This is a genomic window from Arthrobacter citreus (assembly GCF_038405225.1).
GTDB lineage: Bacteria > Actinomycetota > Actinomycetes > Actinomycetales > Micrococcaceae > Arthrobacter_B > Arthrobacter_B citreus_A.
In genome coordinates, this window is record NZ_CP151657.1 from 169,410 (window position 1) to 226,068 (window position 56,659).

A 56,659-nucleotide genomic window follows, 5' to 3' on the forward strand; every position below is an offset into this window, starting at 1 on the left:
TCACCGCCTGGGCCGGTGCCCGGCGGGCCAGGACCGCATAGAGCGCGGTATGGGCGGCAAAGACCAGGAACAACAGACCCAGACAGGTCTGGGCGGTCAGCAGGCCGACCCCGATCGCGCCGGTCACCCTGTTCTCGTGCCTGAACAACCACACGACCAGCAGCGGAAGGACCAGAAGCGCGGCACCTGCCAGCAGCGAGAGCAGATTGCCCAGCGACCGATTCTCCCGGCGGACCATGAACACGCCGTTGACGATCAGCAGCAGGGGCAGCAGCAGCAGGCTCACGGCACATGCTCCCAGCACCGCGAGCAGAACCAGGTCAGCACCGAGGTTGACGACGGGAATCCTGCCGGTCACGAACGACACCAGGCCCAGGACATAGTAGGCAGCCACCACGGCAAGGAAACCATTGCGCAGCGGCCGGGGGTCCCGGCGCAGCGACCACCACAGCAAACCGCCGCTGATCACGGCCCCGAGGAAAGCCGCGAGGATCTGGGCAAAAGCTGCCTGCCACGAGTCAACGTCCATGAGCAGCCCCCCCACCCGCGGCGTCGGTCTTTTTCCCAGGGCAGCCCGCCGGTCACGCATGCCCTTTCCAGACCATATCCTCACATGGAGCATTTCATTCCCACATGGAGCATTTCATCCCCACCTGGACCATTGCGGCTGAAGGGCGACCCCAGCAAGGGCCTTCAACCGCGCGGCAGCACCCCTACAAGGGCCGAGGTAAAGGCGGTTCGCAGGGCACTGTGCAGGTCCACGTTGAGCACGCCGAGCGAGGGATCCTCCGCATAGGCGGCAAGGACGCTGGGCGGCGGAGGCACATACGATGACAGGGCGCCGGCCGAAACGAGGGACATCAGGCAAAACAGCTGCGCGCCGTCGCCAAGCTCGGGCAGGTGACGGCGCAGGAGCCCGGACATGGCCGCGAGCCTCGCGAGGGAGGAACGCTTGTGCCGCTTGGCCACCTCCACCGACACGTTGCGCTCCAGGACGCCGCCCTGGGCGCCCAAAAGATCGCACAGCACCACCCGGTCCGCCAGCGACCGGCTCAGGATCCCTGCCAGCTGGTCAGCCCGCACATCGGCTGCCGGCTGCGGTTCGATGCCCGCGGCCAGCTCCTCCGCCAGATCGGTGAGCCACGCGCCCATATAGTCGTCGAGCAGCTCGAGCAGCACCGCCTCGCGCGACTCGAAGTATCGCAGGACGTTGGACTTGGCCAGGCCCACCCGCCGGCTGAGCTCGTTGAGGCTCACCTCAGCCACCGGCATTTCGTCGAGCATCGCCGCCGCCGTGTCCAGGATCGCCCGGCGGCGGATCTGCCGCTGCTCCTCGCTTCGTGCCCGTTGGAATGTCACGGCCCCACTTTAGCTGAGGCACCGCTGGCCCCTTGACAGTAGACCGCCGGTCTCTTAGGTTTGCTTCTCATAACAGACCGACAGTTTCTTAGGGGAATCATGAGCAACACATGGACCAAACAGCACATCCCGGACCAGCATGGCCGCGTGGCCATAGTGACCGGCGCAAACACCGGGCTGGGCTTGGAAACCGCCCGGATGCTCGCAGCCCGGGGCGCAACGGTGGTCTTGGCCGTCCGCGACGTCGGGAAAGGCAAGCAGGCAGCGGCGGGGATTGCCGGTGACACCGCCGTCCAGGAGCTTGACCTGACCTCGCTGGAGTCGATCAGGTCCGCGGCGGCGGACCTTCGTGCCGCCTATCCGCGCATCGACCTTCTGATCAACAACGCGGGCGTGATGTACACCCCGAAGAGCACCACCGCAGACGGCTTCGAGTTGCAGTTCGGCACTAATCACCTCGGCCACTTTGCTCTCACCGGCCTGCTGCTGGACCATCTTCTGTCCGTTCCCGGCTCCCGCATCGTGACCGTCAGCAGCGTTGGGCACCGCATCCGGGCCGCCATCCACTTTGATGACCTGCAGTGGGAGCGTTCGTACAGCCGCGTGGGGGCCTACGGCCAGGCCAAGCTCGCCAACCTGCTGTTCACCTATGAACTGCAGCGCCGGCTCGCACCACTCGGCACCACGATTGCGGTGGCCGCCCACCCCGGCGTATCCAACACTGAACTGATGCGCAACGCTCCTGCCGCGCTTCGGGTGCCTATCACCCGGCTGGCGCCGCTGCTCATCCAGAAGCCGGAGATGGGAGCCCTGCCCATGCTCCGCGCCGCAACAGATCCGGCCGTTGCCGGCGGCCAGTATTACGGTCCGGGCAACCGCGGTGAGGTGCGCGGATATCCCAAGCTGGTGGCCTCCAGCGCCGCGTCCCACGATCAGGCCGTTCAGCGGCGGCTGTGGGCGGTCTCGGAGGAACTCACCGGAGTAACGTTCGGACTAGACGGCGATACACACCCAATGGGGGAACCCTAGGATGGAGGAGTGACCGGATCCTCGAAGTCCCCCAGCCCGTCCTCCGCCGCCGGCCCCGCTGAGCCGGAAGCGGCAACCAACCTCAGCTCCCTGCAGGCAGCCCGCTCCGCCGTGTCAGCACTGACCGCGGCAGGAGTGACCGACGTCGTTATTGCCCCCGGATCGCGCAGCGCACCGCTGGCCTACGCCCTGGCGGAAGCCGAGGTGCAGGGCCGGGTGACGGTGCACGTGCGCATCGACGAACGGGTTGCCGGGTTTACCGCCCTGGGGCTGGCCCGCGGCGGACACCGCCCGGCCGCCGTCGTCACCACTTCCGGCACAGCGGTGGGCGAGCTGATGCCCGCAGTGATGGAAGCGCACCACGCCGGAGTGCCGCTGGTGGTGCTCTCCGCCGACCGCCCCGCTGAACTGCACGGCACCGGCGCCAACCAAACCACCGTCCAGCCGGGGATCTTTGCGCAATTCCCCGCCGCCACCGCCGATGTCCGTGCCGGAGATGATCCCGCCGGAGCCATCAGCGCCGCCTTTGACCAGGTCAGCGCCGGCAGCCCGGTGGGCCCGATCCACATCAACCTGCAGTTCCGTGAACCGCTGATTCCGCAGGACACCGGCGACGGCGACGGCGGGCTGCCGGCAGGAGCGCCGGCCGCGGACACGGAATTGTCCGCCGGGCCGGTTGCCACCGGCAGCGAAGCGGCAGTGCTGTCCAGGCACTCCGGCACCCGCCGCGCCGTCGTTATTGCCGGTGACGGCGCCGGGGAGATTGCCGCGCTCTTCGCCCGCCGCGCCGGACTGCCGCTGCTGGCCGAACCGTCATCAAACGCCCGCTTCGGCCCGAACGCGATTGGCGCGTACCGGCTGCTGCTGGAGGAACTGGGCCCGGAAATCGAGCGCGTGGTGGTCTTCGGCCGGCCCACCCTGTCCCGGCCGGTTGCCGGACTGCTCGCCCGCCGGGACGTGGAAAAGGCCATCTACGTGCCGCGACCGGTCAACTGGTTCACCGCCGGCCGCCGGTCCGAAACCGTCATCACCGACCTCGCCGGCCTGTTCGACTTCGCCGGCGAAGGCGCCCCGGGCTGGCTGGAGCGCTGGCAAACCGCCTCCGCCGCGGCGATGGCCGCCGTGTCCTCCTTGCTTGACGGGCAGAGCGAGTTGAACGGTCTGCACGTGGCGGACCTGGTCTGGGACCACACTGACGGAAACCTCGTGCTCGGCTCCTCCAACCCCATCCGGGACATGGACCTGGTGGCCGCGCCGGACTGGCATCCGCTGGACGTCTATGCCAACCGCGGCCTGGCCGGCATCGACGGCACCATTGCCACGGCGGCGGGTATTGCGCTGGCCAACGGCATTCCCACGCGGGTGCTGCTGGGTGACCTCACCTTCCTGCACGACGCCGGCGCCCTTCTTCTGGGCACCGGGGAACCGGAGCCTGACCTGCAGCTGGTGGTGCTGAACGACGGCGGCGGCGGCATCTTCACCACGCTGGAGCATGGGGAGCTGGGGGAGCGCGAAGAGTACGCCGCCGTTGTCGAGCGCTTTTTTGGCACCCCGCACACCGTGGACATCTCCGCCCTGGCCGCCGCCTACGGGGTGCCGCACACGCTGGCGCGCACGGCCGACGAGCTCGACGCCGCCCTGGACGCCCCCGTCACGGGCCGTTCCATCCTGGAGGTTCCGGTGCGCCGGGACTCGCTGCGGGAACTGCACGCGAAGGTGAAGAGCGCCGTGCGGGCAGTGCTCGCGTAACACCCCCAACGCAGCAGCCCTCCCGCACATGACGTGCGGGAGGGCTGCTGTGCTGCTGTGGAAGGCGCCGCTGTGCGTAATGCGGCTAGAGCACCTTGGAAAGGAACTCGCGGGTGCGCGGGTGCTGCGGGTTGTCCAGCACGTCCGCGGGGCGGCCCTGCTCAACAACCACGCCGCCGTCCATGAAGACCACGCGGTCACCGACTTCGCGGGCAAAACCAATCTCGTGGGTCACCACCATCATGGTCATGCCTTCTTCGGCCAGGTTGCGCATGACGGCGAGCACGTCGCCCACCAGCTCGGGGTCCAGGGCTGAGGTCGGCTCATCAAAGAGCATCATGTCCGGATCCATGGACAGGGCCCGGGCAATGGCCACGCGCTGCTGCTGTCCGCCGGACAGCTGGGCCGGGAACGCGTCGCCGCGGTCTGCCAGGCCCACCTTGGCCAGGTTCTTCCGGGCAATCTCCTCGGCCTCGACCTTGCCGCGCTTCTTGGCGCGGCGCTGGGCCAGGGTGAGGTTCTTCAGCACGTTCAGGTGCGGGAAGAGGTTGAACTGCTGGAACACGATGCCAATCCGGGTGCGGACCTTGTCCAGGTCCGTTTCCTCATCGGTGATGTCCACGCCCTCCACCAGGATGGTGCCGCTGGTGGGCTCCTCGAGGCGGTTGACGCAGCGCAGCAGGGTGGACTTGCCGGACCCGGAGGGGCCGATCACGCACACCACTTCACCCTGGTCCACGTGGAAGTCGATGCCCTTGAGGACCTCGTTGGAGCCGAAGCTCTTGTGCAGGTTCCGCACCTGGATGGCGGGCACCGCGTTGCGGGCGGCGGCGGGGGAGCTGGATGCTGCAGTGCTCATGGCAGTCACCGGCCTCTCTGGTTGTGGCGTTCAAGCTTTGCCACCAGCTGCGTCAGCGGCAGCGTGATGATCAGGTACATCAGGGCGGCCAGCACCAGCGGAGTGGCGTTGGCATTCTGTGAGACGGCGTCGCGGGCGAAGGTGGTGAGTTCGCGGTCCGCCAGCGCCATGCCGGCGATGAACAACAGCGAGGTGTCCTTGATCAGGATCACCAGCTCGTTGGTCAGCGGGGGAGTGATGATGCGGAAGGCCTGCGGCAGGGTCACGGAGACCATGGTCCAGGCCGGGCCCATGCCCAGCGAACGTGCGGCTTCGACCTGGCCGGACGGAACCGCCTGGATGCCGGCGCGGATGGTCTCCGCGATGTAGGCGGCGGACACCACGATCAGGGCGATCAGGCCGGCGCCGGCGTTGCCGCCCGGCGGACGCCAGGAGAAGGCGATCGGCACGGCGAAGGCAAAGGCGAAAATGACCAGCAGGGCGGGCAGGCCGCGGAAGATTTCAATGTAGGCGGTGGCAGCCCAGCGGTACGGTGCCACGGGGGAGAGTTTCATCAGGGCCAGGATCAGGCCAAGCAGCAGGCCGCCGGTAAACGCGATGGCCGTGTAGATGATGGTGTTTTTTGCGGCCACCGTGATGATGGTCGGGAAGGCTTCCTTGGCCACTTCGGGGTCAAAGAAGTTCACCCCGATGGCTTTCCAGTCCGCGAGCAGGACTACGGCCAGAACGACCAGGATAAAGACGGCATACAGGGCGCCCCGGAAGAGGCGTCTGCGGGTGGAGGGTTTCAAGGTGGGGCCTTCCGCGGAAGATGTGTGGCGCCGTCCCGGAGTGGATCACAATCCGGGACGGCGGAACGTGCAGTGCTTATCAGTGCTTATTCAGCAAAGTATTTGTTGTAGATTTCGTCGTACTTGCCGTTGTCCTGAAGTTCAGCCAGCTGCGTGTTGACCTCTTCGATCAGGGCAGTGTTTTCCTTCTTGGTGGCGAAGCCGTAGGACTCGTCGGTTTCATATTCCTCCACGATGTCGAAGTCGCCTTCCTTCGTGTGGGAGGTATTCACCGCGATGTCCTGCAGAATGGCGTCGATGCTGCCGCCCTGAATGGCCTGGAACAGTTCGCCGTCGCCGGGGTATTCCACGATTTCGGCGTCCTTGACGTTTTCCTGCGCATAGGCTGCGCCGGTGGTGGTCTGCTGCACGCCCACCCGCTTGCCGGCCAGGTCATCGATGCCGGAGATGTCGGATCCCTTGGGAACCATCAGGGTCTGCAGCGAGTCATAGTACGGCTCGCTGAACAGGAGCCGTTCGGCGCGTTCCGGGGTGATCGTGACGGCGCTGGCGCTGAGGTCGCACATGTTGGCGCTGACGGCTGTGCCGCCCTGAATGGCCTCAAAGCCCTGCTGCTGGATTTCTGTTTCCAGCCCCATGCCGGTGGCGATTTCAGTGATCAGGTCGATGTCGAAACCGGTGTATTCCCCGTCCTCGACGTATTCGAAGGGAACGTAAGGAATCTCGGAGCAAACCGTCAGGGTTCCTTCGTTGACCAAACCCAGGTCGGAACCGGCACCGGCGTCGGTGGAGGAATTGTCGCCGCCGCAGGCGGTCAGCGCCAAGGCACTCAGCGTCACTGCGGCCAGGGCGGTTTTACGTGCTTTTGTCAGCATGGATCTATAACCTTTTCGTGGACGGAGCCAGTGGCGATTGCCCCTTCGTAAACAGATGAAAGCAATCTAGATTCTACGCACGTCTGATTTCCGTGAGGTTTCGACGGCGGAGCGCCGCTGGGCAACCGGTCCGCGGGCGGGCCTTATTCCGTGAAGTACTTGTTGTAGAGCTCGGTGTACTTGCCATTCTCGCGCATGGCGGCGAGCTGGCTGTTGACCTCTTTAACCAGTTCTTCGCTCCCGTCCTTCTTCATGGCCAGTCCGTAGACTTCGCCGGTGGGGAAGGTGGCCGCGATGGTGAAGGCATCCCCGTCGGTGTGCCCGAGGTTCACGGGCAGGTCCTGCAGGACGGCGTCGATGTTGCCGGCCTGGAGCGCCTGGAAGAGTTCGGCGTCGGTCTGGTAGGCAATGACCTCGGTGTCCGAAGGTGCCTTGTCCCGGGCATAGGTTTCGCCCGTGGTGCCCTGCTGGATGCCGATCTTCTTGCCCGCCATGTCCTCCAGGGACTTGGCCTTTGATTCGGAGGAGACCAGCAGCGACTGCAGGGAGTCGTAGTACGGATCGGAGAACGCCAGGTTCTTCTCGCGCTCCGGGGTGATGGTCACGGCGGCGGCAATCAGGTCGCACTGGTTGGCGGCCAGGACGGTGCCGCTCTGGAGTCCGTCGAAACTGGCATTCTGGACTTCCAGCTCCAGTCCCATCCCGGCGGCGATTTCACGGGTGAGATCCATGTCGAAGCCCGTGTACTCGCCGTCGTCGCCCACGTATTCAAAGGGCTCAAACGGAACGTTGGAGCAGACGGTGAGCGCGCCCTCGTTGACCAGGGGAATCCCGGACTCGGTTTCCGCCGTGCCGCCGCCGCTGCAGGCAGTTGCGGTCAGGGCGCCGACGGCCAGGACGGCTGCAAGGGCGGTGCGTGCTTTGTTCAGCATGGGAAAGAACCTCAGATCGGAAAAAGGGACCGGTTCCGGCGAGCCGGAGCGCATCAGATGCTGCATAATTATGCAGCCTCACTCAATTATACGCACTCTGCGGAGGTGCTTCTACACGTCTTGGGTCACACGGTCAAGGGTTGTCCAGAGGCGGGGTCTAGGAGCTTTGCACGGCTCCCACGGCACGGTCCAGATCCAGGGCTTCCAGCATGGGCCGGAACTTGCTCCAGGTCTCCGCCAGCTCGGCGGCGGGGTTGGAGCCGGCGACAATGCCGCAGCCGGCATACAGCCGGACCGTGTGCGGGTCCTCAATGACGGCGCCGCGCAGCGCGATGCCCCATTCACCGTTTCCGGCGGCATCCATCCAGCCCACCGGACCGGCATACGGGCCGCGGTCCATGTGCTCAAGTTCACTGATCAGCTCACCGGCGACGCTGGTGGGGAAGCCGCATACGGCAGCGGTGGGATGCAGCGCCTCCACCAGCGCCAGTGACGTGGGGATGCCGCCGTCGGCTCCCGGCGCCAGGTCCGCGGCAACGTCGGAGGCCAGGTGCCACACGTTGGGCAGTTCCAGCACAAACGGCTCGGTGTGGGAGGTCATCGAGGAGGTGAATGGTTCCAAGTGGCGGGTCAGGGAATCGATGGCGATCTGGTGCTCGTGCCGCTGTTTGTCGGAGCCGGCCAGCACGCGCTGCGGGTACTCCGGGTCATCCGCCGGAGCCGAGGCGCGGTCCAGCGTTCCGGCCAGGACCCGGGCCCGGGCTACGCCGTGCTCCACCTTGATCAGCATTTCCGGCGTGGAGCCGATTAGGCCGTCCACCGAGTAGGTCCAGCAGCTGCGGTAGCGCAGGGCCAGCTCGCGCAGCACCTGTGCCGCGGACACCGGCGATCCCAGCGATGCCACAATGTCGCGGGCCAGGACAATCTTGCTCAGGTCTCCGGCGTTGATGTGGGCCACCGAGCGGGCAACGGCGTTCTTCCACTCTGCCTCGCTGAGGATGCCCGGCAGGATGCGGTCTTCGGGGTCCGGCTCCCGGGCCACAGGAACCTCGTCCAGATAATGTGCCAGGGCCGTCTGCGCGGCGGCCAGGCTCAGCTCGGCGTCGGGGTCCGCGGTTGTCTGCGTCAGCCAGGTGACGCCGTCGCGGCAGCCAACCACGATTTCCGGAACAATCAGGCGGGATTCGAAGGGTGAGCGCTTGGAGAAGCCGAAGGAGCCAAAGGCGGCCAGGCCGCTGCCCGGAACGGTCAGCTCATTCTCGATCTCGGCGCCGGCAGCCAGCTTCAGCCACCACTGCTGCGCATCGGCGAACCGCTCCGGTCCGCTGGCGGTGAACCGCGCGGTTTCTCCGAAGCCCACCAGCCCCTCACCGCTGCGGATCCAGGCCAGCTGGTCATTGAGGACCAGATACTCCAGGAGCCCGATTGTGGCGGACAGCTCACCAATGGGCACGGTCAGGGAACGCAGGGTGGTCATAATGACTCCAGACTACTCCCCGTGCAGAGGTGCATCGGGTTACCGGTCCCGCACCTGCCCCGTACCTGCTGCCCGGCGCGGCCCGGCACGTGAGCGACCAGACACAGCCGCCGCGGGTTCGGTCCCCTGCGCAATCTTTGAGACAATGATCGAGTGAATCGCGCATCGTTGGATAAACGCCCGGATGAAGTCGCCGCCATGTTTGACGACGTGGCACCGAAATACGACGTCGTTAACGACGTGCTGTCCCTGGGGCAGACACGCCGCTGGCGCCGCATCGTGGTGGACGCCGTGGGCGCCGTCCCCGGACAGCGGGTCCTGGACCTGGCCGCCGGCACCGGAACGTCCAGCGAGCCCTATGCCGACGCCGGCATCAACGTTGTGGCCTGCGACTTCTCCCTGGGCATGCTCAAAGTGGGCAAACGGCGCCGCCCGGACATCGACTTCGTGGCCGGTGACGCCACCAATCTGCCGTTCGATGACAACTCCTTTGACGCGTCCACCATTTCCTTTGGCCTGCGCAACGTGAATGAGCCGAAGAAGGCCCTTGCCGAAATGCTCCGGGTCACTAAGCCCGGCGGCCGCCTGGTCATCGCCGAGTTCTCCGCCCCCACCGTTCCGGTGTGGCGCACCATGTACACCGAATACCTGATGCGCGCCCTTCCGCCGATTGCCCGCAAGGTCGCGTCCAATCCCGACGCCTACGTTTACCTGGCCGAGTCCATCCGCGCCTGGCCCAACCAGGACGAGCTGGCAGCCTGGGTCGCGGAGTCCGGATGGGACAACGTGGCCTACCGCAACCTGACCGGCGGCATCGTGGCTATCCACCGCGCTGTAAAGCCGGGGAGGACAGCCATCTAAGTGAGCGTCCTCATTGTCGGGGCCGGCCCCGCTGGTTCCACCGCGGCCTACCACCTTGCCCGGGCCGGAGTGGAAGTCACCGTCCTGGAAAAAACATCCTTCCCCCGGGAGAAGGTCTGCGGCGACGGCCTGACTCCGCGTGCCGTCCGTGAAGTCCAGCTCATGGACCTGCCCCATGAGGAAGCCGGGGGATGGCGACGGAACAAGGGCCTGCGCCTCATTGCCGCGGGCCGCACGGTCGAGCTGCCCTGGCCTGTGCTCTCGGATTTCCCGGATTACGGACTGATCCGCACCCGGCTGGGCTTTGACGAGGCCCTCGCCCGCCATGCCGAGGCAGCCGGTGCCACCGTCCTCGAACGCCACTCGGTCACGTCAGCACTGCGCAACGACGCCGGCCGCGTCACCGGTGTGGTGGCGAACGTGCTCGACGACGCCGGCCGCCGGACCGGGGAAACCCGGGAGTTCTCCGCCGACGTCGTGCTGGCGGCTGACGGCAACTCCAGCCGCACCGCACTGAGCCTTGGCATCGAAAAGCGGGACGACCGGCCGCTGGGCGTGGCCGTGCGCACCTACTTCCAGAGTCCGCGCACCAATGACGACTGGATGGAAGGCTGGCTGGAACTCCCCGACGCCGCCGGCAATCCGCTGCCCGGCTACGGCTGGGTCTTCGGCGTCGGTGACGGCACCTCCAATGTGGGCCTGGGCATCCTGAACTCGTCCAAGGAGTTCGGCAAGCTCGACTACCGCAAGGTCCTGCGGGACTGGACCGCCGGCATGCCGGCGGAATGGGGCTTCACCCCGGAAAACCAGGTGGGGGAAATCCGCGGCGCAGCGCTGCCGATGGGTTTCAACCGGACGCCGCACTACTCGCCCGGGATGCTCCTGCTGGGAGACGCCGGCGGCATGGTGTCCCCGTTCAACGGCGAGGGCATCTCCTATGCGATGGAGTCCGCCCGGTACGCCGCCGATTTCATCGTGGCCGCCCAGAGCGAAGCCCGCACGCCCGGACTGCTGTCCGCAGCGGCCGCGTTTGACCACCGTCTCTCCGGCTATTCCGACCATATTCGCAACGAATGGGGCAGCCACTTCACCCTGGGCAAGATCTTCGCCGGGCTGATCGGCAAACCCGCCATCATGAAACTTGCCCTGCGCACGGGAATGCCGATTCCCGTGCTGATGCGCTTTGTCGTGCGGATGCTGGCCAACCTCACCGACCACAGCAGCAAGGGTTTCGAGGATAGAGTTATCGCCGTGCTGGAAGCCCTGGTTCCGGCAGCCTCAAACCAAGACGCAGGACCCAGCCAGCCGTCCAACCCGCTCCGACGAAAAGTTAGTCTAAAACCGTGACTGAATCCTCGAACACCAGCCCGGACATTGCCGCTGGCAATGCCGCACCTGTGCTGCCGGCCGGATTCGCACTGATCGCCGAAGACCCGCAGCTGGGTCCGTCGATCGCTGCGTCCCTGGAAATGGTCGAAGCCGAACTCCTGGACGCCATTTCCAACTCCGATCCCTTTGCCAACGCCACCTCCCGGCATCTGGCCGAAGCCGGCGGCAAACGGATCCGTCCGCTGCTGGCACTGCTCGCGTCCCACCTGGGCCCGGAGCCGACCAATGCCAAGGTGATCCAGTCCGCCGTCGTCGTCGAACTGACGCACTTGGCCACTCTGTACCACGACGACGTGATGGACTCCGCGCCGCTGCGCCGCGGCGCCCCCACCGCCCACGAGGTCTGGGGAAACTCGGTGGCGGTGCTGACCGGTGACCTGATTTTCGCCCGCGCATCATCGCTGGTGTCCGAACTCGGCGGCGAAGCCCTGGGCATCCAGGCACGCACCTTTGAACGCCTGTGCCTGGGCCAGCTGCATGAAACCGTGGGTCCGAATGAGGGCCAGGATCCGCTGGAACATTACCTCTCGGTCATCTCCGGCAAAACCGCATCGCTGATCGCAGCTTCGGGGCAGCTCGGCGCGCTGTTCTCCGGCGCCACCCGGCAGGCGATCGACATCATGGTGGAGTACGGCGAGAAGGTGGGAACCGCCTTCCAGCTGGCCGACGACGTCATTGACGTGACCGGCCTCGAAGCCAAATCCGGCAAGACGCCCGGCACCGACCTGCGCGAAGGTGTTCCCACCCTGCCGGTGCTGCTGCTGCGCCGCAACGCCGCCGCCGGTGACGCGGATGCCGCCGCCGTGCTGGAACTGGTGGACGGGGATCTGACCTCCGACGCGGCATTGGCCGCCGCCGTCTCGGCCCTGCGGGAAAACCCGGCGACAGCCGAAGCATGGGCCGTGGCGCGGCAGTGGTCCGACGACGCCGTCGCCGTCCTGGAGCCGCTGCCGGACTCGGTGGTCAAGCGGGCGCTGGCCAGCTTCGCCGAAGCCGTGGTGGACCGGGACGTCTAAACTGCCGGAGCCTTACAGCCCGAAGTCGGAGACGGTGAGGACGGCCTTGAGCTCCCGGGCCTTAAGGGCCCGGACGGCCGGATCCACAATCGGGCGCTTGGGCGTGAAATAGAGCCCGTCATTGTCCCAGCGCGGCAGCACATGCTGGTGGTAGTGCCAGACGTGCTGGCTTCCCGCCGGCTCGTTGTGCTGGCGGGTGGTGACTCCGTCGGGCCGCCAGGCCTTCTTGATGGCCACCGCAATGTCGCGGGTGACAATCATCAGGCGGGCGGCGACGTCGTCGGGCAATTCATACAGCAGTTCAAAATGCTCCCGCGGAGTCACCAGGACGTGTCCGGGCTCCGGATCGAACCCGTGCGATGCAATGAACGCCAGCACCAGGTCATCGGAGTACACCAGGTCCCCGGGTTCGCACAGATTGCCCGGGGCCTTGAACTCCCCGGAGGCCATGTCGCAGAACGGGCACTGGTAATTCTCCGGCGCATGGCTGGGCCAGGCGGAGTTTCGCGGCGCACCGTCAACGGTGCCGGGCTGCTGCATTCAGGGCTCCTTAGTTCGGATCTTCCTCAAAGACCCACTCGAACATGTCAAAAACGTACTCGCTGAAGGTTCCTTCTTCGCTCTGCCAGTCGCCGCGGGCATTGTTGCGCCGCCAGACAATGGGGTCGGGAACGTCGAGCTGGTCCACCCGGAACCCCCAGGCAAACTTCTCGTCCTCGTCCTCGAGGAAGAGCAGGTAGCCGTCTTCGATTTCCAGCTCGTCGGGGTCCCAGAAGAAGTGGAAGGCCTCCATGAGGTCCTCGTTGTTGCCGAGGGCAAGGTAGAACTCCCGCAGCACCAGGGGAATGGCGAAGTCGTGGGCGTCCAGCATTTCATTCAGGACGTCTGCGGGGATGCCGTCTTCTTCTTCGCGCCAGTCATCCTCAAGATACTTGGGGACCAGGGCTTTGAATTTGTCCAGGAACATTTGACTCAATGGGGTCTCCAAAATTGCGGGTGGTGTACTTCAATCCTAGCTGGGTGCGGGCCGCGGTCAGCGCACGCGCACAGCCAGGCGGGGATAGTTGAGCACGGCGCCGTCGGCATCCACGGTCAGCTCCGCAGTGAAGTCGCGGGTGGCCGAGCTGTAGAGCACCACACCGTACCCGCGGTCCGCGTCGTAGGCCGAAACCTGCGAATAGACCTGGTTGCTGGGCAGCACCCGCAGGCTGGGCATCTCCACCCAGGCCATGGTGAGAGGGGTGTCATCATCGGGCGCGGCGGCGTTCAGCAGGTCCAGCCGGAGGATCGGCATGGTGTTGGTCAGCGGGCACAGCGCCAGATCCACATCCTGGGCGTTGTCCAGGGCCCGGGGATCCGAGATGCCCGGTGCGGGGAGCGCGGCGTCGCCGGAGACCTGCGTTTCAGCGCTCCACTTGCCGTCCAGGGACCGGGTGAGTTCGAGGGACCGCGACCAGTCAGCTCCCTCCACCTGGATGCTGAACCTGCGGGTGACCCAGGCCGTTGAGGTGGAAAGCGTCCAGGTGGCGGTGTAGTCCTCGGTCACCGAGGTTCCTCCGGCGGCGAGTTCCCGTTCGCGGAAGGACACAGCTGCGGTGTCCCGGCGTGCTGCGTTGTCCACGCCCTGCCAGCGGAGAATTCGGGCGGGCTGCACGCTGTTATCCATCCCTACACCCTATGGTTCACGCGCTGCGGGCGGCAACGACGGGTTCGGGGAGGCCTTTCGGGGCCGGTTCCGGGGTGAGGCTGGTCCAAGGTGGGCCGTTCGGACATCTTTCGTGCAGATCAGGGGCTTTGCCGGAATCCTTCGTGCAGATCAAGGGCATTCCCGGATTCCTTAGTGCAGATCAGGGGCCCAAAAGGCCTCAAAAGTAGGTTTTGGGCCCGTTATCTGCACTATGGATGAGTTGAAGCCCCGTTATCTGCACTATGGATGAGTTGAAGCCCCGTTGTCTGCACTATGGACGGGCTGAGACGATGGACGGGCTAAGACCATGATGGTTGAGTCCGTAAAGGGCTGATAGCCCGGATCAACCCTGCCCCAGACCGATCCGGCGCACATGCAGCGCCAGGTACAGGTGCACGCGGTCCGCCGTGACGGCCGGATCGTAACCGGTGAGCTCGGTGATTTGTCCAAGCCGGTAGCGCACGGTGTTCCGGTGCAGCCCCAGGGCATCGGCCACCGCGGCCACGGAGCCGTTCAGCGCCAGATACTGCTCCAAGGTCTCCAGCAGCTTGGCGTCGTGAATGGCGTCGAAGCCCGTCAGGGGATCCAGCGCCTCGGCCGCCAGATCCGCCAGCGGAACATCGGCCCCGGACATCAGCAGCGAGGTGAGGCTCAGCCGTTCAGGCTCATTGATGCCCTGCCCGCGCTGCAGGGATTCCTTGGCCTCGAAATAGCTCCACCGCAGCCCGGCAGGTTCGGTGTAGGAGCCGCCGAAGCCAATCTTCGCGGTGAGCCCGGTGCCGTAGAGATAGTCGGCAAGGATCCGTGCCAGTGCGGCGCCGTCGCCCTCGGCCAACACGATCACCAGGCGGCCATCGACGACGGCGGTTGCGGCGCCGTCGAACTCCGCCGGCAGCGGCAGGGTGGGCAGCGAGCGGACCTGGCCGGAGGCAACCTCCACCAGAAAGGTCAGCTGCCGCCGGGCAGTGGAGATTCCGGCGCCCAGCAGCCGCAGTGACGCATCACTGCCGGTCAGGCGTCCGGCCACGACGTCGGTGAGCAGCTGTCCGGTGACGGCGCGGTCGCGGGAGCGCCGGCGGGCCTGGTTGCTCAGTTCCACGCTGATCAGGCTTTGTGCGTAGGCGACGATATCCGGGCGCAGGTACGGTTCCGTGATCACCAGGGTGCAGCGGTCCCGCAGCCCGGTCGCGATGGGAATGCGGTGCCTGGAACCGGCCGCAGCCCCCGCACCGCCGTCCGCATCGACATCGGTGGCGAACACCCTGGCCCCGTACTGGTACAGCGCCACGCTGTTGCCCAGCAGGACGGATAACTCCTGCAGCAGTCCCGGCAGGCCGTTGCCGCCAAGCAGCGCCCCGGCGAGGGACTGATGCGCGGCCAGCAGTTCCTGCAGCTGGGTGACGTGGTCGGCGGACAATGCGTCGGCGACCATCTTGCCCAGGGCCACAAACGGAGTTTCGTACGGCACCTCGAACACCGGCAGGCCGAGGCCATCAGCGGCGTCGATCAGGGCGGCGGGCACCTTGGCATGGCTCAGTCCGGTGCCGAAGCCAATGGCCACCGCCCCGGCACGGTGCACGCTGTCCACAAAACTGCGCTGCACGGCCACGGTGCGCTGCCGCAGTCCGGTGGTCAGCACCACTTCGCCGCCGCCCAGGAACGGAAAGGGATCCTCAAGCTCGGTCACGGCCACCCAGTGCAGGGGAGCGGCGGCCGCGGGGACGGTGCCGTGCAGGCGCAGGTCCAGTCCCGGGGCGGCCAGCAGGTCGGAAAGGTAGATCGGCATGGAGCAACTATAGAGCCCCGGTTATTGGGCGGGTGCACAGTTACGGTCCAATACTCTTGTCGTTTCGCCCCTTTGGAACGGAGGGTTCACCGCCTAGGTTAGGAACAAAGCTCCGGACGCTGCCGTCCGGACTTCCCCTCCCGAAAGGACAGTGCCATGGCGCAGACGCTGCAGAACTTTATTAACGGAGAATTCGTCCAGGCCCGGGGAACCGAGCAGTTGGAAATCGTGAACCCCGTCAACGGGGAAGTGGTGGCCTCCTCGCCGGTGTCCGTGCAGGCCGACGTCGACGCCGCCATGGCCGCCGCCGCCGCTGCCTTTAAGACGTGGAAGCGGACCACGCCGTCGGAGCGGCAGCTGATGCTGCTCAAGCTTGCCGACGCGCTGGAGGCCAACTCCGACGAACTGGTGGAGGCCCAGCACCGCAACACCGGCCAGGTCCGTTCGATCATTGCAGCCGAGGAAGTGGCGGTTGGCGCGGACCAGCTGCGCTTTTTTGCCGGCGCCGCCCGGCTGCTGGAGGGCAAGGCCGCCGGGGAATACCTGGAGGGGCACACTTCCTTTGTCCGCCGCGAGCCCATCGGCGTGGTTGCACAGGTGACCCCGTGGAACTACCCGCTGCTGATGGCCATCTGGAAGATTGGGCCCGCCCTGGCCGCGGGCAACACCGTGGTGCTCAAGCCCTCCGACACCACCCCGGAATCCACCCTGGTGCTGGCCCGCCTGGCCGGGGAGATCTTCCCCGCCGGCGTCCTGAACATCGTCCTGGGCACCGGGGTAACCGGGGCCGCCATGGTGGAGCATCCCACCCCCGGACTGGTCTCCATCACCGGCTCCGTCCGTGCCGGCATCGCCGTCGCATCGGGCGCCGCGAAGACGCTCAAGCGGGCGCACCTGGAATTGGGCGGCAAGGCTCCGGCCGTGGTCTTCGCTGATGCGGACCTGCAGAAAACCGCCGAAGCCGTGGCCGAGTTCTCCTTCTTCAACGCCGGCCAGGACTGCACGGCCATCACCCGGGTGCTGGTGGAGGAGTCCGCGCAGGAGGACTTCGTTGCCGCCCTGGTGGCCCACACCAAGACGCTCGAAACCGGACACGAGGACGACGAGGCCAACTACTTTGGCCCGCTGAACAACATCAACCACTTCAACGCCGTCAACGCCGTCATCGACTCGCTGCCGGAGCACTGCAGCATCGCCACCGGCGGCAGGCGCGCCGGTGCCAAGGGCTTCTTCTTTGAGCCCACGGTGATCACCGGTGCCCGCCAGGACGACGACGTTGTGCAGAAGGAAACCTTCGGGCCGGTCATCACGGTGCAGACCTTCATCAGCGAGGACGAGGCCGTGGAAATGGCCAACGACGTCGAATACGCCCTGGCATCCTCCGTCTGGACCTCAAACCACGGCCGCGCGATGCGCCTGGCCCGGGACCTGGACTTCGGGGCCGTGTGGATCAACACGCACATCCTACTCACGGCCGAAATGCCGCACGGCGGGTTCAAGAGCTCCGGCTACGGCAAGGACCTTTCCATGTACGGCGTGGAGGACTACACCCGGATCAAGCACGTCATGACATCGCTGGACGCATAGTTTCCGGCATCACTGCATAACCCCAGACAACGAACACCGTTTTGAAAGGCACAACCATGAGCATCCAGGCCGTCCCCGCGTTCCGGCTGGAACAGAGGCGCAGCATCAACGGCACCTTCCCGGGGCCGAAGTCCGTCGAACTGAACGCCCGCCGCGCCGCCGTGGTTGCCAAGGGCGTGGCCTCCTCGGTTCCGGTGTACGTGGCCGATGCCGACGGCGGCATCATCCGCGACGTGGACGGCAACTCCTTCATCGACCTGGGCTCGGGCATTGCCGTCACCAGCGTTGGCGCCTCGGATCCCGCCGTCGTGGACGCCGTCAAGGATCAGGTGGAGCACTTCACCCACACCTGCTTCATGGTCACCCCGTACGAGGGCTACATTGCGCTGGCTGAAAAGCTGCACGAGGTCACCCCCGGGGACCACGAGAAGCGCACCGTGCTGTTCAACTCCGGCGCCGAGGCGGTGGAAAACGCGGTGAAGATTGCACGCTCGGCCACGGGCCGCGACGCCGTCGTCGCCTTTGACCACGCGTATCACGGCCGCACCAACCTCACGATGGGACTGACCGCCAAGGCCATGCCCTACAAGACCGGGTTTGGCCCGTTTGCCTCCGAGATCTACCGGATGCCGATGAGCTACCCGTACCGCGAGGAGAACCCGGAGATCACCGGCGCCGAAGCGGCGGACCGGGTCATCCTGGCCATCGAGAAGCAGATCGGCGCGGACCAGACCGCCGCCATTTTGATTGAACCGATCCAGGGCGAGGGCGGCTTCATTGTTCCGGCCGAGGGCTTCCTGCCGCGCCTGGCCGAATGGGCCAAGGCCAACGGCGTCGTCTTCATTGCCGATGAGGTGCAGTCCGGTTTCTGCCGCACGGGCGAGTGGTTTGCCGTGCAGCACGAGGGCGTGGTGCCGGACCTGCTGACCATGGCCAAGGGCATTGCCGGCGGGATGCCGCTGTCAGCGGTCACCGGCCGCGCCGAACTGCTCGACGCCGTCCATCCGGGCGGACTTGGCGGTACCTACGGCGGCAACCCGGTGGCCTGTGCGGCCGCACTGGCGGCGATCAGCACCATGGAAACGCAGGATCTGGCCGGCAAGGCCCGCCGCATCGAGGAGATCTGCATGCCGCGCCTGCGCGCGCTGGCGGCCGAAACCGGCGTGATTGGCGAGGTGCGCGGCCGCGGGGCCATGCTGGCGCTGGAGTTCGTGAAGCCGGGCACCAAGACGCCCGACGCCGACATCACCAAGGCTGTTGCCGCGGCGTGCCTGGCCGAGGGCGTCATCATCCTGACCTGCGGGACCTACGGCAACGTGGTGCGCCTGCTGCCGCCGCTGGTCATCGGCGAGGACCTGCTGGCCGATGCCCTGGACGTCCTCGAAGCAGCCGTCCGCTCATTGGCCTGAGCCGGCAGCCTGGGCGGGGCCGGATTCCACACGGAGTCCGGCCTGCCGGGCCAGCCCGGTGACCAGCGCGTCCAGTCCCGCCTCAAAGGCGCTTTCCGCCGCCCGGCCCTCGGCCCGTCCGGCCTGTTCCTGCACCGCCGCAGTGAAGTGCGGGCTGTGCTCTGCCAAAGCGCCGGTGTCGAAAATGTCCTGCGGTGCCACGGCGTCGTACGCCGAACCGTAAATGAAGGATTCCAGCGCCACAATGGCCGGCACTATCCGGGCCGGCGGCCAGCCGGCGCGCTCCAGCCCCTCGGCAACCGCCTCGTACATGGCCAGCGTGCGGGGCGCGCCGCTGACCTGGAGCACGGCAATGACCGGAATCAGCGGCGTGTGCCGCGCAAAAACATCACGGTACGAGCGTGCCCAGCTCCGGAATGCCTGATCCCACGGCAGCTCCGCAAAACCTGAGGTGTCCACCGAGGACATGACGCGGTCCTGCAGCCAGCGGAGCACTTCCTGCTTGGAATCAACGTGGTTGTAGAGGGCTGAAGGAGCCACCCCCAGCCGCTTGGCCAGGGCCGACATGGTCAGGGCGCCATAGCCGCCCGCCTTGATGATCGCCAGTGCCGCGGCCGTGATCCGTGCCTGCGACAGCACTTCCTTGACCGGCCGCCCCGCGCTCCTGCGCTGCGGTTCATCCTGTGTCATCTGCCCGCCCCCTTCATGGCTCCGGTCTTCATGGTTTCACGCCGCCGTCATTTCCCGTCCTTCGCTTCCCAACCGACGTGACCCACGCTACAGTTTCCTTCTAATAAATGAACAGCATTCATTTATTGACTGCTGGCGGCCCCCTCGGCCGCAGGAAAGGACGCTGTGAAGACGCTGGAACGTGATGTTGTAATCATTGGAGCCGGACCCTCGGGGCTGAGCGCTGCCCGCAGGCTGAAGGCCGCCGGGCTGTCCGTCGCCGTGCTGGAGGCCCGGGACCGGGTGGGCGGGCGCACCTGGACCGACACCATTGACGGCGCCATGCTGGAGATCGGCGGCCAGTGGATCTCCCCGGACCAGACAGTCCTGGCTTCCCTCGTGGAGGAACTGGGACTGGAAACCTTCGAACGCTACCGCGCCGGCGAATCCGTCTACATTTCCGCCGACGGCACCCGGTCCACCTATACCGGCGACATGTTCCCGGTGGGGGAGCGGACCGAACAGGAAATGCTTAAGCTGATCGGCATCCTGGACCAGCTGGCCGCGGAAACGGACCCGGCCGCCCCCTGGAAGCATCCGCGTGCCCGGGAACTGGACACCATTTCCTTCTCCAGCTGGCTCCGCGGGCAGTCCGACGACGAAGAAGCCTGCAACAACATCGGACTGTTCGTGGCCGGCGGAATGCTCACCAAGCCCGCCCACGCCTTCTCGGCGCTCCAGGCGGTGCTGATGGCGGCCTCGGCCGGGTCCTTTTCCCATCTGGTGGACGAGGACTTCATCCTGGACCGGCGTGTGGCCGGCGGAATGCAGCAGGTCTCTGAACGCATGGCCGCGGATCTGGGGGACGACGTCCTGCTGTCCAATCCGGTGCGCTTCCTGCACTGGCCGGGTGAGGACGGCACAGCCCACGACGGCGTCACCGCCGTCGCGGACAATGTCACCGTTCACGCCCGGTACGCCGTCATGGCAGTGCCGCCGAACCTCTACTCCCGGGTGTCCTTCGACCCGCCGCTGCCGCGCCGGCAGCACCAGATGCACCAGCACCAGTCGCTCGGTCTGGTGATCAAGGTCCACGCCGTGTACCCCACGCCGTTCTGGCGGGACAAGGGGCTCTCCGGCACCTGCTTCGGCGCCGGGGAACTGGTGCAGGAGGTCTACGACAACACCAACCATCAGGATCCCCGCGGCACGCTGGTGGGGTTTGTGTCGGACGAGAAGGCCGACGCGATGTTCAAGCTTTCCGCCGAAGACCGCCGCCGGGCCATCCTGTCCTCGATTGCAGCCTTCCTGGGCGAGGAAGCACTGAGCCCTGAGGTCTACTACGAGTCCGACTGGGGCTCCGAGGAATGGACCCGGGGAGCCTATGCCGCCAGCTACGACCTCGGCGGCCTGCACCGCTATGGTCCGGACCAGCTGGAGCCGGTGGGCCCAATCCACTGGTCCTGCTCCGACCTTGCCGCCGAGGGATACCAGCACGTGGACGGAGCGGTCCGGATGGGCCTGCTGACCGCCGACCGGATCCTGGCTGCTGCGTCCGGCGGGACATCCGGTTCAGCGTTTGCTGATGCCGCCACAGCGCCCGGACAGGGCTAAAAGGAGTCCGCATGCGTTACGTCGTGGGATACACCGCAAATGAGAGGGGCCGGGACGCCTTGAACCTGGCCGCTGTCCTGGCCCGGAGCCAAGCCGCGGAGCTGGATTTGGTCATGATCGACCCGGTGCATTCTCCCTACACCGCTGTCTATCCGCCGGAAAGCGGGTACCAGGACCTGCTCGAGGAACAGCTGAAGATCTGGCTGTCCGACGCCCTGGCCGCGGTCCCTCACGACGTGCGCGCCGTCGGACACATCCGCAATGCGGAATCCGACGCCAGCGGGCTGATCACCGCAGCCGATGAACTGGACGCCGCGCTGATAGTGGTGGGTGCCGCCAGCAACGGCCTGTTCAAGCGGTTTACCGTCGGCAGCGTCGCGAATGCGCTGCTGCACGCCGCCCAGGTGCCGGTGGCACTGGCACCGCGCGGGTACAGCAGGACCGGGACACTGACCCGGATCACCTGCGCGGTGGGCAACCGCCGCGGGTCCGAGGACGTACTGGAAACTGCGGTGGCGACGGCGGCGCGCAGCGGGCTTCCGCTGCGGCTGGTGTCGCTGGTGGCCCTGGACGCCTCCGGCAGGGATGCGGACGCGCTGGAGGAGGCGGACCTGCATGCCGCCGACCGGCTGGCCCGGGCGCAGGAACTGGCTGCCGGCCGCTGCCCCGTCACCGCCGTGGTTGCGCAGGGCAGGACCATTGAGAACGCCATTGACGACCTGGAGTTCGACGACGGCGAAATCATGCTCATCGGGTCCAGCCGGCTGGCGGAAAACAACCGCCTTTTCCTGGGCCCCACTGCCAGCAAGGTGCTGCGCAGCCTTCCCGTTCCCATGGTGGTGGTGCCCCGGAACTTCCGGTCCCGCCCCGCCGGCGGCACATCCCGTCCGACAGAGGTGACCGAATGAGCTCCAACAGAATTGTTCCGTCCAAGCAGGTCCAGTCCAGCGGGCTCAGCCGCAAAGGACTGAAATCCGGCACCGTGGGGCTTCTCGGCGCGGTGGTGATCGGGGTGTCCTGCATTGCTCCCGCATACACCCTGACTGCTGGCCTGGGACCCACCGTCTCCGAAGTGGGGGTTCAGCTGCCGGCCATTTTCCTGGTGGGCTTTATTCCCATGATCCTGGTGGCCTTGGGCTACCGGGAGCTGAACAACGCCATGCCGGACTCCGGCACCTCCTTCACCTGGGCCACCCGCGCCTTCGGCCCATGGATTGGATGGATGGGCGGCTGGGGGCTGATTGCGGCCACCATCATTGTCCTGTCCAATCTCGCAGCGGTGGCCGTCGACTTTTTCTATCTGATGCTCGCGCAGGTGACCGGAAATGACGCGCTGGCGGAGCTGACCACCAACCTGCCGCTGAATATCCTGACCACGTGTGTGTTCATTGCCGTGGCGTGCTGGATCTCCTACCGCGGGCTGGAAACCACCAAGGTGTTCCAGTACGTCCTGGTGGGCTTCCAGCTGCTGGTCCTGGGCTGGTTCTCCGTGGCGGCCTTCATCCACGTTGGAGCGGGAACGGCCTTTGACGCCACTCCGATCACCGCGGAATGGTTCAATCCCTTTGCCGTGGAATCCTTTTCCAGCTTCGCCGCCGGCGTCTCGCTTTCCATCTTTGTGTACTGGGGCTGGGACGTGACGCTGACCATGAACGAGGAAACAAAGGATCCGGGCAAGACGCCGGGGCGTGCCGCAACGGTGACGGTGTTCGTGATTGTCCTGATCTACATGATGGTTTCCCTTGCCGTGCTGTCCTACGCCGGCGTTGGAGAGGGAGAACTCGGAGCCGGCAACGCGGAGAACCAGGAGAGCATCTTCGCCGTTCTGGCCGGTCCGGTCATGGGGCCGTTTGCCATCCTGATGTCCCTGTCCATCCTCAGCAGCTCGGCCGCTTCGCTGCAGTCGACCTTTGTGTCACCGGCCCGCACGCTGCTGGCGATGGGGCACTACCGGGCCCTTCCGCCGCGCTTTGGCGCCATCAGCCCGGTGCACAAGTCACCCGGATATGCCACCATCGCCTCCGCGGTGGCCGCCGCGGGGTTCTACGCCGTCACCCGCCTGCTTTCGGAAAACGCGCTGTGGGACACCATCACCGCACTGGGCCTGATGATTTGCTTCTACTACGGGATCACCGCCCTTGCCTGCGTTTGGTATTTCCGGGCCGAGGCGTTCACCGGGCTGCGCAATTTCCTGCTCAAGTTCCTGGCTCCCCTGCTGGGGGCCGCCATTTTGTTCGTGATGTTCCTGAAGACAGCGGTTGACTCCATGGACCCGGACTACGGCTCCGGCTCGTCCGTGGGGGGAGTGGGCCTGGTCTTTGTGCTGGGCACCGGCGTCATAGCTCTGGGAGCAGTGCTGATGCTGTTCATGTATCTCCGCAATCCCGGCTACTTCCGGGGCGAAACCCTGCGGCGGGGAGCTGCCGGGGATCAGGCCTAGTGCCCGGACTCTGACTCCTGCGTGTCCAATATGTTATTGCCGTTACTGGTGATAATGGAGGTGTTGTTGTCTATTGGGGTGGCCTACGGTAAGTTCGCAACGTTGCCCGTGACGTTTTTGCCGGGCACCACAGCTCTCTGGGGAGGCTGTGAACGGTCTGGCTTCGGTGTTTTCGCCTCGGCGTTTCACCAGGGTCTCGAGGCATAAGGATAGACATTGCGGGTTAAGAAACTTGTGGGCGTTTTCACGGCGCTCGCCATCGCACTTTTGACGGCGGTGATCTCGATTCCGTCCGCAGCGGCAAGTTCCGCGGACGCTCAATTCGCCAACCGCCTGTACGTTCTGATCAATGATTACCGGGCGCAGCATGCGCTGACGCCGCTGCGTTGGGATGCGCAGCTGTCCGCCAACTCCCAGTCCTGGACACAGCAGTCCGCGGACCAGGCCAATGTTCATGGAGCCGGCGTTTTCCAGCACAGCCCCGGGTCCTATGCCTTTCCGGAGAACATTGTCTGGAACATGAGCGCCGACCAGGCTTTCTCCTGGTGGGTTAATTCGCCTGCCCACCGAGCAAACATGCTGCGCGCTGCGGACACCGGCATCGGCATCGGCGCAGTCCAGCTGACCGCCGGTCCCAACCGTGGTGCTTACCTGGCCACGGCACAGTTTGGCCAGTCCACCGTGTCGCCGGAAGAGGATGCGGCAGCCCGCGAGGAAGCCGCCCGAGCCGCGGAAGAGAAGGCAGCAGCCGAAGCAGCCCAGCGGGCAGCAGCGGAAGAAGCGGCCGCGAAGGCAGCCGCTGAGGAGGCTGCGGCTAAGGCCGCAGCTGACGCCGCTGCCGAGAAGGCCGCCGCCGAAAAGGCTGCCGCAGACGCCGCCGCCAAGGCCGCCGCCGAAAAGGCTGCGGCTGACGCCGCCGCGAAGGCTGCCGCTGACAAGGCCGCAGCTGATGCGGCCGCAAAGGCTCCGCAGGAGGAAGCAGCAGTTCCTGCTCCGGAAAGCACGCAGGCCGAGCAGGACAAGGCAGCTGAGGAAGCCGCGGCAAAGGAAGCAGCAGCAAAGAAGGCTGCTGCGGAAGCTGCAGCAAAGGAAGCCGCCGCAAAGGAAGCCGCAGCACAGAAGGCTGCTGAGGAAGCCGCCACCAAGGCTGCCGCAGAGGAAGCCGCGGCACAGAAGGCCGCTCAGGACCAGGCAGCGGAAGAGGCCGTCGCAGTCAAGGCGGCAGAAGAGGCCGCGGCGGCCCAGGCAGCCGAAGAGCAGGAAGCAGCCCGCGCGGCTGCAGAGCCCGCTGCCCAGCAGGACGCCGTCGAGCTGGCAGCTGTCCAGGCCGAAACTGATGCCGCCGCCGAGCGGGCCGCTGCGGAAGAAGCAGCAGCCGCACAGGCCGCAGCCCAGAAGGCTGCCGCTGACGCCGCAGCACGCGAGGCAGCAGAACGGAAGGCACAGGCCGCAGCAGTCCTGGAACAGGTGTCACTGGGAAATGAAGCACCCCTGACCGCAGCCGCGCAGGGGACCGCCACAGCGGCTGCCGCAGGCAGCCAGCTGCGGATCTCCGGCCTGGAGGCAGCTGCAACCTATGAAGTGGTTCTTCCGTCTGCCGGGGTCAACCTGGGCGCCATGACTGCTGACGCCATCGGCTCGCTGGCCGTGGCCGTTCCGGCCGTCCTGACGGCCGGGGAGCACAAGGTGGCTCTGTTCAAGAACGGAAGTCTCGCGGGCTGGACAACCTTCACCGTGGAACAGGCAGTCACCGTTCTGGCAGCGCAGTCGGTTCCGGCCGCAGCTGACGGAACAACCGAGCTGGCCGCAACCGGCTTGAACGCCGCACAGCTTGCGATCGGTGGCATCGGTACGCTGATGGCGCTGACCGGTGCCGCAGCCCTGGCAGCAGTCCAGCGCCAGCGCAGCACGTCCGTGCGCTAACCCGTCAGTGCTCCGGTCCCGTCACCGGGACCGCAAAAGCCCCGCTCACCTTACAAGGTGGGCGGGGCTTTTGCGTGAGGGGGTGGCAGGCGGTCCGGGGACCGGCTATCCGGACTACCCCGGGCGGCGTGCGCCGTCGTTAGGCAGCGGCTGCCGCGCGGAGAAGGCGATTCCGGCGGGGGCCGCCCATCATGTCCACGGTCAGTATGACCAGCGCCAGCCAGACCAGGCCGAACCCGGCCCAGCGCTCCGGCGGCATGACTTCCTTGAAGACCGCCAGGGCGATGATGAACTGCAGGGTCGGTGCCAGGTACTGCAGCATTCCCACCGTTGACAAAGGAAGGCGCCGGGCGGCGGCGCCGAAGAAGATCAGCGGAACAGCGGTCAGGATACCGCTTGCCGCCAGAAGCCAGAAGTGTGCGGATCCGTTGGAGAGAATGGTCGCCGTGCCGTTCAGGGACATCCACACCAGGACGGCAGCGGCAACGGGAGTCAGGACGGCGGTTTCAATGGTCAGGCTCGAGATGGCATCCACCCTGCCGCCCACTCCCTTTTTAACCAGCCCGTAGGAGCCGAAGCTGAAAGCCAGGATCAGGGCAATCCAGGGGACCGCTCCATATGCCAGGGCCAGGACTAGGACGGCAACAAAGCCCACGCCCATGGCCACCCACTGCAGCGGCCGCAGCTTCTCCCGGAAGACGATGACGCCCAGCAGCACCGAGACCAGCGGGTTGATGAAGTAACCCAGGGCAGCTTCCACAGCATGTTCATTCAGCACGGCCCACGCGTAGGTCAGCCAGTTGACGGCAATGAGGGCCGCCGCTCCGCCCAGGGTTCCGACCAGCCGCATGTTTCGCGCGGCGGCCCCCAACGTTTTCCACGACCGCATGAAGGTCAGCAGGGCGGCGCAGAACACCAGGGAAAAAACGATGCGCGACGCAACAATTTCCACCGCCCCGGCCGGAACCAGCACCATGAAGTACAGGGGCAGCAGGCCCCACAGCACATAGGCTCCGACCCCAAAAAGGAGCCCCTGCTTGGTCTCGCCCGTCCCCGGGCCCTGCGGTGCTGCCGCCTGGGCGCTCCCGGCGCCCGGCGTCGTCGGGCCGGTGGCTTGGGACGTTCCGGAAGTTCCGGACGTTCCGCCGGACCCGCCGGCCGCCGGCGTTGGTAAACGGATGGACTCGGGGGAGGGTGCGGAGCGCGGAGCGCCTATTCCGTCGGATGCAGACACGTGATGCTCAACCTATTACGCGGGGAGAGTATTCCCGGGCAGCTGTCCGCAGCATTGGCGGCCATCCGGGTGCGCTGCCGGGCCGAACCGTTTAGACGCCGTCGTGCCCGGCATTTAGAATAGGAAACTGTGCGTTATTCCGCACGAGGTTTCCCCCGAGACGAAGGACTATCAGTGTCTAATTCAGCCGCGGACCGGTCGCAGCGCCCCATGCGAGTCGCCATTATCGGCGCTGGCCCTGCCGGTGTTTATGCCGCAGATATCCTCACCAAAGCTGAACGGGATTTTGAGGTCAGCATCGACCTCTTCGACAAGTATCCGGCCCCCTATGGCCTGATCCGCTACGGCGTGGCACCGGACCATCCGCGGATCAAAGGCATTGTCAACGCCCTGCACAAGGTCATGGACCGCGGCGACATCCGTTTCCTGGGCAACGTGCACTACGGCAAGGACCTGACCCTCACCGATTTCCGGCATTTCTACGACGCCATCATCTTCGCCACCGGTGCCATCAAGGATGCGGACATGAGCATCCCCGGCGTTGAGCTGGAGGGCTCCTTCGGCGGTGCTGACTTCGTGTCCTGGTATGACGGACATCCGGACGTTTCCCGCGAGTGGCCGCTGGATGCCAAGGAAGTTGCTGTGATCGGCAACGGCAACGTGGCACTCGATGTGGCCCGCATCCTCTCCAAGCACGCCGATGACCTGCTGACCACCGAGATCCCGGACAACGTCTACGAGGGCCTGAAGAAGTCACCCGTCACCGACGTGCACATCTTCGGCCGCCGCGGTCCGGCCCAGGTGAAGTTCACCCCGCTGGAGCTGCGCGAGCTGTCGCACTCGCGCGACGTCGACATTGTGCTGTACCCGGAGGACTTCGAATTCGATGAAGGCTCCGATCAGCAGATCCGCACCAACAACCAGACCAAGACCATGGTCAACACCCTGACCAACTGGCTTGTCGAGGAGCAGGACACCGGGGCTTCCCGCCGCCTGCACCTGCACTTCCTGCACAGCCCGGTGGAGATCTACGAGGATCCCGCCAACCCCGGCAAGGTGGCCGGCATGAAGTTCGAGCGCAATGAACTCGACGGCACCGGCAACGCCCGCGGCACCGGAGAGATTGTCGACTACCCCGTGCAGGCCGTCTACAGGGCGATCGGTTACTTCGGCTCGGAACTGCCGGAGGTCGGCTTCGACACCCGCCGCGGCGTGATCCCCAACGAGGGCGGCCGCGTGATCGACGAATCCGGCACCCCGGTGCCCGGGATCTACACCACCGGCTGGATCAAGCGCGGCCCGGTGGGCCTGATCGGCCACACCAAGGGCGATGCGCTGGAAACCATCGGATTCCTGCTCGAGGACCGGCTGAACCTTCCCGCCGCCGAGGAGCCGGACGAGGACTCCATCATCAAGCTCCTCGAAGAGCGCGGCGTCGAGTACGTCACCTGGGAGGGCTGGCTGAAGCTGGACGCCTACGAAAAGAGCCTGGGTTCCTCCTATGTGCACCCGGATCCCGCCACCGGCGAACTGGTCCGCGAGCGCGTAAAGGTTGTTGACCGCGAGGAAATGATCCGGGTGGCGCGGGGACAGTAAACCCGCTTTCCCAGCCCTGTACCCCGCCCCCGCTCTCTTCATGGAAGCGGGGGCGGCGCGTGGGTAGACTGTAACGCACACCACAGCGCGTCACCGGTGTCGGCGGTCTCCTTATCAGCGCGGATAGGTCGGGGCAGTGCACAATTCGAATTTTCTTCTTCCACCGCGGCGCTCCGCGGACGGGCTGCAGCGTGCCGCCCATCTGGCGCATGAAGGCCTTGGTTCCACCGACGGTTTCCTCCGCTGGCTGAGAACGCCGGTCCGGGAATCCTGGCAGCGGTCGCTGCGGCACCACACCGATCCCGACAAAGCCGTCCCCGAACTTGTCTTCACCGGCTCCGAGCTTGAGGAGTACCGGAGCGCGCACCCCCTGGCGGCCGTCATGCCGGTGATCCGGCAGCTGCTGGTGCGCCCGGGCACGGACAGCGGGCTGCTGGTGGCCGTGGGCGACGAGCTGGGCCGGCTGCTGTGGGTGGAGGGCGACGACGAGCTCCAGCGCCACGCGGAGGGCATGCTCTTCATGCCGGGCACCGACTGGTCCGAACAATCCATCGGCACGAGCGCCCCCGGGACCGCCCTGGCCTCCGGCCGCAGCGTCCAGATTGCCGGCGCCGAGCACTTCAGCCGGCAGGTGCATTCCTGGAGCTGCACCGCCGTTCCGCTGCGGGACCCGGACACCGGCTCCGTGCTGGGGGTGGTTGATATTACCGGCCGGGATGAAGCCGTGGCCGAGCACACGCTGGCCCTCGTCGAGGCAACGGTGGCGGCCGCGCAGGCGCAGCTGCGGGTGGAGCGGCTGCAGGATGCAGACAGCGCCCGACGGCGGCGGATCGCCGGAGTTTCCGCACCGCGTCCCGTACGGGCCCTGCGTCCCGCGCCTGCCCTGCTCAGCGCGCCGGCCGCTGCGGCGGACAGCCTGCGGATCCTCGGCCGGGACCTGGCCGTGGTGACCGTGGGCGGCCGGGAAGCCACGCTAAGCATCCGGCATTCCGAGCTCCTGACCCTCCTGGCGCTCCATCCCGAAGGGCTCACCGCCGACGAACTGTCAGTGATGGTTTATCCCGAAAGCGCCTCGGTCAGCACCGTGCGGGCCGAAATGCTCCGGCTGCGGAACCTGCTGGGCAAACACAGCGAGGGCGCTCCGGGCCCGGGCCTGGTCCCGCAGTCCCGCCCCTACCGGCTCCCGCACGGGCTGGTCATTGACGCCCGGCAGGTGCTCGGATATCTGGAGCGCGGAGCCTACCGGCTGGCCCTGGGACTGTACCGCGGGCCCGTGCTGCCCCGCTCCGATGCACCGGCCATCGCCGCCCTGCGCAGCGAAGTCTCCGGGGTCCTGCGTGAAGCAGTGCTTTCAGACGCCGGCATTGATGCGCTGCTGGCGTACTTGACGCTGGCCGAAGCCTGGCATGACGTCGAGGCATGGTCCCTCGCCCTGCGGCTGCTGCCGCTGCGCTCTCCCCGCCGTGCCTCCGTGGTGGCCCACCTGGAACGGCTGGAGGGGGAACTGCGCTAGTCCCGTCCTGCGCTAACTCCCGTCCTGGGCGGGGTGCTCCTGGGTGCGGGGCTCTGGCGTGCGGTTCTCCTGGGTGCGCTGCCCGGCCGCCTGCCCGGACGCCTGCCCGGACGCCTGCCCGGACGCCGCCCCGGACGCCTGCCCGGACGCCGCCCCGGACGCCGCCCCGGCCTCCGGCGCGGGACGGATCCGCAGGCTGGTCAGCAGTCCAATGAGCAGCGCGCCGGCGGCGATCCAGCCGGCCAGCGAAACGCCGTCGGTCATGGCTGCCCGGGCCGCATCGGCAATGTAGGAGGTCTGCGGGTCGGCGCTGAGCTGGCTGATGCTCCCGCCGGACGTGGCGTTCACCGAGTCCACCAGCGGTCCCAGCAGCGGGTTGGCCGCAACGTCGTCGGACAGCCGGGACTCGGTGCCACCCTTCAGCGAGGAAAAGAACGCCGTGCCCAGGACGGCGATGCCCAGCGCGGAGCCGGTCTGGCGTGCGGTGCTCTGGGTGGCCGATCCCTGCCCGCTGCGCGCCACCGGCACCTCGGCCAGTACCACTGAGGTCAGCTGCGCCGTCGCCAGCCCCACCCCCATGCCGTAAACCAGCAGGATGGGCGATGTCAGCCACGCCGAGCTGTCCGGCCGGATCAGCAGCGCCAGCGTTCCAATGGCCAGAATCTCCAGGCCCAGCCCAATACGGACCACAAGGATGGGGGAGAGCCGCCGGGACAACCCGGCCACCGCCCCGCTGGCCAGGAAGGATCCCGCAGCCAGCGGCACCAGGGCCAGACCGGCCTGGAACGCCGAATAGCCCAGCACGTTCTGGAACCAGAGCGGCAGGGACAGGATGAGGCCAAATTCGCCAAAGCTGACAATCAGCGCTGTGACGTTGCCGTTGGCAAAGGACGGAATGCGGAACAGCGACAGGTCAAGGATGACTCCCTTGCCAGCGGCGGTCCGGCGTCGTTCCTCCAGCACAAAGGCCGTCAGCGCCACGGCCGCCACGGCAAAGGCCACCGGCACCGGGGACAGGCTGCCAACACTGAACGGCGCATCCCCGGCGGCGGTCCACCAGCCGTAGCTGCGGCCCTCAATCAGCCCGAAGACCAGGGCGCCGAACCCGAGGATGGACAGCAGCGCACCGTTGATGTCCAGCCGCTGCCGCGCCCCGGTTACCGGCTCGGAGGACTCGGCAACAAACAGCAGCAGGCCGGCCACAATCAGCGCTCCGAGGGGAATGTTGATGCCGAAGGCCCACCGCCAGCTCGCGTTCTCCGTCAGCCAGCCGCCCAGCAGCGGCCCGACGGCGGCCATGCCGCCAATCGTCGAGCCCCAGACCGCGAAGGCGATGCCCCGCTCACGGCCCTGGAAATTGGCGTTGAGCAGCGCCAGCGTGGTGGGCAGGATCATCGACCCGCCCAGCCCCTGCAGGGCCCGCCCGGCGATCAGGACGCCACCGCTTTCAGCCACCGCACACAGGACGCTGGCCACCACAAAAATGACGACGCCGGTCAGCATGATGCGGCGGCGGCCCACCCGGTCCGCAATCCGGCCCCAGGTCAGAAGCAGGGCTGCGAACAGGAGCGTGTAGATCTCCTGCACCCACTGGATCTGCGTGCTGGAAATAGCCAGGTCCGCAACGATCGAGGGAACCGAAACCGACACGATGGTGGCGTCCATGATGATCATGGCCACTCCCAGGCTGATGGCAAGCAGCCCCCACCATCGGTAGCGCAGGTAGCGGCTGGCTGGTTCAGTGGTATCCGGATTCCGGTGCATGGGGGCGTCCTTTGGGCACAGTTGTTTGTTCAGGCAACCATAATCCCGAACGTGTGGTTTCGTCAGCGCGGCGTCTTCCGGCGGTCCCGCGGCCGCGGCAACCAATGCAACCTTGGTGCAACGTCCGGTTCCGTAGCCTCGGGAGGTCAGACACCGACGTCGCCACCTCCAAGGAGCAGACATGACCGTATATGCGCAGCCCGGCACCGAGGGATCCAAGCTTTCCTTCAAGCCCCGGTACGAAAACTGGATTGGCGGAGAATGGGTGCCCCCGGTCAAGGGCGGCTACTTCGAAAACGTCTCCCCGGTCAACGGCAAGGTGTTCTGCGAGGTGGCCCGCGGCACCGCCGAGGACATCGACCTGGCCCTGGACGCAGCCCACAAGGCGGCACCGTCCTGGGGCAAGACCTCAGTGGCCGAGCGGGCCCGGATGCTGAACCGGATTGCCGACCGCATCGAGGAGAACCTCGAGATGCTCGCCGTCGCTGAAAGCTGGGACAACGGCAAGCCGGTCCGCGAGACCCTCGCCGCCGACATGCCGCTGGCCGCGGACCACTTCCGGTACTTTGCCGGCGCCGTCCGTGCCCAGGAAGGCACCCTGTCGCAGATCGACGACGACACCACCGCCTACCACTTCCATGAGCCGCTGGGCGTTGTTGGCCAGATCATTCCGTGGAACTTCCCCATTCTCATGGCCGTCTGGAAACTCGCTCCCGCGCTCGCGGCGGGCAATGCCATTGTGCTGAAGCCCGCCGAGCAGACTCCTGCCTCGATCATGGTGCTGATGGAGCTGATCTCGGACATCCTGCCGGCCGGCGTGCTGAACGTGGTCAACGGTTTCGGTGTGGAAGCGGGCAAGCCGCTGGCGTCCTCGCCGCGGATCCGCAAGATTGCCTTCACCGGCGAAACCACCACCGGACGCCTGATCATGCAGTACGCATCGCAGAACCTGATCCCGGTGACCCTGGAACTGGGCGGCAAGAGCCCGAACATCTTCTTCGCCGACGTCGCGCAGGAAAACGACGCGTTCTACGACAAGGCGCTGGAGGGGTTCAACATGTTCGCGCTGAACCAGGGCGAAGTCTGCACCTGCCCCTCGCGCGCGCTGGTCCAGGATTCCTTCTATGACAGCTTCATGTCCGACGCGCTGGCCCGCACCGCCCAGATCATCCAGGGCAACCCGCTGGACACCAACACCATGGTGGGCGCGCAGGCGTCCAACGACCAGCTGGAGAAAATCCTCTCCTACATGGACATTGCGCACCAGGAAGGCGCCAAGGTGCTCACCGGCGGTGAGCGGCTGATGCTCGATGGCGACCTCGCCGGCGGCTTCTACGTGAAGCCCACCGTCTTTGAAGGCACCAACAACATGCGCATCTTCCAGGAGGAGATCTTTGGCCCGGTGGTTTCGGTGACCCGATTCTCCGACTACGGCGAAGCCCTGGCCATTGCCAATGACACCCTTTACGGACTCGGCGCCGGTGTGTGGTCCCGCAACGGCAACACCGCCTACCGTGCCGGCCGCGACATCCAGGCTGGCCGGGTCTGGGTGAACAATTACCACGCCTATCCCGCGCATGCGGCCTTCGGCGGCTACAAGTCCTCCGGCATCGGCCGTGAAAACCACGCCATGATGCTGGACCACTACCAGCAGACCAAGAACCTCCTGGTCAGCTACGCCGAGAACAAGCAGGGCTTCTTCTAAGATGGACGCTCCAGGGGGCGCCAGCTTGGACGCAGCCGTGACGCTGCCCGGGGAGAGCCGTTCCCGGGTGGCGCTCACGCCGCAGGCGCGGGAGCTGCTGCTGCAGCTGCGCCAGACTCACGGGCCGCTGATGTTCCATCAGTCCGGGGGCTGCTGCGACGGTTCCTCGCCCATGTGCTATCCGGCGGGCGACTTCATTACCTCGGAAGCCGACGTTCTGCTGGGGACGTTCGAACTGACCCCGGGGGAGCCGCTGGACTTCTGGATGTCCGTGGAGCAGTTCGAATACTGGAAACACACCCACCTGACAGTGGACGTCGTGCCGGGACGGGGCAGCGGCTTTTCGGTTGAGGCGCCCGAGGGTAAACGGTTCCTGATCCGTTCCCGGCTGATTCAGGCCTAGCGGGAGCCGTTTCGCGAAAGCGAAATGCGGAGGGCGGACACAGCCGCGCCCAAACATAGTAAGGTTGCTGTTTATTCTTCCGCTTCGCGTGGCAGCGCGTGGGGGGACAGTATCTGACGGTATTCGCGATGCCCCGCTACGGGGCAGAAATGAGGACAACCATGGTTAAGAAGTTCGTGTTTCTCGCTGGAATGGGCGTTGGTTACCTGGTGGGCTCCAAGGGCGGCCGCGAAAAACTGATGGAACTCTGGAAGGATCCCAAGGTCCAGGAAACCGTCTCGCAGGGCACTGAGTGGGCCAAGGAGAAGGCGCCGGGCCTGCAGGAAAAGGTTGCGGACGTTGCCTCCACGGCAAAGGACAAGGTCTCGCACTCGTCGACCTCCGGCAAGCCTGCGTCCGGGGCGGGTTCCTCCGGATCCGGAGTTTCCTCCGGTTCAACAGCCTCCAGCCCCACCGCGGCCGAGGCGAGCGGGACCAGCTCCACAGGCTCCACCGGAAACGGCGCCTTCACCACGGGTGGACAGCACACGATGACTCCGGCCGAAGTGCAGCCCGAGCCGAAGCAGTAGTTCCGGCCAGGCTTTCGCCGGCCAGCAGTCCCGCAGGGGGCGTTCCACGGAACGCCCCCTGCGGCGTGTAAGGGGCCGGTGGAAATTCTTTTGACCCGCCGTTCGTTGTCCCGGACGGGTCCGACTGATCCAAATGCTCCCCGGCGGTTTTCGGCCCGCGGCGAATATGTCCCCAATGTTGCCCCGGGAAGCGAAGGCGAAGCGGTCCATCCGTTACGATCGAGGCCGGATCCCAAGAACTAGCTGAAAATGGAGTGTGAGTTAAGGCAGATGGCAACAGATTACGATGCACCGCGCAAGACCGAGGACGATGGAGCATCAACCGCCTCGTTGGAGGAACTGCAGGCACAGCGCAGTGTGACCCCGTCCGCCACGGCAGTGGACGTCGATGAAACCGACGCCGCGGAAAACTTTGAGCTTCCCGGCGCCGACCTTTCCGGCGAAGAACTGCTGGTCCGGGTTGTCCCGGCGCAGGACGACGAATTCACGTGTGCCTCCTGCTTCCTGGTCCGCCACCGCTCCCAGGTGGCGCTGGAAAAGAATGGACAGAAGTACTGCTCGGACTGCGAAGGCTAAACACCCCGCCATTCCCGGCTGCCGACGCCCCGTTCCGGCAGCCGGGCTCACCGGGCGCTCAGGCGCCAAGTGGCAGCACGGCTTCACATGCCGTTAGACTGGGGCATTCGTAGGGGAGTATCCACCACGCAGTTATCCGTCAACACGTTCGGCACCGAAGCCGCAGCCGGAAACAGCGGGCACCCATTCACAGGGCCGCCGGAGAGACCTATGGTTCTTTGACGTACCCTACGAAAGCGGAGTTCCATGACTGTTTCCCCCCTCATCTGGGGAGTGACGATTGTCGTCATTCTGGGCCTTTTGGCCTTTGACTACTTCTTCCACATCCGGAAGGCCCACATCCCCACCCTCAAAGAGGCCGCCGTATGGTCTTCGATCTACGTGGGGCTGGCGGTTGTTTTCGGTGTGTTGGTGCTGCTCTTTGGCGGCGTGACCGCCGGCACCGAGTATTTTGCCGGCTACATCACGGAAAAAGCCCTCTCGGTGGACAACCTGTTTGTCTTCCTGATCATCATGGCCAGCTTCCGGGTGCCCCGTGAAGACCAGCAGAAAGTGCTGCTCTTCGGCATCGTGTTTGCCCTGATTGCCCGCACCGGCTTCATCTTCCTGGGCGCTGCGCTCATCAACTCCTTCTCCTGGATCTTCTACCTCTTCGGCCTGATCCTGCTGATCACAGCCGGCAACCTGCTGAAGCCCGAAGGCGAGAAGGATGAAGCGAACAACTTCATCATCCGCATCGCCAAGCGGATCCTGCCCACCACTGACCACTACGACGGCGACAAGCTCTTCACCGTGGAAAACGGCAAGAAGGTCCTCACCCCCATGCTGCTGGTCATGGTGGCCATCGGCGGAACCGACATCCTCTTCGCCCTGGACTCCATCCCCGCCATCTTCGGCCTCACCCAGAGCACCTTCATCGTCTTCACCGCCACGGCGTTCTCCCTCATGGGCCTGCGCCAGCTGTACTTCCTGATCGACGGCCTGCTGGACCGCCTGATCTACCTTTCCTACGGCCTCGCGGCCATCCTCGCCTTCATCGGCGTGAAGCTGGTCCTGCACGCCCTGCATGAAAACACGCTGTGGTTCATCAACGACGGCGAGCATGTAAAGGTTGTCGAGATTGGAACAGGCCTGTCCCTGAGCGTCATCATCGGCGTCCTGCTGGTCACCGTTATTGCTTCGCTCGTCAGCCCCGCCGGCAAGGCACAGACCGCGGTCAACAACGCCCGCCGCCACGCCAACGCCTACCTCGACCTGACCTACACCTCGGACGAGGCCGAGCGGGAGCGGATTTACGCCGCCCTCTGCGAGGAAGAACAGCAGATTGGCACCATGGACAAGAAGTACCGCGACAAGGTCAAGGACATCGAGGACATCCGCGCCGAGGTGGCCCGCGCCCACCAGGAGCACGAGAAGTACATCAAGTCCTAGGACCGAAGCACATCAGGTCCGAAGCACATCAGGGCCGGAGCACATCAGGTCCGGGCACGGCACCACGCCCGGGCCTGACACCCGGAATCTGAGGAAGGCACCGCCGGCGTAAGCACTGCCGGGGGTGCCTTCTTTTTCAGGGGGTGCCTTCTTCATGGGCAGGCCGGCGCGGGTGCACGGGGCGGCCGGCGTTTTGAGGTCCCTAGGGCCGGCTGGATGCCGTTGCCGCGTCGTCTGCCGCCGCGTCCGCCGGCTGCCGCCGCTGGGGAGCGGGAGACGCCTTCCCCAGGAAAGCGCCGGCCAGCAGCGCACCAAGTCCGCCGGCGGCGAGGTCGCCCATGGTGTCCGTATAACCAACGTTGATGCTCGCGTCCACGAACGCGTTGCCCCACCATTCACCCAGCTCCCACAGCACGCTCACTCCCAGGCCCAGCGCCAGAACGAGCACGGGAACAGCAAACCGAAGCGCAGGACGCGGGCCGGGCGCCGGAACCGGGACGGCACCCAGACGTGCCAGCAGGAGGTACGTCATGGCGGCAATGACGCCGGTGGCAGCGAAGTGCACCGGCAGGTCCCACCAGCTCACGCGCGCGTAGAGGTCCAGGACGCTGCTCCAGGCCGCCGTCAGCAGCGTCAGGCCGTAGATCCCGTCAAACACCCGGGAAATCTCCAGGCTCCGGGACACGAGCGTTCCTCCCAGCACCAGCAGGAACAGGGCAACATCCACCGGCCCGTACCAAAGAAGGGCTGCCATCAGGCTGAACAGGCAGGCAAGCCGCACAGCGTCTGCGAAAAACTCTCCGGCTCCGGACGGGCGGCGGAGGAGGGCATCGATCATGGATTTACGGTATCGCAGCACCTTCGCCTGCGGGAGGGCATCACTTCCGTCACGCCCGTTCCCCAGGCCGCACCGCTTCTCTGCAGCTAGACTTCCCCCATGCCCGCCGATCTGCCCCCAGTAAGCGTGGTGATTCCCTGCCTGAATGACGCCGCGGCCCTTGAAACGTGTTTGTCTTCCCTGGCCCGGCAGTCACTGCAGCCCTTCGAAATAGTAGTGGTGGACAACAACAGCACCGATTCCAGCGCTGCCGTGGCGCGCCGGTTTGGTGCCCGAGTGGTCCCCGAACCGGTGCCCGGAATACCGGCGGCAGCTGCCACCGGTTATGACGCGGCGCAGGGCCAGATTATTGCCAGGTGCGACGCTGACTGTATTTTACCCGGAGATTGGGTTCAGCGGATAGCAGAACGCTTCGCCGCGGATCCGGGCCTCGATGCGCTGTCCGGGCCGGGCTCCTTTTACGGTTTTCCCCGGCCGGTGGGAGCGGCACTCAGCGTGCTGTATCTCGGGTCCTACTACCTGGCCATGGGGCTGGCGCTGGGGCATTTGCCGCTTTTCGGGTCGAATCTGGCGCTGCGCGCCTCCGTGTGGCAGAAGATCCGTCCGCAGGTGCACCGGGATGATCCGGAAATGCACGACGACGTGTGTCTCAGCCTGCATCTGGGGCAGCAGCACAAATGCCGCTTCGACCGGACCCTAATGGTGGGCATGGCGCCGCGCGCGGTTATCGGCGCGGCCAACCTCACACGCCGCTTCCGCCGGGCCTTCCACACACTCTGGACCCATTGGCCAGCAGAAGCACCATGGGTCCGCTGGCCGCGGCGGTACGCCTCCGCCGGGAAGGCCGGCAGGAGTTAGGGCAGTGTCCTAGGAGGAACCGGAAGCCGCAGTTTCCGCCGGCTCCGATGCAGCAAAAACCTGCGGATACAGCAGCGGCAGCTGCAGCACCAGCCAGGGGCTGAAGGCCCACGGCGTCAGGCGTACGGATTCGGCCAGCGCCAGCGGATCAACCCAGTTCCAGTCCATGACCTCGTCGGCGGCCGGAACCGGGTCCGCATCCGCGACCGCGGTGTAGACCGGGCAGATTTCATGTTCCACAATCCCGGAGGCGTCCACGGCCCGGTACCGGAAATCGGGCAGCTTCAGCGTCAGCTGTTCCGCCCGCAGCGAAAGGCCCAGTTCCCGCTCCGCCCGCCGCAGCACTGCGTCCGGGGTGGCTTCGCCGGGGCCGGGATGCCCGCAGAAGGAGTTGGTCCAAACACCGGGCCAGGTCAGCTTGCCCAGGGCGCGCCGCGTCACCAGCAGCTGCCCCGCCTGATTGAAGACGTGGGTGGAGAACGCCAAATGCAGCGGCGTGTCAACAGTATGTACCGTAGCTTTTTCGTGTGTTCCGACGGGCGTGCCGTCCGGATCCACGAGAACCACCAGTTCCGCGCGTTGCGCCATTTCTCCTCCGTATCTTCTCCGTGTTTACTTTACCTATGGAGACTGAACCCCTGCTCGAACCAGCAATCGGACAAGAGCAGGTGGAGAGTGTCCTGCACAGTTTTTTCGAGCGGGCGAAGCTGCGTGCCGCCAAGCTTAGCCCCAGCTACCTTAGCCTTTGGGAAACGCTGGAAACGTCAACCGCCGGCGGCAAGCGGGTCCGCCCCGGCATTTTGATGACCGCCTACCAGCATCTGGGCGGCACCAACATCACTGCGGCGGCGCGGGTCGGTGCCGCTTTCGAGCTGCTGCACACCGCCCTGATCATCCACGACGACGTCATTGACCTGGACTTTGTCCGCCGCGGCCATGACAACGTGTCCGGCACCTACCGCTCCCTGGCGGAGACCGCGGGCCAGACACCCGAAGCTGCGCGGCACCGCGGCATGTCCGCCGGCATCATCGCCGGCGACCTGGCCCTGACCGGCGCCTTCCGAATGCTCGATACCGTGGATACGGATCCCGACACCAGGTTGCGGCTGGCCGCGATTCTGGACGACGCAGTGTTTGCCTCCGCCGCCGGCGAGCTGATCGACGTCGACTTCTCGTCCTCGCCGGGCGCACCGCCGGTGCCGGAGATCCTCGACATGGAACGGCTGAAAACGGCTGTCTACTCCTTCGAGGCTCCGCTGCAGGCCGGGGCCGTGCTCGCGGGCGCCAGCGACGACGTCGTGGCCACCCTGGGAGACTTCGGCCGGGACACCGGAATCGCCTACCAGCTGGTGGACGACCTCCTGGGCGTGTTCGGCAAGGAAAGCGCCACCGGCAAATCAAACCTGAGTGACCTCCGCGAGGGCAAACGGACCGCGCTGATCTCGCACGCGGCGCAGGGGCCATACTGGGCCGAGCTGTCACACCTGATTGGCTGCCCCGACCTCACTCCGGAAGAGGCGGACCGGGCCCGGGAGCTCCTGATCACATGCGGTGCCCGCGATTACGCCCGGTCCCTCGCCGAGGAGCATGCCGCGCGGGCCCGCGCCCACCTCGACTGTCCGGCCGTCCCGCCATCGCTGCGTGCCGTGCTGGAGCGCATCGTGGCCGGCGCCGTGAACCGGGGCCGGTAGGGAATGGCCCGGGAAACAGGCCTGGAGCTGTACAACAAAGTGGCAGTGGAAACGGCGTCGGCAGTGATCCGTTCATACTCCACCTCCTTTGGGCTGGCATCGCGGCTGCTGCAGCCCCGGACCCGGCTCCAGATCGAAACCATTTACGCCCTGGTACGCCTGGCCGACGAAATTGTCGACGGCGTCGCTGCCGCCGCGGGTCTTCCGCCGGCCGACGTCGCACTGATGCTGGAGGAGCTGGAAGCTGACACCCGCCAGGCCCTGCGCACCGGCTACAGCGTGAATCTTGTGGTGCATGCCTTCGCCCTGACGGCGCGCACCACCGGCATTACCGAGGACCTGACCACGCCGTTCTTCCGCTCGATGCGCGCGGATCTGCTGCGCACCGAGCACACCGCTGCGTCCTTTGACGACTACGTTTACGGGTCCGCCGAGGTCATTGGCCTGATGTGCCTGCTGTGTTTCCTGGACGGCGTTGAGGTCAGCGAGGACCGGGCGAAGCGCCTCAGGGAAGGGGCCCAGCGGCTCGGTGCCGCTTTCCAGAAGGTGAACTTCCTGCGGGACCTGGCCGACGACTTTGACGCCCTGGGCCGCAGCTACTTCCCCGGGGTGAGCGTGGGTTCGTTCTCGGAGCCGGACAAGCACCGGCTCCTTGATGACATCGACGCCGACCTGCTGGTCTCCGGGGCCTCCATCGCCGAGCTTCCGCCCGCAGCCAGGCCCGCCGTGGCACTGGCCCAGGAGCTGTTCGCCGAGCTGTCCCGCCGCCTGCGGGCCACCCCGGCGCAGCAGCTGCGCAGCACCCGCATCCGGGTGCCCAACCCGGTCAAGCTGCGCATCGCCGCGCAGATCCTCGCCGCCCACCGCCTCCGCCGGACGGCGCCGGGCAGCTTCTACGCCGGAAGGCAGCCATGACCCGCAGGACCGCGACGCCATCACCCCGCACCGCCGTTGTCATCGGAGGCGGAATTACCGGGCTGGCCACCGCGGCCCTGCTCGCCCGGGAAGGCCTGGACGTCACGGTCCTGGAGAAGCAGTCCGTGGCGGGCGGCCGGACCGGGACCTGGCAAAGCGCCGGTTTCAGCTTTGACACCGGACCGTCCTGGTATCTGATGCCGGAGGTCTTTGACCATTTCTTCCGGCTGCTGGGCACCTCAGCCGAGGAACAGCTGGAGCTGGTGCGGCTGGACCCGGGCTACCGGGTCCTCTTCGAGGGTTCCACGGAGCCGGTGGACATTGCCGCCACGCGCGACGAGAACGTGAAGTTGTTCGAGTCCCTTGAGTCCGGTGCCGGGGCGCGCCTGGAAAAGTACCTGGACTCCGCCGTCGACGTCTATGACATGGCCAAGAAGCGCTTCCTGTATTCCACCTTCGCTTCCTTCCTGCCCCTGCTGCGCCCCGATGTGCTGCGGCGCGGGCCGCGGCTGGCCCAGCTGCTGCTGCAGCCGCTGAACTCCTTCGTGGCGCAGAAGTTCACTGATCCGCGGATCCGGCAGATCCTGGGTTATCCGGCAGTGTTCCTGGGCTCATCGCCCTTCAACACCCCCAGCATGTACCACCTGATGAGCCGGCTGGACCTGGCCGACGGCGTGCTGTACCCGATGGGCGGCTTCACGCGGCTGATCAGCGTTATCTCCGAGCTGGCCCGGGCCGAGGGCGTCACGATCCACACCGATGCCGCCGTCACCAGGATCCGAACCACCGAGCCGGAGACCGGACGGGTTTCCGGCCGGCTGCCCGGGCGGCTCGCCAAGCGGCTGCCCGGGCGCCGGGCGCGGGCCACCGGCGTCGAGTACACGGACGCTGGCGGAACGGTGCACAGCCTGGACGCCGACCTGGTGGTTTCCGCCGCGGATCTGCACCACACCGAAACCACGCTGCTGCCGCGTGAACTGCAGACGTATCCGGAAAGCTACTGGAAGCACCGCATCCCCGGTCCCGGCGGGCTGCTGCTGCATCTGGGCGTCCGGGGCGAACTGCCGTCCCTGGCGCACCACACGCTGCTCTTCACCTCGGACTGGAAAGAGAACTTCAGCAAGATCTTCGGACGGGAAACCTCGGTCCCGGACCCGGCGTCACTCTACGTCTGCCGGCCCAGTGCGACGGACCCCGGCGCTGCCCCCGAGGGATACGAAAACCTCTTTGTCCTGGTGCCGGTGCCGTCTGAGCCGTCACTGGGCTCCGGCGGAATGGACGGAGCCGGAGATCCGCGGATCGAGGCAATGGCCGACGCCGTCATCGCGCAAATCTCCGTGTGGGCCGGCATTCCGGACCTGGCCGAGCGCATCACCGTGCGGAAGACCGTGGGACCGCAGGACTTTGTGCAGGACCTGAACTCCTGGCGCGGCACCCTGCTCGGCCCGGCACACGTCCTGAAACAGAGCGCCTTCTTCCGCGGCAGCAACGCCAGCCGCAGGGTGGACGGGCTGCTGTACGCCGGCGGTTCCACCCTGCCGGGCATCGGGCTGCCGATGTGCCTGATCAGCGCCGAGCTGGTGCTGAAGCGGCTCCGCGGAGACACCAGCACCGAAGAGCTGCCGGTGCCGGCCGCGGCCCCGGCAACAGACCCGGGTTCCGGGAGCCGGGCCTGATGGGCGCTGTGTACCTGCTGCTGCTGCTGGCCTCGATCGGGTGCATGGGACTGCTGGATCACCGGTTCAAGCTGTTCTTTTTCGCCGATGCCCGGCGCGCGTCGCTGGTGCTGGCCATTGGCCTGGTGTTTTTCCTGCTCTGGGACCTGGGCGGCATCGGCCTGGACATCTTTTACCGCGGCGAAACCCCCATCATGCTCGGTATTGTCCTGGCTCCGCATCTGCCCGTTGAGGAAGTCTTCTTCCTGGCCTTCCTCTGTTATCTGACCATGGTGCTGTTTGGCCTGGTGTCGCTGGTGCTCCGCCGCTCCGCGCAGCGGCGCACCGGCCGGCGGCACTCCCGGCGGCAGGAGGTGCAGCCGTGACGTACTGGGCCCTGAATGCCGTATTCCTGGTGCCCGCGGCCGTCGTGCTGGTCCTCGCCATGGTGCGGCGGGGCCGGCGCACCGATCAGGGCCGCCGGGAACAGGTCCCGGAGCCCGCGGTTTCCGGCAGGAAAGGCCTGGCGGCCGCGCTGGGGATCACCGCCGTCGTCCTGCTGGTCCTCACCGCCGTCTTCGACAACGTGATGATCAGCGCCGGACTGTTTTGGTACAACCCGGAACGGATCTCCGGTGCCTTCATCGGCAGTGCGCCGCTGGAGGATTTCGCCTACGCCCTGGCCGCCGTTCTGCTGCTTCCTGCGCTCTGGATGCTGCTGGAAAAAAGGGACAAAACCGCCGCAGGACCGAAATCCGCTAAAGCCGAGTCCCCGGCGGCACCGTCCCCGGCAGCACAACACGAGGAGAAGCAGTGAGCACATCAACCCGGACCCCGGGCTCGACGCTGCGGATGCTGCTGGTTTCGTCCCGGCCGCTGTCCTGGGTCAACACCGCCTATCCGTTTGCCGCGGCCTACCTGATCACCACCGGCGGCATCGATCTGGCCTGGGTGCTGGGCACGCTGTACTTCCTGATCCCGTACAACCTTGCGATGTACGGCATCAATGACGTGTTCGACTACGAATCGGACCTGCACAACCCCCGCAAGGGCGGCGTGGAGGGCGCGGTCCTGGACCGCGGCTTCCACCGGATCACGCTCTGGGCGGCGCTGGCCACGAACGTGCCCTTCCTCATCGCGCTTCTCCTGCTGGGCAACCCCCTGTCCTGGCTGGTGTTGGCGGTCAGCGTTTTTGCCGTGATCGCCTACAGCGCGCCGGGGCTCCGGTTCAAGGAACGTCCGTTCCTGGATTCGATCACCTCCAGCACGCACTTTGTTTCCCCGGCCGTGTACGGACTGGTCCTGGCCGGCGCCGTCTTCACCCCCGGCTTGTGGGCGGTGCTCGGCGCGTTCTTCCTCTGGGGTGTGGCCAGCCAGGCCTTCGGCGCCGTGCAGGACGTGGTGCCGGACCGTGAAGGCGGGATATCCTCCATTGCCACCGTCCTGGGAGCTAAGGCCGTGGTGCGGTTCGCCGCCGCCGCATACCTCACCGGTGGGCTGCTGATGCTGATGACGCTGTGGCCGGCGGTGCTGGGCGGACTGCTGGCCGTGCCGTACATCCTGAACCTGCTGCCGTTCTGGGGAATTACCGATGCGGACTCGGAGCAGGCCAACGCCGGCTGGAAGCGGTTCCTGAAGCTGAACTTCCTCACGGGTTTCCTGGTGACCATGCTGATCATCTGGTACTGGCCCAACCGGTAGAACAACACCGGAAAGCAACCGGGCACAGAAAAGCGGCCGGCCCCCGAAGGGACCGGCCGCTCTCGTGTTCCGGCGGTTATGCCGGGAGGTTCAGGACTAACCGAAGTTACTCGGCTACGCCCACGAACTCAGCCTTTTCGATCGGCGTGGTGTCGCCGGCCGCCAGGTTCAGGCGCAGCTTCTCACCCAGGGTCGCGTCAACGTTGGTCCAGTACTGGATCGCGGCTTCGCGGATGTGCGGGCGCTGCACGCCTGAGACGGCGCCGGTGATCGTTTCGAGGAAACGCTCCTTGGCGGCGTCGTCGAACACCTCGCGGTACAGCGTTCCGGCCTGGCCGAAGTCGCTGTCCTCGGAGTGCAGGGTAGCGGCGGCGCGGACCAGCGAGCCGTCGCTCTCCCAGGAACCCTCGCCGGCACGTGCGGCGTCGGCTACGGGTCCGCCCAGGGTGTTGGGCGCGTAGACCGGGGTCTCGGGGGAGTTGAAGAAGTGACGCTGCGCGCCGTCCTGCGAGTAGTTGTTCACCGGAGCCTTCGGAGCGTTCACCGGCAGCTGGTTGTAGTTGGCGCCGATGCGGTACCGCTGTGCATCAGGGTAGGAGAAGATGCGGGCCATCAGCATCTTGTCCGGGCTGGCGTCAATGCCGGGGACCAGGTTCGCGGGGGACAGGGCAACCTGTTCGATCTGCGCGAAGAAGTTCTCCGGGTTCCGGTTCAGGGTGTGGGTACCCACCTTGATCAGCGGGTAGTCCGCGTGCGGCCAGACCTTGGTCAGGTCGAACGGGTTGAAGCGGTACGTCTTGGCATCTTCGTACGGCATGACCTGCACGTGCAGGTCCCAGGACGGGAAGTTGCCTTCGGCGATGGCCTCGTACAGGTCGCGGCGGTAGTAGTCGGCGTCGGCGCCGGCAATCTTCTCGGCCTCGGCACCGTTGATCTCGTGGTTGCCCTGGTTGGAAGTGAAGTGGTACTTCACCCAGAAGCGCTCACCGGCGGCGTTGATCCACTGGTAGGTGTGCGAGCCGAAGCCGGGCATTTCGCGCCACGACGTCGGGATGCCGCGGTCACCCATCAGGTATGTGACCTGGTGTGCGGACTCGGGGGAGTTGGTCCAGAAGTCCCACTGCATGTCGGCGTCGCGCAGGCCGGAGCCCGGGAGGCGCTTCTGCGAGTGGATGAAGTCGGGGAACTTGATGCCGTCGCGGATGAAGAACACCGGGGTGTTGTTGCCGACGATGTCGTAGTTGCCCTCGGAGGAGTAGAAACGCATCGCGAAACCGCGGACGTCGCGCCAGGTGTCGGGGGAGCCCTGCTCGCCGGCAACCGAGGAGAAGCGCTGGACGGTTTCCGTCACGGTGCCCGGCTGGAAGACAGCGGCACGAGTGTACTGGGAAACGTCTTCCGTTACGACGAATTCACCGAATGCGCCGCCGCCCTTGGCGTGCACAATGCGCTCCGGGATGCGCTCGCGGTTGAACTGGGCCAGCTTCTCAACCAGGTAGCGGTCGTGAAGGGCGATGGCACCGTTGGCGCCGGCGCTCAGCGACTGATCGTCGCTGCCAACCGGCGTACCGGTCTGAGTGGTGGTGAAATTCGACATACTCTCTCTTTCAATAAGGGGTGGTGCGGTAAAGTCAGGAAACTTTTGCTGCGCAGTCGGCGCAGATCCCGCGGTACAGCACATCCGCAATTTGGATGGTCATGCCGTGGGTGTTTTCCGGCGTCAGGCATGGTGCATGCCCCACGGCGCAGTCAACGTCTTCGATCCGTCCACAGCCGGTGCAGATCGCGTGGTGATGGTTATCGTCCACGCGGGTCTCATACCGGGCCGGGGAATGGGGCGGTTCGATCTTGCGCAGCAGCCCGATTTCGGTCAGGTCCGCCAGGACCACGTAGACCGATTGCAGGCTGATGCCGGGAAGTTCCCCGCGCACTGCGGCGGCGACGTCGTCGGCCACAGCGTGCGGCAGGTGCTCGACGGCGGTGAGGACCGCCAGCCGCTGCTTTGTGACCCGACGGCCGTGGGCATGCAGCGCTCCGGTCCACCTTTCGGTGGCCTCGGTGGTGGCTGCTGTCGATGTCATGCACCCAGCTAATCACTAATTATGAATAATTCATAATAAGACCGAGGTGGCACACTGGTTGCTGACGGACAACAAGCTCACGGGAGTTCCATTGCAAAGTATTAAGGGCCAGGGGAGCCATCAGCGCGTTCGGATTCGGGAGTACGACGTCGACATCCGCACCTATGGTTCCGGCGCCGCCCAGGTGGTGCTGGTGCACGGCATCGGCGCGTCCGGGCGCTACTACTCCCGCCTGGTGGAGGAACTGGCGACAACGTCCACCGTGCACACCGTGGAAATGCCGGGGTTTGGGTCTACCCCAACGCCGGACAGCGGCCTGGACATGGCCGACTTCGCAGCCGTCACCTGTGATGCCCTGCGTGCCGCCGGCATCGGTTCCGCCCAATGGGTGGGCCACTCCATGGGCTGCCAGGTGGTGACGGAAATGGCGCTGTACGCCCCGGATCTGGTCACGTCAGTGGTGTTGATGGGGCCCACCATCAACCGCGGGGAGCGCCATGCCGTGCTGCAGGGCCTGCGGCTGGCGCAGGACTGCCTGCGGGAGCCTCCGGCGGTCAACTGGATTGTGTTCACTGACTATCTGCGTGCCGGGCCGCTGTGGTACCTGCGCACTCTGCCCAAGATGGTGCGGCACCGGCTTGAGGAACGCATTGGAAAGGTCCAGGCGCCGGTGACCCTGGTCCGTGGAGCAAGGGATCCCATTGTTCCCTCCGGCTGGCTGCAGGAACTGGCAGCCGCGCGGCCCGGAGCGGTTCTGGTGGAACTTCCCCGCCAGCCTCACGTCTGCATGTTCACTGAACCGGCACAGACCGCTGCGCTGCTGCGGGCAGCGGCGTCGTCCCGAAAGTGAGGCCGGCTGGTGAAGCCGCCGGGGAGGGCGGCATGAGGTTCCGGCGCCTGCGCCGCCGGTTGTCCTATGCCCGCGCCTGGGCCGCCGACTATGCCTACGTGGGCTACTGGCAGGTGCACGGCTTCCTGTTCCGCAGGGACCCATCGGCTTACCTGGCGCCGGCCGGTTCAGCGAACGGTGATTCCGCCGGCGATCCCGGGCAGGACCCCGCCAGCGAAGAGGCCACTCAGCCCCGCCCGGTCATCCTGGTGCCCGGCGTGTACGAAAACTGGCAGTTCCTGCGGCCGCTCGCCGAGGCACTTTCCGCCAAGGGGCATCCGGTGCACACCGTGGCGCCGCTGGGCTACAACCGCGGCCGGATTGACCGCATGGCCCTGCTGGTCCAGCAGTATCTGGTGGAACAGGATCTCAGCGGCGCCGTGGTGGTGGCCCACAGCAAGGGCGGGCTGATTGGCAAGCAGCTGATGCTGCTGCCCGAAGGCGGCCGGCGGGTGGACCGGATGGTGGCCGTCAACACGCCCTTCTCCGGATCCGTTTACGCCAATTTTTTTGTGCTGCCGTCCATCCGCGCCTTTTCGCCCCGCAACAAGTTCCTGCGCCGGCTGCAGGAAAGCAGCGGCGTTAATGCCCGCATCACCTCGGTGTACAGCCGCTTTGATCCGCACATTCCCGGCGGCAGCTATCTGCCCGGCGCCCGCAACATCCAGCTGGAGACGATGGGGCATTTCCGGCCCATCGGTGACCGGCGGCTGCTGGCGGTGCTGGAACAGGAGCTGGAGAGGGATTCCCCTGATGCTTCGGAATCCCGGGGCCGGCTGGAATCCTAGGATGCCCCGCGGGCCAGCGCCTGCTGCACGGCGGATTCGGCCCCGCCGGTCCAGGGCTCCCCGTGGCCGGTCAGCAGCAGCGGAGCGTTGGTCTGTGCCAGCAGGTTCAGGGACGCCAGTGCCTCCGGACTGTTGGCCGTGGCTGCGCCGGACACGATCTGCGGTCCCTTGGAGCCGGTGTAGGGATTGAGCGTCACCAGCGAGTCTCCGCAGATCACCACGTCCCGCTCCGGATAGTGCAGGGCAACATGACCCGCAGTGTGTCCCGGCGTATGGATAATCCGGGGCCTGCCGGGAAGAGCACTGCCGGAATCCCCGTCCAGGCTGTGCACGTCAGTCACGCCCCGGACATTCAGCGCTCCGGCCAGCGTCATTGCCCCCAGATAGGGAACGGACTTCGGATAACGGAGCGGATACAGGAACCGGTTGTTTTCGTGCTCGTACCGGTAGGGATGGGCGGCAATATACCGGTCGCCGTCATGCACCAGGATCGGAGTGCGGAACTCCCGCCGGATCCGCGCTGCCGTGCCCACGTGGTCGAAGTGGGCGTGGGTGAGCACCAGAGCCGTAACGGAGCCGGGGCCGTAGCCCAGATCCCGGACGGCCCGGGAAAGCTGCGGCCACATGCCGGGCAGCCCGGCATCAATGATGGCTAGCCCGTTGTCATCCTCCACCAGATAGGTGTTGACGTAGGCGTGCTCAATACGGTGGATCCCGTCTGCGATGTCCCTGGTAAACATGGGGCCTCCTCGGTCACTGGGGCAGTTCCGGTTCCATCCTAAGCATGCTGTCCATCCCCCCGTGCGGCCCGGCGTGGCTGCCCGCGGGCGCCCGTGGACGCGGCAGCACGGGCAGCGGCTTAGACTTCTGGGATGCCCAGACTCCTCGCCGACCTCACTCCACTGCGCGAGAGTCCGGACTTCCGCAGGCTGTGGACCGGAACCGCGCTGTCCGCCGTCGGAACCCAGCTGACCCTGGTGGCCGTCAGCCTCGAGGTGTACTCGCTGACTTCCTCCAGCTTTTACGTGGGGCTGCTCGGGCTGGTGGGCCTGTTGCCGCTGGTGGTGGCCGGCCTCTATGGCGGATCCATTGTGGATGCCTATGACCGGCGCAAGGTAGCCCTCTTCTCCTCGGTGCTGCTGTGGGTCTCCACCATCGGCATCGCGGCGCAGGCCTGGGCCGGAGTGGGCAACATTTGGCTCCTGTACGTCCTGGTGGCCGTCAACGCCGGTGCCAGCGGCCTGAATCATCCGGCCCGCAGTGCGATCATCCCGCGCCTGGTCCGGCCGGAGCTGCTGCCGGCCGCCAACGCGCTGAGCATGATCACCTTTGGCCTGGCCATGACCATTGGGCCGCTGCTGGCAGGTGTCCTAGTGGCGCAGGTGGGCTACGGCTGGACGTACACCATCGACGTCGTAACCTTCACTGCGGCCATGTGGGCGGTGTACCGGCTGCCGCCGATGCCGCCCGAGGGTGAGGTGCAGAAGGCCGGCCTGAAATCCGTCCTGGAAGGATTCCGCTTCCTGGCCACCCGCCCCAACATCCGGATGACTTTCCTGGTGGACCTCGCGGCCATGGTGATGGCGCAGCCCCGGGCGCTGCTGCCCGCAGTCGGAGCCCTGCTGCTGGGCGGAGGCGCTGCCACGGTGGGTGTGCTGCTGGCGGCCACCGCCGTCGGGGCCTTCCTCGCCGGTCTCTTCTCCGGTCCGCTGGGCGCCGTCCGCCGGCAGGGGCTCGCCGTGCTGTGGTCGGTGGTCGCCTGGGGGTTGTCAGTGTCCGCCTTTGGCGTGGTGGTGGTGATGGCCGGGCACAACGACGGCGATGACCCCAGCGCCTGGCTGATCCCCGCAGCCATAACCATGGGCTGCGCCGGGATTGCCGACTCCGTCAGCGGGGTCTTCCGCTCCACCATCCTGCAGTCCGCAACGCCGGATGCCATGCGCGGCCGGCTGCAGGGCGTGTTTGTCGTCGTGGTTGCCGGCGGACCGCGCCTGGGTGATCTTGTGGCCGGGGTGGACGCGTCCTTTGTGGGCGAAGGCTGGGCCGCGGTGATCGGCGGGCTGCTCTGCGTTGTCCTGGTGGGAGTCCTGGCCCGCCGGCAGCCGCAGTTTGCCCGGTACGACGCCCGCCACCCGGAGCCCTAGCCGCGCGGCAGCCGTGTCCAGGGCACCGCGGACACCGCTTTCAGCCCGGAACGGTGCGGAACAAGCCGGACCGGCGGAGCGTTGAAACCGGTGGATAGACTGACGTTTCGCGGATCCGGTCATCTCCGGGGACACCGCTGTGGGACCCGGTGCAGATCCGCTCAGGAAGGAACCTCACGTGCATCAACACTTCAACGGTTTGAAGACCGCCGCGCTGTTCGGGGTGCTCTTCGCCGTGCTGCTGGGCATCGGCGCCCTGCTCTCCAGTGGAACCGGAAGCCCCACCTTCATTTGGGTGTTTCTGTTCATCGGGCTGGCCACCACCGCCTACAGCTACTGGAACAGCGACAAGCTGGCCATCCGCGCCATGCGCGCCGTTCCGGTGACCGAGCAGCAGGCCCCGGAAATGTACCGGATTGTCCGGGAGCTGTCGGCACGCGCCAACCAGCCCATGCCCAGGCTTTACATTTCACCGACCATGGCGCCCAATGCCTTCGCCACGGGCCGGAACCCGCAGCATGCCGCCGTGTGCTGCACCCAGGGAATCCTGGCCCTGCTGAACGAGCGTGAACTCCGCGGCGTCCTGGGCCACGAACTCATGCATGTTTATAACCGCGACATCCTCACGTCATCGGTTGCGGCCGCCGTTGCCGGCGTCATTACCTCGCTGGGCCAGTTCCTGCTGTTCTTTGGTGGCGGTGACCGCCGTAACGCCAACCCGCTGGCCACGATCGCGATGGCCATCCTGGCTCCCTTCGCCGCATCGCTGATCCAGATGGCCATTGGCCGCACCCGGGAGTATGACGCCGACGAAGACGGCGCCAAGCTCACTGACGATCCGCTGGCGCTCGCCTCCGCGCTGCGCAAGCTCGAAACCGGGACCCAGCGCGCTCCGCTGCCGGACACTGACCAGAAGCTGGCCAACGCCGCGCACCTGATGATCGCCAACCCGTTCCGGAACGGCGTCCGCGGCCTGCTGGCCACCCATCCGCCCATGGCCGACCGGATCCGGCGGCTGGAAAACATGGCCGGCCGTCCGCTGGGGTCCTGACCCTGAGCTCGGTCGCGGGCAGAGACGCCGGGTAGGGTCGGTTGCATGCGTTTGATATTGATCCGGCACGGACAGACTCCGTCCAATGTTGACCACTTCCTCGACACCGCGGTGCCCGGTCCGGGGCTGACCGAGCTGGGGCTCGAGCAGGCCGCTGCCCTTCCCGAAGCCCTGGCCGGAGAACCGATCGACGCCGTATACGCCTCCAACCTGGTGCGCACCCAGCTCACGGCCGCCCCGCTGGCGGCAGCCCTGGGCCTGCCGGTGGAAGTGCGTGCCGGCCTGCGTGAAGTTTCCGCGGGCAGCTTGGAAATGCGCAACGACCGCGAGGCCATCACCGGTTACCTCAAGACCGTGTACAGCTGGGTGAAGGGCGATCTGGACGTGCACATGCCCGGGGGCCCCGACGGCCACGAGACCTTTGACCGGTTTGACGCCGTTATCGCCGAGCTGCGGGCGGCCGGGCTGTCCACGCCCGTGGTCGTCAGCCACGGCGCCATGATCCGCGCCTGGTGCTCGTCCCGGGCAGCAAACGTGGAACCTGACTTCATTGTGGACAACGCGCTGAGCAACACCGGGGTGGCGGTCATGGAATCGCCCGGCGGCGGCGGCGCTGCCGGCCCGTGGAAGCTGCTGACCTGGATGGGCGAGGCCGTGGGCGGACGCGAACTGCGAGATTACGGCGAGGACGGTCCCGCCGCCGAGGATGTAAAGCTCTAGGCGAGGACAAGATGTTCCCAAGCGCCCGGGAGCCTACTGGGGATTTGCCCGCTGGTAGCTGGTGCAGGACTCGAAGAACTCGCGGAGCTTGACCGAATCCCCCTGCTTGGCCGGCTGAATTACCGAAGCCACAACAGCTTCGGGGGACTGATGGTGGGCGATGATGGCGGGCAGGGTCGGGTATTTCTCCAGCTCGCTCAGCGTGATCTCCTGCCGCTGCCGGTCGCCGGTGTCCTCGGCGTCGATGAACTCGCCCATCCATGCGCACATCCAATACTCGGCCACTGCCACGTCATACACCCCCTCCTCGATCACGGCGTCGCGGGGGAGGGAATCGGTCCGGAAGTCTTCATCGGACCAGACAACACCGTCCGGCAGTGCTTCCGGAAACCGGTCCCGGGCCGCCAGGACCTCCGCCGGTATCTCTGCCACCCCGAAGAACGTTGAGGTGTTTTCCGGCGGCACGGGTGCAGGCACGCCCGCGGGTGCGGATCCCTGGATGTAGGCGAAGTTCTCCAGCCCGGCATCCGGTTCAGCCTGCTCCTGTCCGGCAGACGGTGAACCGCAGCCTGCCGTAACGGCCACTCCGGCAAGGAGCAGCGCGGCGGCAACACGGCTGTGAACTTTCATGGTTCCCCCAAGTCCCGGCGCTGGCCCGGTGGCTGCCCCTAGCGGAAGTGTACCCATGGACACTTTGCAAGCAACCGCAGACACAACGACGGCGGCGCCACACCCCACCCAGGGGAGCGGCGCCGCCGTCGTACGTTCGTTGATTCACCGGCTGCCGGACGGCAGCTGAACGGGGAAGGCCTAGCGGAAGTTGATGAACTGCAGGTCTACGTCCACGTCGGCACCTTTGAGCAGGGCCATGGTGGCCTGCAGGTCGTCACGGGACTTGGACGTCACGCGCAGTTCGTCGCCCTGGATCCGGGAGTTCACGCCCTTGGGCCCCTCGTCACGGATGATCTTATTGATTTTCTTTGCCTGGTCCTGGGCGATGCCTTCCTTCATGGAGGCTTCGATCCGGTACTCCTTGCCGGAGGCAAACGGCTCGCCGGCGTCCAGGGACTTCAGCGAAATGCCGCGCCTGACCAGCTTGGACTGCAGGACGTCCAGGACGGCCATGACGCGCTCCTCGGAGTTGGCCTTCATGAGGATTTTCTCGCCGCTGAAATCCACCTCGGCGTTGACTCCCTTGAAGTCATAACGCTGGGACAGCTCCTTCTGCGCCTGGTTCAGGGCATTGGCAACTTCCTGTTTATCGATCTTGCTCACAACATCAAATGATGACTCGCTGGCCATGTGTGCTCCTTGCCGTAGTTTTTCTCCTGCGTCCAGCCTAGTAGCTCCGGGCATCCGTGGCAGCCCTCACAGGTTGCACACAGGCTACGCCGGGAGTTGTCCCATCTTTCGCGGCAACAGTATTGGGGTGACCACGACAGGAAAGAACCCGGAAGACCCCCGCCCGAGACGCACCTCCATGAACAGGCTGCGCACCGCGGCCGCGGGGTCCGTCCTCGCCGCAGTATCGATTACGGGGGTAGGCGCCGCCGCAGCCGCTCCTGCATCCGCCGCGGAGCTGCGGTCCTTCCTGGCGCCCCTGGAGCGTCCCGGCGGTGCCGCCGGCGCGGCCGTCAGTGACACGGACAGCGATGCGGACCGCCGGACCTCGGCTGAAGGGAGGCTGCTGGGCATCCGCCAGGACCTCGCGAACGCCGTCGCCTGGGGGTCGGTGACGCAGCAGCAGGCGGACCGGTTCTATGCGCAGATGCAGTCCCGGATTGCGCGCGGACTGTAGCCCTGAACCTCCCCGGCCGGGCCCGGAGCACCGGCTTCGGCCGCCGATTCGTATCTTGGGCAAAAGTTCTGTAAAGTTGTTTAGGCCGCAGTCGCTTGCGGCGGTCTTCTTCACTGAAGATGTTCGGCAGATTACCCGAGCGGCCAAAGGGGGCTGACTGTAAATCAGCTGGCAACGCCTTCACTGGTTCGAATCCAGTATCTGCCACCGAACGGGAGAAACCCGCTCCACCAGGAAACTGGTGCGGGCGGGTTTTTTCTTGCCCGGATAAGTCCGGCTGCGTCCGCCGCCCTGCCTGGATAAACCGACGCACTGCTCCCGCCGGCGCGGACCTGCACCTTCACCGCTGAGCGAACATATAGAGACATCTCCACCGGCGGCGGATAGCGTTGGAGGATGGCAACTATTGACATCACCGAGGCAACGTTCCCCGAGACCATTGAGGAAAACGACATTGTGTTCGTGGACTTCTGGGCGGACTGGTGCGGCCCGTGCAAGCAGTTCGCGCCGGTGTACGACGCCGTTTCCCAGCAGCACGAGGACATCACTTTCGCGAAGGTGGACACGGAAGCGGAGCAGGGACTGGCAGCCGCTGCCGGAATCACCTCCATTCCCACCCTGATGGCTTTCCGTGAAAAGGTCCTGGTCTTCTCCCAGCCCGGTGCGCTCAACGCATCCCAGTTCAGCGAACTGGTGGAAGCGGTTAAGGGACTGGACATGAAGGGCGTTCACGAGCAGATCGCCGCCCAGGAAAACGGACAGGCCGCCGGTTCCGACGGACAGGCCAGCTAGGACTTCGCACTTCCGCCTGACTCAAGGCCTGCCTCCACGCGCAGCCTTGTCCCCGATCGATCGAACGGCCGCGCAGATCCCGCAAGGGGCCTGCGCGGCCGTTCTTTTATGTCTCCGGCTACCCTGTTCGAGACCCGGCCTCCGGCGGTAGTGTCGGAGGAACCTTGAGCGGAGCCGGGGCACGCCGGCCACGCCGGCAGGCATCGGCCGCCCGCGGGGCTCACTGTCAAAGACGATAAGAGCGAGGCGAAAACCATGAGCGGAAACCGCGGAGTTGCGTATATCGAACCGGGTGTCGTGGAAGTGCAGGACATCGACTATCCCACCTTTGAACTCCGGGACGGCCCCGGAGTTAATCCGGCCAACGTGGGCCGGAAGGTGCCTCACGGCGCCATCCTGAAAGTGGTCACCTCCAATATCTGCGGGTCGGACCAGCACATGGTCCGGGGCCGCACCACGGCGCCGCCCAACCTGATCCTCGGGCACGAGATCACCGGCGAAATCGTGGAGACAGGTCCGGACGTGGAATTCCACTCCGTCGGAGACCTGGTGTCGGTGCCCTTCAATATTTCCTGCGGGCGCTGCCGAAACTGTAAGGAACGGAAAACCGGCATTTGCCTGAATGTTAATCCGGACCGGCCAGGCAGCGCCTACGGCTATGTGGATATGGGCGGCTGGGTGGGAGGCCAGTCGGAGTACGTCCTGGTGCCGTACGCGGATTGGAACCTGCTGCGGTTCCCGGACAAGGACCAGGCGATGGAAAAGATCCTGGACCTGACCATGCTCTCGGACATCTTCCCCACCGGTTACCACGGAGCCATCACGGCCGGCACCCGGGTGGGCTCCACCGTGTACATTGCGGGTGCGGGCCCGGTGGGCCTGGCTGCGGCCGCCAGCGCACAGCTGCTGGGTGCCGCCGTCGTCATTGTCGGGGACCTCAACGAGGAACGCCTGGCCCAGGCGCGCAGCTTCGGCTGCGAGACGGTGGACGTGTCCAAGGGCGACCCCAAGGACCAGATTGAGCAGCTGCTCGGAGTGCCCGAGGTGGACTGCGCGGTGGACGCCGTCGGCTTTGAAGCCCGCGGCCACGGCCACGGCGCGGCGACCGAGGCGCCAGCCACAGTGCTGAATTCCCTCATGGAGCTCACCGCGGCGGGCGGTGCCCTGGGCATCCCGGGCCTGTACGTCACCGGTGATCCGGGCGGCGTCGATGAGGCGGCCAAGGTGGGCTCGCTGTCCCTGAATCTCGGGGCGGGGTGGGCGAAGTCGCTGTCCTTCACCACCGGTCAGTGCCCGGTGATGAAGTACAACCGGGACCTGATGATGGCGATCCTGCACGACAAGGTGCAGATTGCCAAGGCCGTGAACGCGACCACCATCAGCCTGGACCAGGCGCCGGAATCATACCGGGAGTTCGACGCCGGGGTGGCCAAGAAGTACGTCATCGATCCGCACGGGATGGTGCGCTCCTAGCGGCGCCCGCACCGCACCCAGCTGTAAACGGCCCCGCGAAAGGGGGCCGGCCAAAGGGCCGAAACCACACGGTTGCGGCCCTTTGGCCGTGCTGGGAGGGGAGTTGCCTTCCGCTGCCGGAGAGCGCGGAAGTAGAGTCGGTTCACCGGGAATTCCCGCCGTTTCTTCGGCCCCGGATGCCCTCCACACACTCACCGATGCAGCGTTGGAAACGGGGATGTCATGTCCGCTCGCATGCTTGCTGATCACCACACGTTTTCTCTTCCGCCCCTCGCCGGGGGAGTCCGGCCATGAACGGGGCGGATACCGCCTGGGTCCTGATCTGTGCAGGCCTGGTGCTGTTTATGACCCCGGGCTTGGCGCTCTTCTACGGGGGCATGGTCCCCGTCCGGAATGTCCTGACCATGATGATGCAGAACATCATTCCGCTCGGCATCATCACCCTCACCTGGGTCCTGGTCGGGTACACCCTGGCCTTTAGCAACCAGGGAAATTCCCTGGTGGGGGAGTTCGACGCCTTTGCCCTGATCGACGTCGACACCCCGCAGTTCCACACGGTGGCGGCTGGGGTGACCATTCCGGCGCTCGCTTTTGTGGCATATCAGATGATGTTCGCCATCATCACTCCGGCCCTGCTGACGGGGGCAACAGCCGGCCGGCTGAAATTTGCCGGCTGGACCGTGTTCCTCGCAGCATGGTCCATCCTGGTTTACCCCCAGGTGGCACGCTGGCTGTGGCATCCGAAGGGGTGGCTGACCCAGCTGGGCGCGCAGGACTGGGCCGGTGGAATGGTGGTGCACGCCTCAGCGGGCGCAGCGGCCATCGCGGTCCTCCTGGTGGTGGGTCGCCGCTACGGCTGGCCAAACCCGAAAACTTCGCCCAACAATCTGCCCGTGATGCTGGTAGGCGCCGGCATCCTGTGGTTCGGATGGTTCGGGTTCAATGCCGGAGACGGACTGCAGGCGAATGACATTGCCGCCCAGGCACTGATCAACACGCACGTGGCCGGCGGTGCGGCAATG

General features: G+C 66.1%; 55 protein-coding genes and 1 tRNA gene (2 of these 56 only partly in view). 35 read left to right on the top strand and 21 right to left on the bottom strand.

The genetic code is table 11. The features are described 5' to 3' along the window. Window positions 1–529 carry the 5' portion of a YdcF family protein gene (locus tag AAE021_RS00810; RefSeq protein WP_342023811.1) on the bottom strand. It extends 527 nt beyond the left edge of the window, so the window shows 529 of its 1,056 coding nt (coding positions 1–529); the start codon lies at window positions 527–529; the stop codon falls past the left edge of the window. A 164-nt stretch (window positions 530–693) separates the two neighbouring features. Then, window positions 694–1,359, bottom strand: a complete 666-nt coding sequence (locus tag AAE021_RS00815; protein ID WP_342023812.1) for a TetR/AcrR family transcriptional regulator — start codon at window positions 1,357–1,359, stop codon at window positions 694–696. A 99-nt stretch (window positions 1,360–1,458) separates the two neighbouring features. On the opposite strand from AAE021_RS00815, the gene AAE021_RS00820 reads away from it, so the two are divergent. Together AAE021_RS00820 and menD are read left to right on the top strand one after the other, a co-directional pair. Next, window positions 1,459–2,388, top strand: coding sequence for an SDR family NAD(P)-dependent oxidoreductase (locus AAE021_RS00820; protein WP_342023813.1), 930 nt, complete (start codon window positions 1,459–1,461; stop codon window positions 2,386–2,388). Window positions 2,389–2,397: 9 nt separating this feature from the next. Beyond that, a complete protein-coding gene (gene menD, locus AAE021_RS00825) occupies window positions 2,398–4,137 on the top strand; it encodes a 2-succinyl-5-enolpyruvyl-6-hydroxy-3-cyclohexene-1-carboxylic-acid synthase (RefSeq protein WP_342023814.1) in 1,740 nt (579 codons plus the stop codon). A gap of 85 nt (window positions 4,138–4,222) precedes the next feature. Here menD and AAE021_RS00830 read toward each other — a convergent pair whose 3' ends face one another. From AAE021_RS00830 to AAE021_RS00850, 5 genes are all read right to left on the bottom strand, one after another. Continuing rightward, window positions 4,223–4,996: an amino acid ABC transporter ATP-binding protein gene (locus tag AAE021_RS00830; RefSeq protein ID WP_342023815.1), complete on the bottom strand. Its 774-nt coding sequence runs from the start codon at window positions 4,994–4,996 to the stop codon at window positions 4,223–4,225. A gap of 5 nt (window positions 4,997–5,001) precedes the next feature. Next, window positions 5,002–5,787, bottom strand: a complete 786-nt coding sequence (locus AAE021_RS00835) for an amino acid ABC transporter permease (RefSeq protein ID WP_342023816.1) — start codon at window positions 5,785–5,787, stop codon at window positions 5,002–5,004. Window positions 5,788–5,873: 86 nt separating this feature from the next. Beyond that, window positions 5,874–6,662 carry a transporter substrate-binding domain-containing protein gene (locus AAE021_RS00840; protein WP_342023817.1) on the bottom strand — a complete coding sequence of 263 codons (789 nt, stop codon included), beginning with the start codon at window positions 6,660–6,662 and terminating at the stop codon, window positions 5,874–5,876. Window positions 6,663–6,805: 143 nt separating this feature from the next. After that, on the bottom strand, window positions 6,806–7,594 hold the full coding sequence (locus AAE021_RS00845; RefSeq protein WP_342023818.1) for a basic amino acid ABC transporter substrate-binding protein: 789 nt from the start codon (window positions 7,592–7,594) through the stop codon (window positions 6,806–6,808). Window positions 7,595–7,751: 157 nt separating this feature from the next. Next, window positions 7,752–9,071: an isochorismate synthase gene (locus AAE021_RS00850; RefSeq protein WP_425362428.1), complete on the bottom strand. Its 1,320-nt coding sequence runs from the start codon at window positions 9,069–9,071 to the stop codon at window positions 7,752–7,754. Between the two features lie 153 nt (window positions 9,072–9,224). Between AAE021_RS00850 and AAE021_RS00855 the strand changes: the two genes are divergently transcribed. The 3 genes from AAE021_RS00855 to AAE021_RS00865 are packed head-to-tail and all read left to right on the top strand — an operon-like array spanning window position 9,225 to window position 12,337. Further along, window positions 9,225–9,932 carry a demethylmenaquinone methyltransferase gene (locus tag AAE021_RS00855; RefSeq protein ID WP_342023819.1) on the top strand — a complete coding sequence of 236 codons (708 nt, stop codon included), beginning with the start codon at window positions 9,225–9,227 and terminating at the stop codon, window positions 9,930–9,932. Continuing rightward, the gene (locus AAE021_RS00860; protein ID WP_342023820.1) at window positions 9,933–11,279 is read left to right on the top strand and encodes a geranylgeranyl reductase family protein; all 1,347 of its coding nucleotides are present in this window, start codon (window positions 9,933–9,935) and stop codon (window positions 11,277–11,279) included. Next, on the top strand, window positions 11,276–12,337 hold the full coding sequence (locus tag AAE021_RS00865) for a polyprenyl synthetase family protein (protein WP_342023821.1): 1,062 nt from the start codon (window positions 11,276–11,278) through the stop codon (window positions 12,335–12,337). Before AAE021_RS00860 ends, AAE021_RS00865 begins: the two co-directional genes overlap by 4 nt. A gap of 12 nt (window positions 12,338–12,349) precedes the next feature. Here AAE021_RS00865 and AAE021_RS00870 read toward each other — a convergent pair whose 3' ends face one another. The 4 genes from AAE021_RS00870 to AAE021_RS00885 all read right to left on the bottom strand — a co-directional run bounded on the left by AAE021_RS00870 (window position 12,350) and on the right by AAE021_RS00885 (window position 15,810). Then, window positions 12,350–12,877: an HIT family protein gene (locus AAE021_RS00870; RefSeq protein ID WP_342023822.1), complete on the bottom strand. Its 528-nt coding sequence runs from the start codon at window positions 12,875–12,877 to the stop codon at window positions 12,350–12,352. Window positions 12,878–12,887: 10 nt separating this feature from the next. Next, a complete protein-coding gene (locus AAE021_RS00875) occupies window positions 12,888–13,313 on the bottom strand; it encodes a hypothetical protein (RefSeq protein ID WP_342023823.1) in 426 nt (141 codons plus the stop codon). Window positions 13,314–13,370: 57 nt separating this feature from the next. Further along, window positions 13,371–14,003, bottom strand: coding sequence for a putative glycolipid-binding domain-containing protein (locus AAE021_RS00880; protein WP_342023824.1), 633 nt, complete (start codon window positions 14,001–14,003; stop codon window positions 13,371–13,373). 364 nt (window positions 14,004–14,367) lie between these two features. Further along, entirely contained in the window at window positions 14,368–15,810 is a 1,443-nt protein-coding gene (locus AAE021_RS00885) for a PucR family transcriptional regulator (RefSeq protein WP_342023825.1), read from the bottom strand. Window positions 15,811–15,966: 156 nt separating this feature from the next. Here AAE021_RS00885 and AAE021_RS00890 point away from each other — a divergent pair, with 156 nt between their 5' ends. Continuing rightward, window positions 15,967–17,397, top strand: a complete 1,431-nt coding sequence (locus tag AAE021_RS00890) for a gamma-aminobutyraldehyde dehydrogenase (protein ID WP_342023826.1) — start codon at window positions 15,967–15,969, stop codon at window positions 17,395–17,397. Window positions 17,398–17,453: 56 nt separating this feature from the next. Next, on the top strand, window positions 17,454–18,806 hold the full coding sequence (gene gabT, locus AAE021_RS00895) for a 4-aminobutyrate--2-oxoglutarate transaminase (protein WP_342023827.1): 1,353 nt from the start codon (window positions 17,454–17,456) through the stop codon (window positions 18,804–18,806). Here the strand turns inward: gabT and AAE021_RS00900 are convergent. Next, window positions 18,795–19,496, bottom strand: coding sequence for a TetR/AcrR family transcriptional regulator (locus AAE021_RS00900; RefSeq protein WP_342023828.1), 702 nt, complete (start codon window positions 19,494–19,496; stop codon window positions 18,795–18,797). The genes gabT and AAE021_RS00900 overlap by 12 nt on opposite strands. Window positions 19,497–19,661: 165 nt before the next feature. On the opposite strand from AAE021_RS00900, the gene AAE021_RS00905 reads away from it, so the two are divergent. From AAE021_RS00905 to AAE021_RS00920, 4 genes are all read left to right on the top strand, one after another. Then, window positions 19,662–21,089: an NAD(P)/FAD-dependent oxidoreductase gene (locus AAE021_RS00905; RefSeq protein ID WP_342023829.1), complete on the top strand. Its 1,428-nt coding sequence runs from the start codon at window positions 19,662–19,664 to the stop codon at window positions 21,087–21,089. An 11-nt stretch (window positions 21,090–21,100) separates the two neighbouring features. Continuing rightward, complete coding sequence (locus tag AAE021_RS00910; protein ID WP_342023830.1) at window positions 21,101–21,997, top strand: universal stress protein; 897 nt, start codon at window positions 21,101–21,103, stop codon at window positions 21,995–21,997. Next, a complete protein-coding gene (locus AAE021_RS00915; RefSeq protein WP_342023831.1) occupies window positions 21,994–23,529 on the top strand; it encodes an APC family permease in 1,536 nt (511 codons plus the stop codon). Before AAE021_RS00910 ends, AAE021_RS00915 begins: the two co-directional genes overlap by 4 nt. Window positions 23,530–23,745: 216 nt before the next feature. Further along, complete coding sequence (locus tag AAE021_RS00920) at window positions 23,746–25,452, top strand: CAP domain-containing protein (protein WP_342023832.1); 1,707 nt, start codon at window positions 23,746–23,748, stop codon at window positions 25,450–25,452. 139 nt (window positions 25,453–25,591) lie between these two features. On the opposite strand, the gene rarD is transcribed toward AAE021_RS00920, so the two are convergent. Next, entirely contained in the window at window positions 25,592–26,686 is a 1,095-nt protein-coding gene (gene rarD, locus AAE021_RS00925; RefSeq protein ID WP_342023833.1) for an EamA family transporter RarD, read from the bottom strand. Window positions 26,687–26,860: 174 nt separating this feature from the next. Here rarD and AAE021_RS00930 point away from each other — a divergent pair, with 174 nt between their 5' ends. Continuing rightward, window positions 26,861–28,282 carry an FAD-dependent oxidoreductase gene (locus tag AAE021_RS00930; RefSeq protein ID WP_342023834.1) on the top strand — a complete coding sequence of 474 codons (1,422 nt, stop codon included), beginning with the start codon at window positions 26,861–26,863 and terminating at the stop codon, window positions 28,280–28,282. A gap of 136 nt (window positions 28,283–28,418) precedes the next feature. After that, the gene (locus AAE021_RS00935) at window positions 28,419–29,795 is read left to right on the top strand and encodes a GAF domain-containing protein (RefSeq protein ID WP_342023835.1); all 1,377 of its coding nucleotides are present in this window, start codon (window positions 28,419–28,421) and stop codon (window positions 29,793–29,795) included. 12 nt (window positions 29,796–29,807) lie between these two features. On the opposite strand, the gene AAE021_RS00940 is transcribed toward AAE021_RS00935, so the two are convergent. Next, window positions 29,808–31,559: a DHA2 family efflux MFS transporter permease subunit gene (locus tag AAE021_RS00940; protein WP_342023836.1), complete on the bottom strand. Its 1,752-nt coding sequence runs from the start codon at window positions 31,557–31,559 to the stop codon at window positions 29,808–29,810. Window positions 31,560–31,740: 181 nt separating this feature from the next. Here AAE021_RS00940 and exaC point away from each other — a divergent pair, with 181 nt between their 5' ends. The 5 genes from exaC to AAE021_RS00965 all read left to right on the top strand — a co-directional run bounded on the left by exaC (window position 31,741) and on the right by AAE021_RS00965 (window position 36,243). Further along, on the top strand, window positions 31,741–33,264 hold the full coding sequence (gene exaC / locus AAE021_RS00945) for an acetaldehyde dehydrogenase ExaC (protein WP_342023837.1): 1,524 nt from the start codon (window positions 31,741–31,743) through the stop codon (window positions 33,262–33,264). Window position 33,265: 1 nt separating this feature from the next. Further along, the gene (locus AAE021_RS00950) at window positions 33,266–33,667 is read left to right on the top strand and encodes a DUF779 domain-containing protein (RefSeq protein WP_342023838.1); all 402 of its coding nucleotides are present in this window, start codon (window positions 33,266–33,268) and stop codon (window positions 33,665–33,667) included. A gap of 161 nt (window positions 33,668–33,828) precedes the next feature. Further along, the gene (locus AAE021_RS00955; RefSeq protein WP_342023839.1) at window positions 33,829–34,236 is read left to right on the top strand and encodes a hypothetical protein; all 408 of its coding nucleotides are present in this window, start codon (window positions 33,829–33,831) and stop codon (window positions 34,234–34,236) included. 270 nt (window positions 34,237–34,506) lie between these two features. After that, window positions 34,507–34,812, top strand: coding sequence for a DUF4193 domain-containing protein (locus AAE021_RS00960; RefSeq protein WP_229964803.1), 306 nt, complete (start codon window positions 34,507–34,509; stop codon window positions 34,810–34,812). Window positions 34,813–35,058: 246 nt separating this feature from the next. Further along, complete coding sequence (locus tag AAE021_RS00965) at window positions 35,059–36,243, top strand: TerC family protein (RefSeq protein ID WP_342023840.1); 1,185 nt, start codon at window positions 35,059–35,061, stop codon at window positions 36,241–36,243. A 202-nt stretch (window positions 36,244–36,445) separates the two neighbouring features. Here AAE021_RS00965 and AAE021_RS00970 read toward each other — a convergent pair whose 3' ends face one another. Continuing rightward, window positions 36,446–37,081, bottom strand: coding sequence for a hypothetical protein (locus tag AAE021_RS00970; RefSeq protein ID WP_342023841.1), 636 nt, complete (start codon window positions 37,079–37,081; stop codon window positions 36,446–36,448). Between the two features lie 99 nt (window positions 37,082–37,180). On the opposite strand from AAE021_RS00970, the gene AAE021_RS00975 reads away from it, so the two are divergent. Further along, a complete protein-coding gene (locus AAE021_RS00975) occupies window positions 37,181–37,939 on the top strand; it encodes a glycosyltransferase family A protein (RefSeq protein ID WP_342023842.1) in 759 nt (252 codons plus the stop codon). A gap of 9 nt (window positions 37,940–37,948) precedes the next feature. Here the strand turns inward: AAE021_RS00975 and idi are convergent, their stop codons facing one another. After that, a complete protein-coding gene (idi, locus tag AAE021_RS00980) occupies window positions 37,949–38,527 on the bottom strand; it encodes an isopentenyl-diphosphate Delta-isomerase (protein ID WP_342023843.1) in 579 nt (192 codons plus the stop codon). Window positions 38,528–38,562: 35 nt separating this feature from the next. Between idi and AAE021_RS00985 the strand changes: the two genes are divergently transcribed. From AAE021_RS00985 to AAE021_RS01010, 6 genes are read left to right on the top strand one after another with little or no spacing between them, the layout of a single operon-like run. After that, on the top strand, window positions 38,563–39,630 hold the full coding sequence (locus AAE021_RS00985) for a polyprenyl synthetase family protein (RefSeq protein WP_342023844.1): 1,068 nt from the start codon (window positions 38,563–38,565) through the stop codon (window positions 39,628–39,630). A gap of 3 nt (window positions 39,631–39,633) precedes the next feature. After that, the gene (locus AAE021_RS00990; protein WP_342023845.1) at window positions 39,634–40,545 is read left to right on the top strand and encodes a phytoene/squalene synthase family protein; all 912 of its coding nucleotides are present in this window, start codon (window positions 39,634–39,636) and stop codon (window positions 40,543–40,545) included. Continuing rightward, entirely contained in the window at window positions 40,542–42,221 is a 1,680-nt protein-coding gene (crtI, locus tag AAE021_RS00995) for a phytoene desaturase family protein (RefSeq protein ID WP_342023846.1), read from the top strand. The genes AAE021_RS00990 and crtI overlap by 4 nt, the downstream gene beginning before the upstream one ends. Then, window positions 42,221–42,586, top strand: a complete 366-nt coding sequence (locus tag AAE021_RS01000) for a lycopene cyclase domain-containing protein (RefSeq protein WP_342023847.1) — start codon at window positions 42,221–42,223, stop codon at window positions 42,584–42,586. Before crtI ends, AAE021_RS01000 begins: the two co-directional genes overlap by 1 nt. Continuing rightward, window positions 42,583–43,017: a lycopene cyclase domain-containing protein gene (locus tag AAE021_RS01005; RefSeq protein ID WP_342023848.1), complete on the top strand. Its 435-nt coding sequence runs from the start codon at window positions 42,583–42,585 to the stop codon at window positions 43,015–43,017. Before AAE021_RS01000 ends, AAE021_RS01005 begins: the two co-directional genes overlap by 4 nt. Then, window positions 43,014–43,901, top strand: coding sequence for a prenyltransferase (locus AAE021_RS01010; protein WP_425362429.1), 888 nt, complete (start codon window positions 43,014–43,016; stop codon window positions 43,899–43,901). Before AAE021_RS01005 ends, AAE021_RS01010 begins: the two co-directional genes overlap by 4 nt. A gap of 106 nt (window positions 43,902–44,007) precedes the next feature. Here the strand turns inward: AAE021_RS01010 and AAE021_RS01015 are convergent, their stop codons facing one another. Together AAE021_RS01015 and AAE021_RS01020 are read right to left on the bottom strand one after the other, a co-directional pair. Beyond that, on the bottom strand, window positions 44,008–45,498 hold the full coding sequence (locus AAE021_RS01015; protein WP_342023849.1) for a catalase: 1,491 nt from the start codon (window positions 45,496–45,498) through the stop codon (window positions 44,008–44,010). 34 nt (window positions 45,499–45,532) lie between these two features. Then, window positions 45,533–45,982, bottom strand: a complete 450-nt coding sequence (locus AAE021_RS01020) for a Fur family transcriptional regulator (protein ID WP_342023850.1) — start codon at window positions 45,980–45,982, stop codon at window positions 45,533–45,535. Between the two features lie 46 nt (window positions 45,983–46,028). Here AAE021_RS01020 and AAE021_RS01025 point away from each other — a divergent pair, with 46 nt between their 5' ends. Both AAE021_RS01025 and AAE021_RS01030 read left to right on the top strand, forming a co-directional pair. Next, complete coding sequence (locus AAE021_RS01025) at window positions 46,029–46,832, top strand: alpha/beta hydrolase (protein ID WP_342023851.1); 804 nt, start codon at window positions 46,029–46,031, stop codon at window positions 46,830–46,832. A 32-nt stretch (window positions 46,833–46,864) separates the two neighbouring features. Further along, on the top strand, window positions 46,865–47,659 hold the full coding sequence (locus AAE021_RS01030) for an alpha/beta hydrolase (protein ID WP_342023852.1): 795 nt from the start codon (window positions 46,865–46,867) through the stop codon (window positions 47,657–47,659). Here the strand turns inward: AAE021_RS01030 and AAE021_RS01035 are convergent. After that, window positions 47,656–48,399, bottom strand: coding sequence for an MBL fold metallo-hydrolase (locus tag AAE021_RS01035; protein ID WP_342023853.1), 744 nt, complete (start codon window positions 48,397–48,399; stop codon window positions 47,656–47,658). The two genes, AAE021_RS01030 and AAE021_RS01035, sit on opposite strands and share 4 nt — an antisense overlap. Window positions 48,400–48,531: 132 nt before the next feature. Here AAE021_RS01035 and AAE021_RS01040 point away from each other — a divergent pair, with 132 nt between their 5' ends. From AAE021_RS01040 to AAE021_RS01050, 3 genes are all read left to right on the top strand, one after another. Further along, on the top strand, window positions 48,532–49,803 hold the full coding sequence (locus AAE021_RS01040; protein WP_342023854.1) for an MFS transporter: 1,272 nt from the start codon (window positions 48,532–48,534) through the stop codon (window positions 49,801–49,803). Between the two features lie 178 nt (window positions 49,804–49,981). After that, window positions 49,982–50,854, top strand: coding sequence for a zinc metalloprotease HtpX (gene htpX, locus AAE021_RS01045; protein ID WP_342023855.1), 873 nt, complete (start codon window positions 49,982–49,984; stop codon window positions 50,852–50,854). A 45-nt stretch (window positions 50,855–50,899) separates the two neighbouring features. Further along, window positions 50,900–51,574: a histidine phosphatase family protein gene (locus AAE021_RS01050; RefSeq protein WP_342023856.1), complete on the top strand. Its 675-nt coding sequence runs from the start codon at window positions 50,900–50,902 to the stop codon at window positions 51,572–51,574. Window positions 51,575–51,607: 33 nt separating this feature from the next. Here AAE021_RS01050 and AAE021_RS01055 read toward each other — a convergent pair whose 3' ends face one another. Continuing rightward, a complete protein-coding gene (locus tag AAE021_RS01055; RefSeq protein WP_342023857.1) occupies window positions 51,608–52,204 on the bottom strand; it encodes a hypothetical protein in 597 nt (198 codons plus the stop codon). A 180-nt stretch (window positions 52,205–52,384) separates the two neighbouring features. Next, window positions 52,385–52,876 (bottom strand): YajQ family cyclic di-GMP-binding protein, encoded by a 492-nt coding sequence (locus AAE021_RS01060; protein WP_342023858.1) that lies wholly within the window; start codon window positions 52,874–52,876, stop codon window positions 52,385–52,387. A 127-nt stretch (window positions 52,877–53,003) separates the two neighbouring features. Here AAE021_RS01060 and AAE021_RS01065 point away from each other — a divergent pair, with 127 nt between their 5' ends. From AAE021_RS01065 to AAE021_RS01085, 5 genes are all read left to right on the top strand, one after another. Then, window positions 53,004–53,372, top strand: a complete 369-nt coding sequence (locus tag AAE021_RS01065) for a hypothetical protein (RefSeq protein ID WP_342023859.1) — start codon at window positions 53,004–53,006, stop codon at window positions 53,370–53,372. Window positions 53,373–53,497: 125 nt separating this feature from the next. Further along, a tRNA-Tyr gene (locus tag AAE021_RS01070) sits at window positions 53,498–53,579 on the top strand. Window positions 53,580–53,768: 189 nt separating this feature from the next. Continuing rightward, window positions 53,769–54,164 (top strand): thioredoxin, encoded by a 396-nt coding sequence (trxA, locus tag AAE021_RS01075; RefSeq protein ID WP_342023860.1) that lies wholly within the window; start codon window positions 53,769–53,771, stop codon window positions 54,162–54,164. A gap of 255 nt (window positions 54,165–54,419) precedes the next feature. Continuing rightward, complete coding sequence (fdhA, locus tag AAE021_RS01080; RefSeq protein WP_342023861.1) at window positions 54,420–55,637, top strand: formaldehyde dehydrogenase, glutathione-independent; 1,218 nt, start codon at window positions 54,420–54,422, stop codon at window positions 55,635–55,637. Between the two features lie 290 nt (window positions 55,638–55,927). Then, window positions 55,928–56,659, top strand: the beginning of a protein-coding gene (locus AAE021_RS01085; RefSeq protein WP_342023862.1) for an ammonium transporter. The gene runs 870 nt beyond the window's last position; only the first 732 of its 1,602 coding nucleotides appear in the window; its start codon is at window positions 55,928–55,930; its stop codon lies beyond the right edge, outside the window.

Coding starts and splice junctions, on each gene's coding strand:
- AAE021_RS00820 (WP_342023813.1), top strand. CDS start 1,459: ATGAGCAACACATGGACCAAACAGCACATCCCGGACCAGCATGGCCGC.
- AAE021_RS00830 (WP_342023815.1), bottom strand. CDS start 4,996: ATGAGCACTGCAGCATCCAGCTCCCCCGCCGCCGCCCGCAACGCGGTG.
- AAE021_RS00840 (WP_342023817.1), bottom strand. CDS start 6,662: ATGCTGACAAAAGCACGTAAAACCGCCCTGGCCGCAGTGACGCTGAGT.
- AAE021_RS00845 (WP_342023818.1), bottom strand. CDS start 7,594: ATGCTGAACAAAGCACGCACCGCCCTTGCAGCCGTCCTGGCCGTCGGC.
- AAE021_RS00850 (WP_425362428.1), bottom strand. CDS start 9,071: ATGACCACCCTGCGTTCCCTGACCGTGCCCATTGGTGAGCTGTCCGCC.
- AAE021_RS00870 (WP_342023822.1), bottom strand. CDS start 12,877: ATGCAGCAGCCCGGCACCGTTGACGGTGCGCCGCGAAACTCCGCCTGG.
- AAE021_RS00880 (WP_342023824.1), bottom strand. CDS start 14,003: ATGGATAACAGCGTGCAGCCCGCCCGAATTCTCCGCTGGCAGGGCGTG.
- AAE021_RS00885 (WP_342023825.1), bottom strand. CDS start 15,810: ATGCCGATCTACCTTTCCGACCTGCTGGCCGCCCCGGGACTGGACCTG.
- AAE021_RS00890 (WP_342023826.1), top strand. CDS start 15,967: ATGGCGCAGACGCTGCAGAACTTTATTAACGGAGAATTCGTCCAGGCC.
- gabT (WP_342023827.1), top strand. CDS start 17,454: ATGAGCATCCAGGCCGTCCCCGCGTTCCGGCTGGAACAGAGGCGCAGC.
- AAE021_RS00900 (WP_342023828.1), bottom strand. CDS start 19,496: ATGACACAGGATGAACCGCAGCGCAGGAGCGCGGGGCGGCCGGTCAAG.
- AAE021_RS00910 (WP_342023830.1), top strand. CDS start 21,101: ATGCGTTACGTCGTGGGATACACCGCAAATGAGAGGGGCCGGGACGCC.
- AAE021_RS00915 (WP_342023831.1), top strand. CDS start 21,994: ATGAGCTCCAACAGAATTGTTCCGTCCAAGCAGGTCCAGTCCAGCGGG.
- AAE021_RS00940 (WP_342023836.1), bottom strand. CDS start 31,559: ATGCACCGGAATCCGGATACCACTGAACCAGCCAGCCGCTACCTGCGC.
- exaC (WP_342023837.1), top strand. CDS start 31,741: ATGACCGTATATGCGCAGCCCGGCACCGAGGGATCCAAGCTTTCCTTC.
- AAE021_RS00950 (WP_342023838.1), top strand. CDS start 33,266: ATGGACGCTCCAGGGGGCGCCAGCTTGGACGCAGCCGTGACGCTGCCC.
- AAE021_RS00955 (WP_342023839.1), top strand. CDS start 33,829: ATGGTTAAGAAGTTCGTGTTTCTCGCTGGAATGGGCGTTGGTTACCTG.
- AAE021_RS00960 (WP_229964803.1), top strand. CDS start 34,507: ATGGCAACAGATTACGATGCACCGCGCAAGACCGAGGACGATGGAGCA.
- AAE021_RS00965 (WP_342023840.1), top strand. CDS start 35,059: ATGACTGTTTCCCCCCTCATCTGGGGAGTGACGATTGTCGTCATTCTG.
- AAE021_RS00970 (WP_342023841.1), bottom strand. CDS start 37,081: ATGATCGATGCCCTCCTCCGCCGCCCGTCCGGAGCCGGAGAGTTTTTC.
- AAE021_RS00975 (WP_342023842.1), top strand. CDS start 37,181: ATGCCCGCCGATCTGCCCCCAGTAAGCGTGGTGATTCCCTGCCTGAAT.
- idi (WP_342023843.1), bottom strand. CDS start 38,527: ATGGCGCAACGCGCGGAACTGGTGGTTCTCGTGGATCCGGACGGCACG.
- AAE021_RS00985 (WP_342023844.1), top strand. CDS start 38,563: ATGGAGACTGAACCCCTGCTCGAACCAGCAATCGGACAAGAGCAGGTG.
- AAE021_RS00990 (WP_342023845.1), top strand. CDS start 39,634: ATGGCCCGGGAAACAGGCCTGGAGCTGTACAACAAAGTGGCAGTGGAA.
- crtI (WP_342023846.1), top strand. CDS start 40,542: ATGACCCGCAGGACCGCGACGCCATCACCCCGCACCGCCGTTGTCATC.
- AAE021_RS01000 (WP_342023847.1), top strand. CDS start 42,221: ATGGGCGCTGTGTACCTGCTGCTGCTGCTGGCCTCGATCGGGTGCATG.
- AAE021_RS01015 (WP_342023849.1), bottom strand. CDS start 45,498: ATGTCGAATTTCACCACCACTCAGACCGGTACGCCGGTTGGCAGCGAC.
- AAE021_RS01020 (WP_342023850.1), bottom strand. CDS start 45,982: ATGACATCGACAGCAGCCACCACCGAGGCCACCGAAAGGTGGACCGGA.
- AAE021_RS01030 (WP_342023852.1), top strand. CDS start 46,865: ATGAGGTTCCGGCGCCTGCGCCGCCGGTTGTCCTATGCCCGCGCCTGG.
- AAE021_RS01035 (WP_342023853.1), bottom strand. CDS start 48,399: ATGTTTACCAGGGACATCGCAGACGGGATCCACCGTATTGAGCACGCC.
- AAE021_RS01040 (WP_342023854.1), top strand. CDS start 48,532: ATGCCCAGACTCCTCGCCGACCTCACTCCACTGCGCGAGAGTCCGGAC.
- AAE021_RS01050 (WP_342023856.1), top strand. CDS start 50,900: ATGCGTTTGATATTGATCCGGCACGGACAGACTCCGTCCAATGTTGAC.
- AAE021_RS01055 (WP_342023857.1), bottom strand. CDS start 52,204: ATGAAAGTTCACAGCCGTGTTGCCGCCGCGCTGCTCCTTGCCGGAGTG.
- AAE021_RS01060 (WP_342023858.1), bottom strand. CDS start 52,876: ATGGCCAGCGAGTCATCATTTGATGTTGTGAGCAAGATCGATAAACAG.
- trxA (WP_342023860.1), top strand. CDS start 53,769: ATGGCAACTATTGACATCACCGAGGCAACGTTCCCCGAGACCATTGAG.
- fdhA (WP_342023861.1), top strand. CDS start 54,420: ATGAGCGGAAACCGCGGAGTTGCGTATATCGAACCGGGTGTCGTGGAA.